The sequence below is a fragment of the Bacillus cereus group sp. N6 genome, from assembly GCF_016483705.1.
Lineage (GTDB): Bacteria > Bacillota > Bacilli > Bacillales > Bacillaceae_G > Bacillus_A > Bacillus_A wiedmannii.
Window position 1 is genome coordinate 1 of record NZ_JAEHBI010000047.1, and the last position, 42,395, is coordinate 42,395.

Here is a 42,395-nt window from a genome sequence, read left to right on the forward strand (position 1 = left end):
TTCGTAAATTTTGTCATACAAAAAACTGCACCTCCAATTGTTAGACTGTGTCTAACAATTGGGGTGCAGTTCAAATGTATGACTTTTAATCTATTAAACATAGCTTATCTTCTATTTACTAGTAGGAAACAATTCTGAAAGAGGAACTATCCGCCCCACCTCATCTTTAAACACAATATGCTCTCTCGTTAAATGACGCGGGCTCTTTACTCCCGCTGCGGCCGCAAGTGAGAACAAACTATATCTCATGCTAACAACATAATTCATTACTCGCCATTTCTTCTCATACGGATCTAGCGCTTTTTGATAGTGTGGATTCGTCGTGGCAACTCCAGATGGACATTGTCCGGAATTACATTGAAGTGCCATTATGCAGCCACTTGCCATCATAAATCCACGTGCTGAATTTACAGCATCTGCACCAATAGCTAAAGCAATTGCCACTTTATCTGGTGTAATTAATTTCCCCGAGGCAAACACTTTGAATTTGTCCCGAACATCATAATGATTCGCTGTATCAATACATGTCAGTAACGCTGGAATAAGCGGCATCCCCATACTATCTGCCATCGATTTATACGTTGCTCCTGATCCACCTTCTGAACCATCAATTGTAATGAAATCTGGATAGATGCTTAACTCTTTCATCCTTTTGAATAAATCTTCCAACGGCTCCTGCTGTCCAATTACAATCTTCATCCCAACTGGTTTACCACCGTTTTCTTGCAAACGTTGAATAAAATAAAGTGTATCTGCTGCATTCTTTAAAAATGGAAATCGATTCGGTGAATTAATCGTTTCTCCTTTTCGCACATTCCGAACAGAAGCAATTTTCTCATTTACTTTTTGTCCCTCTAGATGACCACCACGTATTTTCGCACCTTGCCCAAATTTCAATTCAAATGCTTTAATATTGCTTTCTTTTGCTTTCTCCATAAATTTCTCCATTGAAAAATTACCACCCTCATCACGGTACCCAAATAAACCCGGACCAATTTGCGCAACGATATTCGCACCTGTATGTAAATGTTCTGGAATAACGCCACCTTCGCCAGTATTAATCCACGATCCGCCAGCCATCTTCGCACCAAATCCGCTCGCTAAAATATAATTTTCGCCAATCGCACCGTAAGAAGTCGCAGATGCCCCAAACATGCCATGTAGTTTCCACGGATATTTGCGGTTTTCACCGACGATAATTGCATCGTCTTCTTCATATAACCAAAGATTCGTTGTATCCGCTGTCAATTTTTCTCTTCGTGAAAATAACCCTTCTTTATGAATCACATACTTTTTCCCTTCACGTTCTTGCGTTACATTCACACTTAATTCATCTGTTAATATCGGAAATAATGTATTAGCAATATAATATCCAGATGCATCAAAATCTCGTTTTGATCCAAAACCGAGTATTTCTGAACGGTATTTCGCTAGAAACATTACACTTTGAAAATCATAACGTGAAAAGGGCTTTCCATCCGTATCATGATCAAACCAATATTGCCTAAATTCCGGTCCTATCTTTTCAAGTAAATAACGCATCCTTCCTAAGTATGGATGCAGCTTTAATATAGAATGATGCGTCCGTTTTTTAATAAAAAATGTAATAATAAAAAAAATAATTAATAGTAACATCAATAAGAGCAATATACTAATAATAACGAGTAGCGTTTCACTCATCCCGCTTCCTCCTATGAAAATCCATAATAAAAGGAGAACACCTGATGTGTTCTCCTTTTATCTTTATTCAAATTAACGTAGCAAGATGCTCTTTCGCATCATATTCAACTAAACTTTCAGCATTTTTAATTCGATGAACAAAATCTGGATTAGCTATTAAAGGTCTTCCGAATGCCACTACATCAATTGTTCCTTCTTGCAACGCTTCTTCAGCCTCTTTCGGATTTAAATTCCCTACTCCTACAATCGTACCCTCCCAATATTTTCTTACTAATTGATGAAAATTCTTTCCGTCAGCAATAACTGCTGTATAATTCATCGTTGAAGGGTGGATCATCGTTAATCCAACTTCGTTGAACATATTTACAAACGTTTCAATTGCAAGCTCAGGGTTTTCCCACATATAAGTTGGATTATCACCTTTGAAAGCAGAGAAGCGAAGAAGTGTTTTATCAGCCCCAACAGCTTCTATTACAGCCTCTGTTACTTCTTTCATAAACGTTAGCCTTTGCTTTAAATCTCCGCCGTATTTATCAGTACGCTTATTTGCGAACTCATAAGTAAATTGATCGATTAAATATCCGTGTGCACCGTGTATTTCTACTCCATCAAATCCAGCTTCGATCGCGTTTTTCGCAGCTTGTGCGTATTGACCAATCACCTCTTGTATTTCTTCTAACGTCATTGCTTCTGGCGTGTCGAACGGTTTACGAAAACGCGGAACATTTCCCTCTGCAGCGATAGCAGACGGTGCTTGTGGCATTTGCCCACCAATTATCTCGTGATGACTCATACGGCCAACATGCCATATTTGAGCAATAATCGTTCCACCTTCTTTATGTACTGCCTCTGTAACAGGCTTCCACGAATCGATTTGCTCTTGTGTATAAATCCCTGGTACTCCTGGATTTCCTTTTGCTCTTGGGCTAATGACGATTCCCTCTGTAATAATTAAGCCAACTCCATCAGCTGCACGTTTTCTATAGTACTCGACTACATCAGTACCAACGATTCCTGTTTCATGATTCGCGAAACATCTCGTCATCGGTGCCATTGCTATGCGATTACGAAGAGACCAAGATCCAATTTGAATCGAGTCAAATAACTTCGTTTCTTCAATATTTTCAAAAGAACCCCAATCATTTATATTTGTTCCTTCATAAATACTTGCTGCTTTATTATTTGAACTTGGCATTTTTCTTCCCCCTAAAAAATTCTTACTATAATCGCATCATACTTACTTTTAGATAGTAACGTCAATTTATACGCTCTTATGTAGAAATATTCGCATAGTAAAACTAACTGTTTTTTAACTTTAAGGGTTCTGGTATTCAAGACTCTACTGTCTATTTTTATGTTCAGTAAGTGGATGAGCAAAATACTTGTTAAGTGGATGTTTTCTTTTCTTCTATTTTTATTACTATAGAATATATTGGTAATTGTTTTTCAAACTATTTACTAAAAAAACGATTTCCATTGTACTATATTCAAACTTACAGTAACGAGGCTTCAATCATTCATTTGTTTTTTATTATACAAACAAAATTTTAGGAACGAATAAAAGACTCCTACATAGTTGAACGTATTTTTTCTTATTTAACTTTTAGAAAGAAGGATAACAATGAAAACAAAAGCTATCGTTTCTAAACCCGAAAAAGATTTTAATATGCAAGAAGTATACTTAGACGAGATTAAAGACGATGAAGTATTAGTAAAAATTATCGCTTCTGGTATATGTCATACAGATGCAACAGTTTTAGACGGGACAATGCCCACACCAAAACCAGTTGTTTTAGGACATGAAGGTTCTGGTATCGTGGAAAAAGTGGGAAGTAATGTAACATCCGTTACACCTGGTGACCATGTAGTACTCGGATTCTCTTACTGTGGTCATTGTGAAAGTTGCTTAGATGGTAATGCTGCTGCTTGCGAAAATATGATTGAGTTAAACTTCTCTGGAAAAAACAAACGCCATGTAACACCTATACACGATCTTAGCAATAATGATATTTCTCAATTCTTCGGCCAATCTTCATTCGCATACCATGCCGTAGTTGATGAAAATAATGTTGTAAAAGTAACAAAAGATGTTGATATACGTTTGTTAGGTCCACTTGGTTGCGGAATTATGACTGGTAGCGGTACAATCTTACATTCACTACAAGCAAAACCAGGTAGTAGCCTAGTTGTATTTGGAACTGGCGCTGTTGGTCTTAGTGGCTTAATGGCAGCTAAAATTGCTGGATGTACTACAATCATTGCCGTTGATATTCATGATAGTCGTTTAGAATTAGCAAAAGAATTAGGGGCTACACACACGATTAATAGCTTAATCGAAGATCCAGTTGCCAAAATTAAAGAAATTACAAACGGTGGAGCTCATTACTCATTTGAAACAACTGGCGTAAATACTGTTACACTTCAATCCATTCAATGTTTACGAGTAAAAGGGACTATGGCAACTGTTGCTGTCGGTAAAAAAGATTTAACTATAAACGTAACAAATGAAATTGTCGTAAAAGCTATTACAATTAAAGGAGTAGTTGAAGGTGATGCAGTGCCACAACTATTCATTCCAAAATTAATTAATTTCTATCAAAAAGGATTATTCCCATTCGATACATTTGTACAATTCTATTCTTTTGAAGAAATCGCTCAAGCATTTGAAGATTCTAAAACAGGGAAAACGATTAAGCCGATTATCGTAATGGAGTAACATCTGTTTGCTTTCTCTTGATAACTAACATAAAAAAAGCCGTGCAAAAGCACGTTTTTTTCCCCATATACGTACATCAGCCTCGCCATTTATATTCTTTCGCGATTGATTTCTTAGTCCACATCGCCTAGTCTCCATCTCTGTCATTGCTCTAAAGAAGATAGGGAACAAATTCGTTTCCAACATGCAAACAACAAGCATTACGATAATAATTGCATATCTAACACATTGTTTTTTCTATTTATCCGTTCATCCCCATGAAAAAAGGAGCTGTCACATAGTCGAATTATCGACTATATGACACTCCTTTTTAGTTGACCGTATATGGCTAAAAATTCATTTATCTCTTTAATATAAAGAATATAAACAATTATTATCTCTTCACATATAAAAAATTCCTTAGCAGTAGAAGTGAGAATGGTTCAGTATTCTTCTAAAAATAATAACTTATAAACCTAAAACAATGAAAGCCCTACCTCTCTTTCATCCTTACGGCTCCTCGTCCGTGCCAGTGTGAATCAGGATTGCAAAAATCAAGTAACTATTCTATCGAAGTGTTTAATTAAACTTCGAATATTCGTAAAGAATTTAAAAAATAAAAATGGATTTGATTGTAGTAATAACAAAAGAGGTTAATGCTCTAAAAGTGGTTTGAAAGAATTGAATGTCTTTGAAATGATTAATTCTCTATAATTATGTTCCCAAAAAATTCAAAACCTTTTTTGGGATCTAATACATTATTTGTAATGAATCTTAACAAAAGCTTTTTATTTGACTTTCTGTGATACCTTCAATTAATCCCAGTTCACTAATCAAAAATTCGTGTGCGTTATCTAACATTTTCTTTTCGCTTGCATTAAGTGCTTTTTCTTTCTGCATACGTAATAAATCACGTACAACTTCAGCACCTTCTTGTATTTTACCCGTCTTTATTTTATCAGTGTTCAATTTATACCTTTGTTTCCACGTAAGTAATCTATCAGATTCTCCATGTTGAAAAATATCCAATATGTGTGCTATTGCCGTTATATCCGTGACTGGTCGTATATTTGAGCTCAATATTCTCCCTGCCGGAATCATTACTTCCATATTACTACCCGACATTTTTATAACATAATATTGTTGTTTTTCTCCTGTGATTTCCTTCTCTTCTATGGCTTTAATTATACCTGCTCCCTGCATTGGATAAACAATGTTATCGCCAATTTGAAACAAATAATCCACCTCCATATATGGTAACCTTCTCAATCTTAACACACAATCAATTTTTTAGCAAAATTTTTATTTTATCATAAAATTATTTTTAATGTCAATCCTTTCGAACTAAGAAAATAATTTCGTAAAATATCATTAAAAACCCGCAATCTTATTAACTTTTCCTCACATATATACATTCTAATTTTACCTTCTCTTTTTACATAAAAACACATTACTACATATAAATAGTAATGTGTTTTTTATACGGAATCGTTAAACATTCCCTATTAATTTCACGCCTATACACTTACCTGCTTACGTACTGTCTCTCTCGCTAAAAGAAAACTCATAATCACTTGTGCAGCTACTCGACTCGTCATATCTCTGAAATCAAGGGTTGGATCAATTTCTACTATATCCATCCCTTGAACGAGCGGTTCTTTACCAAGAAATTCAATCGCATCAAGTAAAGTCGTACTATCCATACCGCCAGGACCAATTGCTGGACAACCTGGTGCAAATGCTTGATCTAGTACATCCATATCAAGAGAAATGTAAATAGAAGTCACGCCTTGCTTTCTTAATACTTCAATACTTTCTGTGATAATATCTTTGATTTGTCGCTCTCGTACATCTTTCATTGTATACACTGTCACGCCATGTTCTTTTGCATATTCATGGTACGCTCGTGCATTTGAAAAATTACGAATTCCGATTTGAACGAGTTGTTTTCCTGTAATGACATCATTTTCTAGTAAACTACGGAACGGTGTCCCATTTGATGGGCCACCATCATCTAAATTACGTAAATCATGATGGGCATCAAATTGAATAACGCCGACCTTCCCTTTACTATTTGCAAACCCTGTTATACTCGGAAAACTAATCGAATGGTCACCACCAAGAACGATTGGTATCATGTTCGGATTTACTTTCGTTACATGACCAACTGTTTTCGCAATTCGCTTATGACTTTCTTTTATATCCGTCACATGCATCGTAATATCGCCGCAATCATATAAGACACTTTCTTTCATATCATGTTCTTCTGTAATCGCGTACGTGCTATATGCATCTAACATTGAACGAATTGTTTTTGGTGCAAAACTTGCTCCTGAATGACTAATAGATGGTTTAGAAAGGGGTGCTCCAATTAAGGCAGCACCGAATATTTCCAAGCCTTCCTCCCAATCTTTAATCATCTCACTCCATTTCGTCACTTCACGATCGATAAACTTTGCATTTTTCTTTAAATAGTGGCCGTGCTCCACGATTGTTCACCTCTTGTATATGCGATATTACCATTTTTCCATACTGTATTTACATGACTTACGCCGTAATGATACGGTACGTAAGCATAATTGTAAGCATCCCATAGAACTAAATCTGCCTTGCGACCAACTCTAATTTTCCCAGCTACATCGCCACGATTAATTGCGTAAGAAGAGTTAACTGTTACTGCATTCCAAACTTCTTCTGGTGTCATTTTCAGCTTGAGCATTGCAATGCTCATAATAAGCTGAATGTTCTCAGTTGGACAACTACCTGGGTTAAAGTCTGTAGCCAAAGCAACCGCAACACCTTCATCAATCATTTTACGTCCACGAGCAAAGCTTTCTTTATTTAAATAGAAAGTTGTTCCTGGTAATAAAGTCGCTACTGTATTAGAGTTTGCAAGCATTTCAATTCCTTTATCAGAAGCGCCAACTAAATGGTCCGCTGATGCTGCACCAATTTCAGCCGCTGCTTCCGCGCCACCAAGAGGGTCAATTTCATCTGCATGAATTTTCACATCAAACCCAAGCTCTTTCGCTTTTAATAAAAACTCTTTTGACTCTTCAACAGAGAACACACCTGTTTCACAGAAAATATCAACGAATTCAGCTAATTGCTTCTCTTTCATTTCTGGTAGTAGGTCTAACATCCATTGTAAAAATTCTTTTGATCTACCTTTATACTCTTTCGGAACTGCATGAGCACCTAAAAATGTGGAAACTAAATCAATCGAGTGCTCTTTTTGTAATTGTGCAGTTGCCTCTAATTGTTTCCATTCCGTCTCATCATCTAATCCGTAACCACTCTTCGCTTCTACAGTTGTAACTCCGAAAGATAACATACGGTCTAAATGGAATTTCGCTTTTTGAACAAGTTCTTCTCTCGACGCCTGTTTCGTTGCATTTACAGTTGAAAGAATACCTCCGCCTTGTTCTAAAATTTCTAAGTACGGAACTCCTTGTAATTTTAGTGCGATTTCATTTTCACGAGATCCACCAAATACAAGGTGAGTATGCGGATCAACAAGACCAGGAGAAACCATTTTCCCGCCGCAATCAATAACTTCTTTCGCTTGTAATCCTTTAGCTTCTTCCGCTGTTCCAACGAAAGTAATTACGCCATTTTCAATTCCAACCGCACCGTTTTCGATAACAGGAAGCGTGTTCATCGCTTCCCGTCTTAACAAGCCATCTTCTTGATCCATTGTTAGTAATTGACCGATATTTATTAGTAAAGTGTCCAGCATGTTTTCTCCTCCTTATTTCATCATTGGAATGTTAACGCCTTTTTCTTTCGCAGTTTCCACAGCTAAGTCATATCCTGCATCAACGTGACGAACAACACCCATACCAGGATCAGAAGTTAATACGCGCTCAATACGTTTTGCTGCCGCTTCTGTTCCATCTGCAACGATAACCATTCCAGCGTGAAGTGAATAACCCATACCAACGCCACCACCGTGGTGAACAGACACCCAGCTCGCACCGTTTACACTATTAATTAATGCATTTAAAATTGGCCAATCGGCTACTGCGTCACTACCGTCTTTCATCGCTTCTGTTTCACGGTTTGGAGATGCTACTGATCCGCAATCTAAATGGTCACGGCCGATAACGATCGGTGCTGATAATTCACCATTTGCCACCATTTCATTAATAATGCGACCAAATTTCGCGCGCTCACCGTAACCTAACCAACAAATACGAGATGGAAGACCTTGGAACTCAACTTGCTGACGAGCCATACGAATCCAGTTACATAAATGCTCATTATCCGCAAACTCACGTAATATTACTTCGTCTGTTTTATAAATATCTTCTGGATCACCAGAAAGTGCTACCCAGCGGAATGGTCCTTTTCCTTCGCAGAATAATGGACGGATAAATGCTGGAACGAATCCTGGGAAATCGAATGCATTTTTCAAACCTTCATCGAAAGCAACTTGGCGAATGTTATTTCCATAATCAAATGTAATTGCGCCTTTTTCTTGCATAGCAAGCATTGCTTCTACATGTTTTGTCATGCTTTCTTTTGATAATTGTACGTAACGTTCTGGATCTTCTTCACGAAGTTTCGCTGCTTCTTCTAATGTGAAACCTACTGGAATATAACCGTTTAATGGATCATGAGCAGATGTTTGATCCGTAACTAAATCTGGCGTAATATTGCGCTTCACTAGTTCTGGTAAAATCTCTGCCGCATTTCCTAATAAACCAATTGAAATTGGTTCTTTCTTCTCTTTATACTCGTTCGCAACCGTTAATGCTTCTTCTAATGATTCTGTATACATATCACAGTATCTCTTTTCAATACGACGATCGATGCTGCGCTTATCAACATCAATAGCAATGACAACACCGCCGTTCATCGTTACAGCAAGAGGTTGTGCACCACCCATACCACCTAAGCCGGCAGTAAGTGTTAATGTACCTTTTAATGAACCATCGAAATGTTGACGTGCCGCTTCGCCAAACGTTTCATATGTTCCTTGTAAAATACCTTGTGTTCCAATGTAAATCCAGCTACCTGCTGTCATTTGTCCGTACATCATAAGACCTTTCTTCTCTAGTTCACGGAAGTGATCCCAGTTCGCCCATTTTGGTACTAAGTTTGAATTCGCTAAAAGAACGCGAGGTGCATCTTCATGCGATTTAAAGATTGCAACTGGTTTTCCTGATTGAACAAGTAATGTTTCATCGCTTTCTAACGTTTTTAATGAATCTACAATCGCATGGTAGCTTTCCCAGTTACGAGCTGCACGGCCAATTCCGCCATATACAACTAATTCTTCTGGTTTTTCAGCAACTTCAGGATCTAAATTGTTCATTAACATACGAAGTGCAGCTTCTTGAACCCACCCTTTCGTTTGTAATTCAGTACCTCTTGGCGCGCGAATTGTTTGTTTAACTTTTTCCATTTCAATCTCTCCCTTTTCTCATTTTATAGTGCCGCGTTTACATCTAATCTTTCTTTTATCGAATAATTCGTTTTTAACCAGTGCGTAATATTTTCAATATCCGTTGAGAATATGCGATCATTTGTAATAGAAGGTACTTGTTGACGGCCTTGATGGTAGAAGCTCTTCGTCACTGTACTCATGTTTTCAATACCGCGATATTCCGCTGCTTGCATCGCACAAATCATCTCAATTGAAAGAACACGTCTTACATTTTGAATAATTTGATGTGCATGGCGTGAAGCGATTGTTCCCATACTTACGTGATCTTCTTGGTTAGCTGATGACGGGATTGAATCAACACTTGCTGGATGTGCTAACGTTTTATTTTCAGAAACAAGTGACGCTGCAGCGTATTGCATAATCATTGCACCAGACTGAAGTCCTGGTTCTGGACTTAAAAATGGAGGTAAATCATTTAATTGCGGATTTACTAAACGCTCAATACGACGCTCTGAAATATTTGCAAGTTCCGCCATTCCTACTTTTAAGAAGTCCATCGCAAACGCAATCGGTTGACCATGGAAATTCCCACCCGAAATTACTTTTTCTCCGCCATCAAAGATTAGCGGATTATCTGTTGCTGCATTCATTTCAATTTCTAATTTTTCTTTCACATAATTTAAAACTTGCCAAGAAGCACCGTGTACTTGCGGGATACAGCGAAGTGAATATGCATCCTGTACTCGTAGTTCTCCTTGTTTTGTTGTTAATTTACTATCATGAAGGATGTTACGAATTCTGCTCGCTACTTCCACTTGCTCTTTATAACCACGCGCTTTATGAACATTTTCATCAAATGCATCAATAATGCCTTGTAATCCTTCAATTGTCATCGAAGCAATGAATTCAGCTTGATACGCCATTGCTTCTGCTTCTATATAAGAAAGAACTCCTTGCGCTGTCATCGCCTGCGTACCATTAATTAATGCAAGCCCTTCTTTCGCTTCAAGTTCAATCGGTTCAAGACCTTCTTCTGTAAGAGCAACCATCGCATGAACGCGTTTCCCCTTATAGAACACTTCACCTTCGCCTAATAATACAAGCGCAAGATGAGATAAAGGTGCTAAATCGCCACTCGCACCAAGTGACCCTTGTTGCGGAACGACTGGGTGAATTTTACGATTTACAAACTCAAGAAGCATATTTACAACAAGTGGTCTAACACCAGATACTCCTTTTAGCATCGTGTTCGCTCGTAAAATTAACATACCGCGTGATACTTCTTCAGGGAATGGATCACCTATACCACATGCATGTGACTGAATTAAATTGTGTTGAAGTGCCTTTACATCATCTTTTTGAATAAGCACATCACTGAACTTTCCAAATCCAGTTGTAATACCGTAAACGACTTTTCCGTCCTCTACAATTTTCTCAACAACTTCGCGGCACTCCGCCACCTTTTGCATACTATTTGGACAAGCTGTTACACCTTCCCCTTCAAGTAACAACCTCTTCATTTCTTCAATTGTCAATGTGTGTCCTGTTAACGTAATCATTCTTTTTCCTCCTTAAAAAGGCAAAAGGGGACCTTATCTTTTTAAGACAGACTTCTGTCCTAAAAAAGTAAGGCCCCCTTCTAACTAATAGACTATGGGCAAATCATATGTGATTAATTCCTAAACCAATCGCCTCATGCTCAGATCCTTTTACAGGTGCACCAATCGTTCCATATAATGCAACAGCAACCCATTCGCCTTCTTTTTTTCCGTCGTATGGTCTACCGCGCACAATGGCAAAGCGAAGTCCTACTGTACGAAGAACGTCTGCTAACTGAATTTGACCTCTCGTCACTCCGTACAAAGCTTCCATAATTGCATGATAAAGTGCATGTGTTTCTCTGTAAACATCTGTTTCAATAACTTGGGTGCTCTTAGCCGCTGTTTCCATTGCTGCTACAACTTTTTGCGAATTCATCGAACCCACTTTCCCCGTACAATACTTCCAACCTTTTGGAATAGATAATACAGGGCTTTCATTCTCGTCCGCAAGTGCCAACAACATGGCCATACGACCAATTCGATGTGTTCCTTGAAGAAGCATGTGACTCTCTCATTTCTTTTAATTATTTGAATATTTCTTAATTTAAGAATATATGAAAACGGTTAAATCGTCAATAGTTTAAACTCACATTCGAACAATTTTTTCATCCCCTCCATTTGTGTACACAAATTATTTACACGAATTTTTCAGGCGTGCTATAGTCTCACTAACAGATGCAAAGGGGCGAGATTTCAATGAAGAAGCGAAAAGATATTCATTTTCGAATTGAAGAAAAATTACTTGAAAGGTTTGAAGCTGCACTCCATTACGAAGGTTTAAGGAAAACCGACGTATTAACACACGCGATTCAGCAATTTTGCACGAAGGTGGAATGTGAAAAAATGAATGATGTAAAACGCCAATATAACGTAAGCAACCATTTACAGACACGTATCGATACGCATAAACATTACGAAGAAAAACAAATGAATTTAGATGAACTCGTCATGGAACATTTACAACTTCAAGGAGAAGAAAAAATATTAGAGGTTGGGTGTGCTAATGGAAATTTTCTTTCCCTTTTACAAACTAACGGTCATAAAGGCCAACTAACCGGTTTTGATCAATCGAAAACGATGCTTTCTGAAGCTGCAATAAAGAATAGCATAATTGAATGGAGACTAGGTGATGCTGGTAAACTTCCTTTTGAAGCTAATTGCTATGACTGGGTCATCGCAAGACATATGTTATATCACATGAAAGATGTCGAAAAAACAGTTCAAGGATTCCATAAAGTAATTCGTCCCGGAGGCTCACTTTTAGCTACAACAAATTCTGACGTTACATTACCTCGTATAGTTGAAATGTGTAACCGCATGTTAGACGCATTTGATTTACCAAAAACAACATCATCAGTCACTCCATTTTGTTTAGAAAATGGTAAAGAGATATTACAGTCTGTTTTTCCAACTGTTGAAGAAACAGTTATTCATAATGCTCTCGTTTTTCATCATGCTACTCCGATTGTAAACTATATTTCTAGCATGTTTCCATCGCTAAATATACCTGATAATACATATCTTCACGCCGAAATGAAGGAATGGCTAAAAGAAGAAGTAGAAAATGAATTGTCACTTCATAACGGTATATGGCGCGACCCGAAAACGTTAGCCATTTATCGATGTAAAAAAGAAAAAAGCTAGCAAATGCTAGCTTTTATACATTCTCATGTAAAAGTTTCTCCAGCATCATATTGCCCTTACCACCGTAAAAATTTATATTATGTTCGTTCGCTACTCCAAAATAAGAAGCAACCGCTATTCCGAATGGTACAAATGCATGCCCCTGTGCTGTAATAATATTTGAGTGTCGCACAACTTCTTCATACACAAAATTTTCTACTGGAAAACAATCTAATTTTTTATAATCCATAGTCACTGTATACGAGATGTCTTTGAATAAGCCTGCTTTTGCTAGCGCATACGGTCCAGCACAAATCGCAGCTACTAATTTTACTTTTTCAGAAAATTGGCGAATGACTGAAAAGAGAATATCTGCGTCTTTCATATGTACTGCGTCTCCCCCTGGAATCATAATCCCCTCATATTCATCTACACGCACTTCACTTAATTCTATATGCGGTTGTACTTGCAATCCTGTTTCACTTATAATCAACTCTTTTGTTAAGCCCGCAGTAATGATTTCATATTTCTTTTTCAACAATGCTGTTGCTACTGTAATTTCAAACTCCGCAAATGTTGGGTATACGAATAATAATATTTTTTTCATAGTCCTTTCTCCTTTAACCAGCCCATAAAATATGCTTCTAACTCATCCACTGTTAATGTATTCGTGTCCACATAAGTTACAGGAAATTGTTTATACCATTCTTTTTCAGTTTCTACTAATTTAAATAGTTCTTCAAATGTACTGCGGTTTCTTGTCCTATCATTATTTTTTCTATCATATACATTCTTTTTCGTAACATCTAAATAAAAAATTGCATCCGAACAGCATTCTCTTAATTTATACAATTCATCTTTTAATTCTGTTTCTATATCCCACTCTTTCCCTATCATTTTCGGATAAAAGAGTGTATAAAATTCAATATCTTCTGGTCCGCGATCAAAAATCACGACTGAATCTTTCACATTTTGAAACTCCTTTATTTTTGCTTCCATGAACATTTTTTGATTTATAATAAACCCTTCTTTTGAATTCATATCCAAATTTAATTGTTTTCTCTTTTCTACAATTGGATATGGATTTTCATATATAATTGAAAATCCACATCGCTCTAACCTTATAGCCAATGTTGTTTTCCCACTTGCCATCGGTCCTTGGAGTGAAATTACATATGCCATTCCTCTCATTCCCTTGCACTTTAGTACACCTATAATATACAGAATTTTGAAAACTATAAACAGAATATATATCATCTTGTTTCTTAATCTTATCTAACTTATAATAAAAATAGAGATTATGACGGACGCATCAATAACGTAAGCTTGGAAATCCAAGCTTACATTATTTTTTGCTTTCCCTTTTCTAATAAAAAGAGTATACTAATTTAGAACGTATGTTCTTAATGATTACATACAGTAAGGAGATAGAACAATGGTATACGATACAAAAGCAATTTCTTGGAATGAGTCTTTAAAACAACTTCAACGCCGCTATACAAACAAACAAGTTGATCGAAAAGAATTTGAAGATATTGAACTGATGGAATTCTTCCGCGATAACGACTACATTTCTTTACCTACACATATAAGCGGCCTATCAACAGCACGTTTTACTTCTTACTCTATTTTCACAACTGAAGATAAAGATCGTAAAGTTGGCACATTAATCATTGAATATGTAGAAGATGATAATAATAATTTATGTGTTGAACAACTATACTTTGTTTAAATGATAACGCTTGGTCAAATTGACCAGGCGTTCTTGCTTTCTATGAATATCACTGTTTATAATATGAATAAAAGAAAACCGCAATCATTAAGGGGGGATAAGCTTGCTCGAAGGATGGTTCAGTTGGTTCATAGTGCTATGGACTGTTATTTTATTAGGACTTATGTCTATCGGTGGATACTTTATGTTCAGAAAATTCCTAAAACGATTACCTAAAGAAGATGGTATGTCCATTTTAGATTGGGAAGAGCACTATATTAATAAAACTAGACATTTATGGGATGAAGAACAAAAACAATTGTTAGAAGAGCTCGTAAGTCCTGTTCCAGAACTATTTCGCGATGTTGCTAAATCAAAAATTGCTGGCAAAATCGGAGAACTGGCATTACAAGAAAAAGCCTCTCAAATTACACAAGATTTAATTATTAAAGGATATATTATTGCTACACCGAAGCGTGATCATAAATTTTTAGTAAAAAAACTACAAGAAAAAGAGATTGATTATTCAAACTATAAGTCTTTACTCGCAAAATAACTTCACATTATTTTCAATAAAAAAGACAGCGCCTTTGACGCTGTCTTTTTATTTTATACATATACAGTTTTTAAGTTAATTTCATATCTTTTTCATTATAAAAACCATCTTCTTTTTCCATTTCCTTCTGTAATTTCGTAAAGGAACGGTACATAGCAATTCTCCATGACACAATCATCGCGAACGCCAGTAAGAAGAACATGCCACTAAGTTGTCCTAAATCAAGAGATTGACTTAAGTATGTTTTAAATACAATCCGCACGACAAGTAATCCAATTAATATAAAAACAAATGCTTTTGAACGCTTCAAATAAATCTCTTGTCCTCTAATTTCAAATTTAGATGTTTTAATAAGAAAAATAGAGAAAAACAAACCGACGCCAATTGCTTCTAACATTTCTGCTGGAGTTAATCGAAATTCAGGAAAAACAAACATCAACGCTCCCGTGCTCATAAAAAATGGTGGAAGTATAATTTTTTTCAATGTTGCCGGTTTCTTAGCTGCTTTTAAACGAATAAACATCGCACCAACAGCCATACAAACAGCAACGATACTGGATAAAACAACTATGTTCATATTTTCTCATCCTTTTTTGTGGCTATATGCAAAATATACTTTCATTATATGCTTTTCCGTTAGTATTTCCAACATTTTCACAGAATAATACTAAAAACCGGTAAAACCACCAAATAAACTTGAGAAATATACGATAATTTTCGTCATCCAGTTGAAATATAGGAAGATACCCATGACAATCATAACATATCCTCCAATCTTCATGAATTTCATACTATTTCTTTTAATCCAAGACATTTTCGTAATAAAGAATGATAGTACGAAAAATGGGATAGCAAACCCAAGTATGTATGCTATCATATAAATCATTGCTGATTCTGGATTTGTTGCAGCTAATCCAATTACAGACACTAAAATAGGTCCAGTACATGGTGTCCACCCTGCAGCAAATGCCAACCCAATTAGAACGGATCCCAAATAGCCACTCGGACGATTTTTAAACGTAAATTTACGGTCTTGCATTAAAAACTTTGGCTTAAACACACCGACAATAATAAGACCGAACACGATGATAAATATACCACCTAACTGTCTAATTAAATCTTTATAATTTGTAAAGATGCCTCCAATAAAACTTGTACCAAATCCAATTGCAATAAATATAATTGAAAATCCAAGTAAGAAAAACGCTGTATGTATCATACTTCTTTTGCGAAGCATTGCATTTTCTTCTTTCAACTCAGAAACCGACATACCTGTTATGTACGATAAAAATGCCGGATAAAGCGGTAAGCAACATGGGGAAATAAATGATAAAAATCCAGCGCCAAACGCTAAAAAAATACTAATATCTTGCATGATTCCACTCCTCTCCTTACATATTGTAGCAAAAACACATAAAAATACTATGAACAATTCGTGAACTCACTTTAACAACGTGATAATAAGAAAAACTACCCTTACAAACAGTTTCTAATAAAACGTTTTCATTTCCTTCTATTATATAGAACAATCTTAATTGGACTAAGAAACTTCTCTAATTGTTATTAACATAACAAAGGTAACATAGTTTCTCAAATGATTAGCACACTATAATGGACTACCCTTCTATATCCCTAAAAAATATTTTTTTCAAATGCTGTCTTTATACAATACGAAGCTGATTTTACAATACTTTTATTATTACTAATTTCAAGATTATGCATAAATATCATACTTTTATTATTATTCTATAAAATGTCACACTTTTCTTTTATTTGACCCTTTATTTTTAATTTTGTATACTTCCCTCTAGTTATATATGTCCGTTAGGAACAATTTCATATAGATGGGAGGAATTTTTCATGCTTCGTTATTCTCTTTTAGTTTTATTAGGAGCGTGTAGTTATGGGATTTTAGCTATTTTCGTTAAACTTGCCTATGCAGAAGGATTTTCACTTGGAGAGGTAATTGGCAGCCAATATTTGTTCGGTTGGATTATTTTGCTTGCTATTACTCTTCTATTTTCTAGACATCGTGTTCCATTAAAACAAGCGTTAATTTTATTCGTTGCAGGTACATCTGCAAGTTTTACTGGAATTTTTTATTATGCTTCATTAAAAACTGTACCAGCATCTATTGCAATTATACTTTTATTCCAATTCGTTTGGGTCGGAATTATTATTGAAGCAGTCGCAACAAAAACATTACCTTCAAGAGAAAAGGTTATTTCCGTTATTTTCTTACTTGCAGGTACATTTTTATCAAGTGGTTTACTAGAAAAATCAGCAGGTGATTTCGATATGACTGGAATCATACTAGGTTTATTATCTGCTGTTACATTCGCAACATACATTTTCGTGAGCGGAAAAGTTGCTGTTGAAGTACCTTCATTACCGCGCGGTGTTCTCTTAATGACTGGCGCTTTAACTTTAGTAATGATCGTATTCCCGCCAACATTTATTTTTAGCGGTGCAATTTCTGAAGGACTTTGGAAATACGGTTTAGGATTAGGAACATTTAGTATCGTCATTCCTTCTATCGCCTTTACAATCGGTATTCCAAAGATCGGTTCTGGCTTAGCGACTATTCTTGGTGCAGCAGAACTACCAGTTACAACAATTATGTCTGTATTCGTTTTAAAAGAAGCGGTGCTATCTTCACAATGGATCGGTGTATCACTTATTTTAATCGGTATTGCAATCCCGCAAATTGCCTATGCAATGCGTGGGCGTTATCATAAACATCATACACACAAAAAATTGGCAGCATAAAACGAGAGAGGATTTTCATTTGAGAATCCTCTCTTTTCTTATTGTATAATTAATGTAAATACATTAATTAAGAAAGAAGGCATTATACGTGGCAGCAAATCTAGAGCAATTAACTGAGATGCTAATTTCTATTCGTCGAAATTTACATGAGCATCCAGAATTATCATACGAAGAATTTGAAACGACGAAGACTATAAAAAATTGGTTAGAAGAGAAAAACATTACGATTATAAATTCTAGTTTAGAAACAGGCGTTATTGCTGAAATTTCAGGGAATAATAGCGGACCAATTATAGCAATCCGTGCTGATATTGATGCCCTTCCTATTCAAGAAGAAACACATTTACCGTACGCTTCAAAAATTCCCGGTAAAATGCATGCTTGTGGGCATGATTTTCATACAGCTGCTATTATAGGTGCCGCTTATTTATTAAAAGAAAAAGAATCTTCTCTTAGCGGAACTGTACGCTTTATATTCCAACCAGCTGAAGAAAGTAGCAATGGTGCTCGCAAAATAATTGAAGCCGGGCATTTACATGGCGTGCAAGCTATTTTCGGTATGCATAATAAACCTGATTTACCAGTAGGTACAATCGGTATTAAAGATGGTCCACTGATGGCCGGGGTCGATCGATTTGAAATTAAAATTCACGGAGTTGGTACACATGCAGCTGTACCTGATGCTGGGGTAGACCCTATTGTCGCGTCCTCTCAAATCGTGATGGCACTCCAAACAATTGTAAGCCGAAATATAAGCTCTTCACATAATGCCGTCGTCAGTGTCACAAACATCCATTCAGGAAATACGTGGAACGTAATTCCTGAAAAAGCAACGCTGGAAGGAACTGTACGTACATTCCAAACTGAAACACGTGAAAAGATTCCTGCACTAATGAAACGTATTATTCAAGGAGTTTCTGATGCATTAGGTGTAAAAACAGAATTTCGTTTTTATGCAGGTCCTCCTGCTGTTCATAACGATACATCTTTAACAAACTTATCCTCTCAAGTTGCTGAAAAAATGAATTTAAATATCATCTCTCCTACCCCGTCAATGGCCGGAGAAGATTTTTCTTTTTATCAACAAGAAATACCTGGTTCATTCGTTTTTATGGGAACGAGTGGTACACATGAATGGCATCATCCAGCTTTTACAGTAGATGAGCAAGCATTACCTATAAGTGCAGAATACTTCGCTTTGTTAGCTGAAAAAGCACTTAAACAATTTGCATAAAAAAGGAGCCGTTAAGAAATACTTAACGGCTCCTTTTTTAAGTTAAATCGCGTTTTAAAAATACTGTATAGGAAATGCTTAAAAATACAAATAAATATAGTAATAACATACATGAAGCAAACGGGAATGTTACTCCATCAATAAAACTTCCATTCTTTGAAATACTGTATAAATCTGTGTTTGCTGGCAATAAATATTTCGCCCAATCATATCTAGTCGCTGCTAATAATGCAATATTTCCTGATAAAGCAAGAAATAGTGAAATACCAATCGCGCCTCCACTAGATCTTGTTAATACAGAAATCATAAATGCAAACGCTGCGTACACAATCGTCGGCAACCACGATAAGATATAATACTTACTAGCTTCCACAAAAATATTTTGTTTTATAATATTTCCATCTTGGAAAATAAGCTCGCTCCATGCAGGCTGTTGGAATTTATAAATAACAAGTCCACATAAAGTGGAGAAAATCATATTAAATATAAACAATAACGCTGCAAATATCACAATTGCTAAAAATTTAGCTGTCAAAATTTTAAATCGACTCGCTGGTCGTATCGTTAAAAATTTATATGTTCCCCAGCTATATTCATTCGCAAAAATTGTACTTGCATACACGAGGATAAATGGGAGCAATATTGGAAATACGATAAAACCTGTATCTCTCATGAAAGAAAGCGGAGAACTGCTTGCCGGTGCTGTATCTGTATCTAAATGCTTCATCTTAAGCTGATATTCCTTTACAAGCTCGTCCCCAGATCGTTCTGCTAATATAGCTTCTTTTTTCATACCTAGCTTTTTCTCTATTTCTACAGTTCGTTCTGTATAATCGGCTTTCCATCCTTTTGTTTCCGGTTCTAAATACTTTACCGTAACCCACCCTAATCCAATTATTAATACTGCAATAACTGCAAAGGGAATAATCGTTCGCTTTCGCTTAAATATTTTATACAGTTCGTTATACACTAAATTAAACAATATCTTTTCCCCCTGTTAATTCTAAAAATTGCTCTTCTAACGTTTTTCTTTCTTCATATACACGATACACTTGAATATTTTTCTCAAGCAATATACGAATAACATTTGGGATTTCTTCATCTTTTACATGAATAAGTAGATCATTACCTTTTATTAAAACATCTTGGTCTAACATTTCTGCTGCTTTATTCGCATCATCTACACGTATACGGATTGTCTCCATCTCTTCTCTTTGATTATGCTGAATATTTTGCGTCGCCACATATTCTCCATGCTGAATAATGATAACTCTATCACACATTAATTCAACTTCTGAAAGTAAGTGACTAGATACAAGTACCGCTTTCCCTTGTTCATGTGCAATTTTCTTTATGTACATTCTCATTTCATGTATTCCACTAGGATCTAATCCATTCGTTGGTTCATCTAATATTAATACATCTGGATCGTGAATAAGCGCTTGAGCAATTCCTAAACGTTGTCTCATGCCGAGTGAATATGCTTTTACTTTTCGGTCAATTACTTGTCCCATCCCTAACAATTTCACTACTTCATCGATACGTTCTTCCGTCACGTTACCATTCATTCGTCCGAAATATGTTAAATTTTCATAGCCGCTCAAAAAAGGATAAAATTCCGGTGTCTCAATTACTGCTCCAATTTTCGCAGCAGTACTTTCAAATTGCTTTTTTACAGATTGACCGTCAATCCAAACTTCACCCTCTGTCATACGAATCATGCCGACCATCATTCTCATTAAAGTCGTTTTTCCAGCACCATTTGGTCCGAGCAAGCCAACTACTTCACCCTTTTTAACTTCGAAACTAATATTTTCTACAAGTGTCTTTGAACCGATTCGCTTCGTTAACCGCTCAACCTTTACAATTGATTGTTCATTTGTCATACTATACAACCTTTCCTTCCCATTCTTTGTCAGATCTTTACACTGTAACATGATTATTTTTATGTGTAAAATAAGAAAAGGCATGATTTCTCATGCCTTTTCCTTAAATTAAAACGAATTTTCATCTTGTAAACTTTGAACAAATCGAAAACATTGCATCATCGATAATAGGACGACCACAATCATAATTATACTAACAACTACTATTGCATATATTGTAATCGGTGCACTATTTATCCCTTGTATTCCTGCTATTTTCATAAAGATAATCGTAAATAATTTCAAAAATAACATCCCATTCACTAATCCAAAAACAAACGCTGCTCCATAAATAAATAATTGCTCCTGACATAATAAACATAGTACGTCATTTCTCTTCCTACTCTCTGCTACATAAGATTTAATTTCCTCTTTCCTCACTTGCAGAAGAGAAAACGTTATTTTATATGTAGTAAAAATACAAATAAAAATGAATACAATAAACAGCATGTAAAAGCTCATTTGAAATAAAAGTGTAGTCTCTAATTTCCCAATAGCTCCTTCATTAAATTGGAGCGATATCATAAAAAATAAAATCATAGTACTCATAGCAACCCACATGAATTGCTTCATCCTTTTGGCAGCAAATGTTCTTATATTTTTTCTCACTAACTGACATAAAGACATATGTTCTTCCCCTACCTTACTTCATACCATACTCATTCTATACTACTAGTGTATAAAAATATGACATTTTAAACATCCCACTACAATCTGAATTTTTTCTAAGTCTTTAGTCCTAGAAAATAAAATGGAAAATAAATCATATTCAGAATATAATTGTAAAAAGGAGGGGGTTGCATGCGCATAAAATTACTATCAATCTTATTTTTATTATTTCTCACAAGTTGTAGCTCACTTAAAAACAATGAGATCGCCATTGTTGAGCCATACAAATTAACAGAAGAGCAATCTTCTATTTTACAAATGACTCCTTTTCAAGAAGGAGACAGCATGTTTTATAACGTTACCCTAAAAAATGAAAAAGATGAAATACATGCTACAATTGATTATTATCAAAATGGTAAAAAAACAAACGTAATTGCGAATATAGCTACCTCCCATTTTCAAAAAAAGAAAGTAAAGCTTTCTTTTTTACCACCTCAATCCCAACTCGATAAAGATGTACAAGTGCAAAAACATTGGTATGTTAATATTGAAGGTAGTTCCATGCTCGCTCCTGAAGAAGCACCTCCAATCATAAATAGCTCTACCTCTACTACTCTTCAATCTGCTATAAACTTAACATACAATCAAAAGACGACTTTAGCGGCTATAATAAAAACGAATAAAGAAACCGTAAGAATTCCAATGCTTGAGGAAAAAACTGCTATTGACCAACTATTACAAGAAAACGAACATGTTTATCTCTTTAGTATAGAACTAAAAAAAGAACACTAAAGCGGAAATGCAATTATATTGCATTTCCGCTTTAGTGTTTAACGAGGTGTACTTTTTAACAAATTAATTAATCTCATCCTCAACTTCTATTCTTTTCTTCTCTCTTGCAATTTTCAAAAACTCTAAAAGTTCTGGATTAGTATTCATTTTTTTGTACGCTACTGACATTTCTGCAACAAAATTAGAATCACATAACTCTTTATATACGACTTCGGTTTTATACAATTTATTCGCCGATACAGGTATTACCGTAATTCCGATTCCTGCCGCTACAAGTCCCATAACTGTTTGATATTCCGTTGCTTCTTGTACAATGTGTGGACTAAATCCTACGTCGCGGCAAAGTGATAAAATTGTATCGTATAACGCTGGCCATACCGGTCTCGTAATAAATACGAACGGTTCGTCTCTTAAATCTTCAATATGTATTTCATCCTTTTCAGCAAGTGGATGTGCCTTCGGTAAACATAACGTACAAGAAAGCTTTTGAATTGGTTCTAACTCTAGTAATTGCGTTGGAATTGGCGGACGCAAAAAGCCAATATCAATACGGTTATCGTGAAGTGCATGCACCTGATCCGGTGTTGACAGTTCATGTAATGCAACAGACACTCTCGGAAATTTCTTTCTATACTCCCTTACGATAGATGGTAAAATATCATATATCGCCGCACCTACAAAACCAATTGAAAGTGATCCCACTTCTCCCCTTTGGGCACTTTGTGCAACTTCTACTGCTTTATCAATTTGTTCGAACGCTTTTTTTACTTCTTTTAAAAACATTTCTCCAGCTTCTGTTAATTCAACTTTTCTCTTCGTTCTTGAAAATAACATAACTCCCATTTCTTTTTCTAATTGCTGAATTTGTTGACTAAGCGGTGGTTGTGTCATTTGTAAACGAGCAGCTGCTCGTCCAAAGTGTAACTCCTCTGCCACTACAACAAAATATTGCAAATGCCGTAATTCCATTTTGGACACCCTTTTCACTTTCAATTAATACATCTAATATATTAATAACATATAATTTATATATTAGACAAATTTTTCGAATGAACGTATAGTAGAAATTGTTAATTCTTTTTTACAATTTTTATGTAAAAAAAGAAAGAGGTGGGTACTGTATGAAATGGTGGAAATTAAGCGGACAAATTTTATTATTATTTTGTTTCGCTTGGACAGGTGAATGGATTGCAAAACAGGCACACCTCCCAGTTCCAGGAAGTATACTCGGTATTTTTTTATTGTTAATTTCATTAAAATTTAACCTAGTGAAAAAAGAGTGGGTACAGGACGGAGCAAACTTTTTATTAAAAGAACTTATTTTATTTTTCATTCCTTCTGCAGTCGCTGTCATACGCTACAAAGATACACTATCACAATATGGAATCGATCTCATTTTAATTATTATGATTAGTACACTTTGTGTCACTCTCGCTACAGGACTCCTAACAGAATTGCTACTAAAGCGGAAAGGATCAACACAATGATCGGCTTTCTTTGTTTACTATTAACACTATTCACATATTGGATATCGAAGAAAATGTATCAACGCTGGAATTGGAGCTTACTTTCTCCTCTTCTCGTCTGCCCTATTATTTTAATTGCTTTATTACTCGGACTAGACACAACTTATGAAACATATGAAACAGGTGGTCAATGGTTAACAGAATTATTAAAGCCTGCAACAGTTGCTTTCGCATGGCCAATCTATAAATACTTTGATTTACTCAAGAAACATGGAATAGCTATTTTACTTAATGTCATTGTCGGCTCATTTTTATCAGTTATTACTTCAGCACTACTAGCTAATTATTTTCAAATTGATTCATCGTTAGAACATAGTTTAGCGCCTCATATTGTAACGACACCAATTGCAATGGCCATTTCAGAAATGATCGGTGGTATGTCACAATTAACAGCTGTATTTGTTGTTTTAACTGCGTTAACAGGAGCATTGCTCGGACCTGCTCTCATACGTATATGCCGTATTAAAACAGCGCTCGCAAAAGGCATTATGTTAGGCACTAGCGCAAATGGAACCGGTACATCAAAAGCATTCGAAATCGGCCCTGTAGAAGGAACCATTGCAAGTTTATCTATGCTTTTAACAGCAGGAGCTAGTTTAGTTATCGTTCCGCTTTTCTTGTCGTGGATACATTGAAAAAGCAAGTGTTTAAACACTCGCTTTTTTATTTATATATTTATTTAAAACCTCATAATCCTCCGGGAAAGATAGCGTTAATTCCTTCATTTCATCTATCCTCTTCCAAGCAATTTCATGTATTAACTCATCAGAATCTTGGATTTTCATACTACCGCCTATTTTTTTAACGACATAATAATGAATGTATACAGGAACCCCGTATGTAATACCTTCTTTTTCGTATATTTTCTTTACAACTTCCACATTGTAACCTGTTTCTTCCCAAACTTCTCGAATACAACATTCTTCTAGTGTCTCTCCCTTTTCAAGCCCTCCACTTGGAACAGACCACCTTTTTTCTTCACCCTTTTGCCCTTGCAACACCATTAAAACTTCATTTTTTTCATTTATACATACTGCTGCACAACCTATCCATCTTTCCATATACATCCCTCCCCTACAAAAATTCACCTTTTTTATCATTTTCTCCTTGAAAAAAGAGGAAAAAAGTAAACTAATGACGAAAAATCACATTAACTTCATAGACAATCCCTTCTTAGAAATTAAAAACGGAAGGATGAAAATATGATTTCTAAATATGTTGTGGAATGTGTCTTTTGTGAAGAAAATCGAAAACCACGCCAAGCTATCGTAACAGTTCCCGCCACTACTCAGCTACTAGCCATTGAAAAAGTGCGTGCGGAATGTAAACGTCGTTTCGGAAAAGCTTTATTATTGCAAACAGAAATTAAAGAAGAAATAACTTTTGAACAAAAAGAAAGCCGACCATAAATTGGTCAGCTTTCTTATCCGATCATATTTTCACATGAAGATTAGGGGCATCCTCTTTAAGGATCGGGATTTTCCCATTATGTACGTTCCATAATGGTCATCGAACAATATATTTCTATGCAATTAATTATTGAATAGAATAGGGCAAAACTTGTTCGCATTTTTAGAAAAGGGATAGGGATATAATTCAAGTAGTACTTCGAATACTCGAACTTTACACTCATTATATTAAAGTAAATCCTTTTATATGGGAAATATGAATTACTTACATAATTCATTCGTAAAACATATTAGTTTGCTATATTATTTTTATTCCATCAATAACATACATCCAGCTACAACTGGTGTCATAATCATTGAAAGCTTCAAAAGCATACGTGGTGCATAATTTGTAAACTTCGCCCCGATATACGCTCCTAACATCGTGCCCATTAATACTTGCAATAACAGTATATAATCTAGGTAGCCTTCTGAACTATATCCTAGCCCACCTCCAATCGCAATCGGCAATATGACAAGCATTGTTGTTCCTACAGATTGCTGGATTGTTAATCCTAATAGAACCATTAATCCAAGTTGAATAAATGGTGCAGAACCAATCCCAAATGAACCAGCCATCATTCCAGTGACTAATCCGAGACATATACATTTCATTATATTGTCTTTCGAAAAATCTTTAATTTCTGCTAAAAGTAGTTCTTCCCTATTTTGAAACTTAATTAATTTAACAAACATAAAAATTGCAGATAAAAATAACATCCCAGCTGTAAACCAATGAAGAAGATGCGGTGGTATAAGTGAACCAAGCTTTGCACCAATATAAGAACCAAGTGCTCCACATCCACCAACAATCCCTCCTATAGTAACTACAACATTTCCTTCACGATAATGACTTATAACCCCAGATAATGTCGTAAATGCCATTGCAGTTAAAGACGTTGCAAGCGCAACATGAATAGGAATGTGGAATACTAAAGTGAGTATTGCGATAATAAAACCAGCTCCCCCTGCTCCAACAAATCCTAATAAAACTCCCATTACTAACATCGTTATAATAATTGCCACAGACTTTCCCTCCAGTAAAGCAATTATCCATCATATTCTTCCTTGTATACAAATAAAAAGCATCCTAGATGGATGCTTTTTATTTCAATAATATGTACTTAATCTTGATTAATCAAAATAACTGCCGGACCAGCGACTACTACTCCAGCTACTTCTATCTTTTCAAATTCCTTTACTGTAATAGATATAACTCCTTCTCTTTCCATTAATTCTTTACTCAGGACATCAGTCGGGATTGCTTTCACCGTCTTACCCCCTTTTCATTTATACAATATGATAAAGTGAAACTTTGAAGTGGGAGTCTTATTGCCCGCAAATAGCGAGATAAAAACAACCCAATGCATCCATATATATGCATCACCTCCGCTTTCATTCCTTATTCCACTCAAAATCCTTCTCTCCCTTCCGTAACATATTGAAAAATAAAAAAGCACTCGCAAAAGCGAGTGCTTTTTCATTATTTACTTTCTATTACTTTTAACATTCTATTAATAAATGCTGCCGATTCTCCACGCGTTGCAGAACCTTTCGGCATAAATTCATTATTTTCATTTCCTTTTACAATACCTAATCCATAAACACGTTGTACAGCTTGTTTATCATATGCTAAATCTTGATCCGAGAATGGTAACGGAACTAAGTTACCTTTAATTTTTTTATATTGCAGTGCACGATCAATCATGATAACAGCTTCATCTCGTTTAATCGTATCATTTGGAGCAAACGTCCCATTTCCTCTACCACTTATTATCCCAGCAGTTGCTGCACGATTAATACCATCTATTAGCGATGGATGTGCTGTATTTAAATCATTAAAATTCGATGATCCTTCAGGTAACTGTAATGATCTTGAAATTAAATTCGCAAATTCGCCACGTGTGACAAGACGCTCTGGCCAATAAGAACCTTTCCCATCCCCAATCATAATGCCTCGTTTATCTAATTCACGAATGTCTGCTTCGTACCAACCACCTGTTATATCATCTTTATGGTTCGCATCATAATAAACCTTTGTTCCTTGTAAGAATGGTTCCCACGCATTATTTTTAATCATAATAGCCGGACAATTCTTTCCACTCCAGAATTGATGTTTCTTCACATTTTCTAAAGGAATATGTAATTCTCCCATTAAATAAGCTGTTAATTTACGAGCATTTTCAACAGCTTTATTATAATCACCATCTTCGTTTACAGCAATTTCAATCGCAATTGATTCTCGATTTCCAGTTCCTTCTGCTCCATCTCCTGCATGCCAAGCATTTTCGTTTAATGGAAGATGTTGATAAATCTCTTTATCGTCTACCGTAAAGTGCCATGACGCTGAACGATCTTCCGTTCCCGTTGCTTGGTTATATAAATATATTGCATGGTTTTTAGCATTTGCCCCAACACTGTAATTATCTGTCTCATGAATCGTAATATACTTCGGCTTCATCGCATAACCGGGACGGATATTTTCATTTCCTTTCGGTACAATCATTTCTTTTAAAGTTACACCATAAATATCCGTTGTTTTCTCTTCTATTGGTGCAGCATACATAACTGCTGCACGTTTTGTACGTGCTGGTGTTGCCTCTTGAATAATTGAAGCTTTTGTTCCTTCAAATTTTGCTGAAGGTGAATAAATCCATTTTATCTCATCATTTATTTTTACTTGGAACCATTCTCCGGCCTGTCCAATTGCTTGAATATTTTGTGGCTCCAATACATTTTCTTCTTTGTATGAAGTAAATGGTTCAGAGTAAATAGAGGTTACTTCATTAATAACCAACTTTTCACTTAATAAAGGGTGAAATTCTTTAACCTCTACATTCCCCTCACTATTTTCTATCCATCCAGTTCCAGATGAAGTCCGAACATAGTAAGCGTTTCCTTTTCTCTTCTCAGCTTTTACAACTTGATTCGAAATGTGAACCCCTGTCTCTTTTTGAAAATTACTAGAATCATATAAAGGTACTTCTTTCACTATTTGTACAAGAAATTCGCCTTGCACTTCATTTTTTACTCCTGTATCTTCTCCTCGACCATCTTCCTCTTTCATATGGTTTTCAATACTTTTTAAAGCTTGTTCATCAGGTGAAACCGCTACAGTTTTTTCCAACTCATTAGCATAGGAATAATTCGGAATCGTTACCACGCTAAATACAATCGATGCAGCTAAAACATTATAAAATCTTTTTTTCATCATAATACTTAACACGCCATAATTAAATTCGTGTTAATTTCCCCCTCCTCAACCAAAATATAGGACATCTAGTAAACTATTAAACTACATAACCATTTACAATATAACAGACTCATTCCGATTCGTATAGATAGGAATGACTACTATTTGCCTACATTTACTATATTGGAATATAAAAAGAAGCTATAATATATAGCTTCCCTCTACATTTCTTTAACCTCTATGCACCTTATATTCCATAACTCTACCATCTCTATCAAATTGTAAAACAAGCTGTTCACTATCTATTGAAATAAAGCCACGTTCATTTCCAAGATAGTACGAAGTGGTAATCCCTTCTTCTCCATTTCTCGTTTCAGTAGGCGTTCCTAATAATTTTGTGATTTCTTCATTTGACTTCCCTGTTAATTTATATTTTTGCATTAGATCATCTACCATATGTACCCGTTTCTCTTCAGCATGTAACCACCGATCTTGATTAAACTTAGAGGTGTATGTATTCATACTTAATTGCGCAGTGCACACTATCAATAGAATACAACCTACTATCATTACACCTAGCATTTGCTTTTTTTCTGTATTACGATTTACAGAAGTACGTAAGACGAACTTTTGAATTACGACTAATATAGCAAATGGCATGACTACTACAAACATACTTTTTACACTTACTGACATATGAACCACATCAATAACAAACATAAACGCAAGATACATTAGTATATACAAACAAACATAAACATACAAAATACCCCTTAATATAGCACTCAAAAAGCCCACCTCTTTTTAATTTATTTTATAATTCATCCGGCTAATGATTTCTCGAAGTTTTTCTAACTCTTGATCTGTATATATTACTTTCCCTGTTAAGATCTCATTTCTGAAGAACGTTACAATTTGCTCTCTATCTTTTAATCTCGGCGTTTTTTCTTCAGACAGATCTAGCACTTCTTTCCCACTCTCATTATAAAAATACACAATCGGTTTTACTTTTTCCTTTACAATATCAACTTGTATTTCTTTCAAACAATTGTATAGAATATGAGATAGTTTCTTCGCTCTATATACTGGATTCCCTTCATTTTTCACTTGTATCGTTAATGAATCTTCACCTGTAACGCATTCAAATGTCTCTTCTTTCTCTACTTCTTGTTGATACTTGCCAATTTCATCAATCATAAATGAATATATACTAGCATTTTCTTTCGTTAAGCCATGAATTAATTTCCCTGTCCATTCTTTCGTCTCAAGTAGATACATACCCGTTTTACTTAAGACAAGATGATGAATGCGACAATCATTTCCTCCATGCTGATTTCTAATAAAAACATTTGGCATAATATGAAATTCAGTGTCTAGTATTATGCCTTGCTCTACGAAGCCACGCTTCATATAATGTAATGTTTCGTGTGTATTCACTTCAGCTCCATTTTTCGTATACTCTCGCAAATTTGCAATTAACTTTTGAAACATATGAATTTCGTTACTATGTTTTTCTTGCATTTCACTGCGTTCTTTACTATGTTGCACAGCTAATTGATTTTTCATCATACGCATATTTTCAAGTTCTCTAGCTGCACTTATTTGTAAATCATTGTATTTCTTCTGTTCTATATTTTTCAATGTATTTTGTTGTTCTTTATGCTCTGTAACCGTAGCTGCAATTTCAGTTTCATACGTTTCAATTGCTTGTTTCTTTTCAAATTCTACTTGCTGACTCTCTGATTCTAGCTGTTTATTTTTATAGAACAGCACGAATACTACAGCTAATAATAATAAAACCACACCTATTAGCACATAATCCATATCTTTACTCCTTTATTCCATTTTCATTTATTTTTATAAACATCCATTATATTATACTATGTTTTCAATATACACTTTGTAAAAATCACATATTTTTAATGAAGCGAGACTTTAATAAGCGATTTTCCCCATTCCCCACTGATTGTTTCAGGCTGCCCGCAAATAGCAGAATAAAAGGCATCTCAGGCGAGATACCTTTTACGTGCATTTTATTGTACACCATACTGAATATAACTTGGATCATAGTATATCCAGCCATTTCCACCTAACCCAAGCCAGCCATCTTGCTTACACCATACTCTATAAGCCTCACCGTGATGTAACTGTCTTATAACATTTCCATTTAATGATGGAGCATCCCGCAGATTCACATTATCACCAGTAATAGTCGCCACATAATGTTTATACTGAATGTAACTTGGATCATAGTATATCCATTCGTTTCCACCTAAAGCAAGCCAACCATCTTGTTCATTCAAAACTTCATATGATTCTCCTCTATTTAGCTGGCGAATTACACTAGATTGTAAAGATGGTCCACTCCGTAAATTTACATTATCGCCTTTAATTACAGCAACGCCGTAGACTGCAGTAGCAGTACTAGGTGGAGAAACATTTCCACCACCATTTGTTCCATTTCCTTGCAAAGCTTCTAATGAAACCGCTGCTGATACGTCACAATTTCCTAATACACCTGAAATTTGACCAGAATCTGTGTATTGCCATGCTGTCCACTCTGTCCATCCACCAGCATCAGCAGGCGGCGTACTAGAGTATTTAGAAATCCAAAGTGGAATATCGCTTAATCCGTTAATTCCAAACTCATTAATATACCAAACTCCTGTATATAACATGACATCTTTTCCAGTAGCCTGTTTCACATAATTTATGAAACTTCTTGCCCAATTAGATATAGCAGTACCAGTTAAATTACTATTACTCGGATCTATCGGTGATTCTAAATCTAAAACTGGCATTAAGTCTGTCTGATTGCTTTGTAATATGTTCACAAAATGTTTCGCTTCTGAAATTGCATCATTTAGTTCTGGATGTGCAAAATGGTATGCACCGATTAATACATTCGCATTTCGTGCTGCTTGTACATTTTGAACCAAAGTAGGATCAAGATTATTCACACCTTCTGTCGCTTTTGCATACGCCGCTGAAATACCCGATCCCTTCACTGCATTCCAATCAATGTTCCCTTGCCAATGAGACACATCGATAAACGTAATATTTGAACTAGATCTATCTTGCATATAAAAGCTCCTATCAATTTTTTTCATTTCGTATACATACAATATGTACAACTTTAATAAAGGGTCACGACGTTTCTACTATAGACATTGAGAGCAAACATATTTTATAAACAAAGTAAAAAGGCCTTATAATTACAAGGCCTTTTGTAAAATCCCTTTATTTTGTAGTAAATACATATTATAATACAACCCTTGCTCACTCAGTAATTCTTGATGTGTTCCTCTTTCTACTATTTCTCCATCATGCATAACAAAAATTTGATCTGCATCTTGAATTGTAGATAATCTGTGTGCAATTGCTATAGTCGTTCTCCCTTTTCGCATTTGCTGTAATGCTGTTTGGATCGCATCTTCTGTTTCTGTATCAATATTAGCTGTTGCTTCATCTAATACTAATACTTTCGGATTCGTTGCTATCGTTCTAGCAAAAGCAATTAATTGGCGTTGACCACTAGAAAATGCAGCTCCTCTTTCTACTACTTCTGTTTCATACTGCTCTGGTAATTTTTCAATAAACGTATTCGCTTGCACAAATTGTGCCGCTTCTTTTACTTCTTCATCCGTAATTTCTTCATTGTACATACGAATATTTTGTTTTACATTTCCCGCAAATAAAAATGCATCTTGCAATACGAGTCCTATTTTCTTTCTAATTTCTCTTTCTTCAAATCTCTCTAAATCTACACCATCTATTACAATATTTCCGGACTTAATATTATAAAATCGCATTAACAAATTCATAATAGTACTTTTTCCGCTACCAGTGTGCCCAACGAAAGCAACTGTTTGCCCTTGTTTCACGTGAAAAGATACATTTTTTAAAACATCACGTTTTCCATCATACGAAAAAGTAACATTTTTAAATTCAATTTCTCCATTAACAACTTGAGGATTTCCATCCCCTTTTTGAACTGGAGCTAAATCTTTCTCATCCATTAAATGAAATACACGTGATGATGAAACAAGTGCCTGTTGGAAAAATGATAATTTCATCATCATCATCTCATTTACAGGCTGGAAGAAACGATGTATATAGTTAACAAACGCATATAAGACACCTACTTCAACAGGACTCTTCAAAGCATCAATTCCAAATAAACCAAGTACTAACGCAATAGCCACAATATGAACTAAATCAGTTGCTGGACGTAAAAGTAACGCGTCTAACTTTAACGTCCGTCGCCCTGCACTATAATGTTTATTATTCACTTCTTCAAACTCTTTTCTCATACGCTTTTCTTGCCTGAACACTTGAACAATATTCATTCCTTGAATGGACTCATTCAACTTTGCATTTAACACGCTTAATTGATTACGTACTTCTAAATAAAAGGCTGCACTCTTCCGGCGATATAGCACCATAATTGCAAACATTATCGGAATTAATACGAGAGAAAATAGAGCTAGTTTTACATTTAATAAAAACATTGCTACTAAAATACCTATTAAAAAGACTACATTTTTGACAAATGTGGATAATACACTGACATAAAAATCTTTAATTGCTTCCGTATCATTCGTTATGCGCGATACAAGCGTACCAATCGGCGTACGATCAAAGAAACTTAATGACAACTTTTGAACATGATTATATACTTCAACACGCATATCTTGAACAATTTTAAAAGCGATATTTTGAAAATACAATAAGTCTAAATAAGTAAATAATACTTTTAATAAGTGAGCAATAAGATACACTACAAATAGAGTAACAAGTGCTGATTGATCAAAGTTACGTGGTACTAAATGTTCATCAAGAAATTGTTTAATTAAAAAAGGACCCATCATTTCAGTTACAGTTGCACCAACTAAAAAGATAAATGCTAAAGATAGTAACCTTTTATATGGCTTCATATAAGAAAGTAATCTACTTAAATCACTCCGCTTCTTCCCGGTCATCATACGCCTCCTTTCTCGACTAATGCTTCTAACTGCTGGCTCTCGTACATTTCTTTATACCAACCGTTTTCTTTCATTAATTGTTCATGTGTACCTCGTTGCACAATTCTGCCTTCATCCACAACAAGTATAAGATTGGCATGTTGAATTGCACTTAAACGATGAGCAGTAATAATCGTTGTTTTTCCTGCTCTTTCCCTCTTTAATGCATTTAAAATCGTTTCTTCTGTTTTTGCATCTACCGCTGATAAACAATCATCTAAAATTAAAATTTCCGCATTCGTTAATAAAGCACGTGCAATAGAGATTCTCTGTTTTTGACCTCCAGATAACGAAACGCCTCTTTCTCCTACTACCGTTTCATACCCTTCTGAAAATTGGAGGATGTCATTATGAATACAAGCAATCTCTGCAGCGCGGGTTATTTCATTATATGTAGCATCCGCCTTTCCGAAGGCAATATTCTCCCCAATACTCGCTGAAAATAAAAAATGATCTTGCGGCACGTATGAAATGGCAGAACGGACACCGTAAAGTGTTACATCGCGAATATCCCGCTCCCCAACTTTTAATTCACCACTAAAATGATCATACTCACGGATTAAACATTTTAATAAAGTCGTTTTCCCTGCTCCTGTACGTCCGACAACTCCTAGTGTTTCACCCTTCTTCAAATCAAAGTGAACATCTATTAGCTGTAACAGTTCATTTTTCTTATATGAAAATGAATCGACCGCAAATGTAACATCACCGCTTGCTACTTTATGTACAGCATCTTCTCTATTTACTACATCTGATTTTTGCGAGAGAATTTTTTCTACACGGTCATACGAAGCACGCCCACGCTCCATAATATTAAACAACCATCCAAAGGCTAACATTGGCCAAACGAGGGTACCTAAATACGTTGTAAATGTAACGAGATCACCTACAGTTAATTCACCCCTCATAACTAATACTGACCCGTAACACACTGCAATTAAAAAAGAAAATCCAACGATAAGAGAGATTGTTGGATCAAACAACGAATCAATACGTGCGACTAACATATTTTTATGTACAACATCTTCTGATTTTTTTCGAAATGCTTGTAAATCTTCTTTCTCTTGTCCAAGTGATCGAATTACCTTCATCCCACTCATACTCTCTTGCACTTTATCATTGATTTCTGAAAACGATTGCTGCGCTTTATGAAACCTTTTATGTAATAACGTTCCATAATAATTTGTCGAAATCGCTACAATCGGCATTGGAATTAAGCTTAACAATGTTAACTTCCAACTAATTGTAAAACCCATCGCTACGAGTACACATCCCCCAACCGCTAATGAGTCAACAAGTGTTAAAACGCCCGATCCAGCAGTTTGTTGAATCGCCTGAATATCATTAGTCGCATGCGCCATCAAATCACCCGTACGACGTGATTGATAGAAAGATGGGCTCATCCTTGTAAAATGTTCATATAAATTCTTTCGTAATTGACGGGCTAGTTTTAACGAAGATCCAAAAATCATAATACGCCATAAATAACGTAATATGTACATAGTAATCCCTACAACTACTAACAGAATAACCCACTTCAACAATTTTTCAGATGTTAATGTTCCATTATTAATTTCATCTACTACAATACCTAGTACTTTCGGAGCTACAAGTTCAAGAAGCGCGACACCAAATAACATAATAATTCCGATTATGTACGCTCGTTTTTCTTGTTTAAAAAACCACGCTAAATTAATAAATACCTTCATTTTTATCCTCCTCCCTTAAAATGAGCGATGTTTTCAGTTTACCAAAAATACTGAATTTTTAAAAGTTTTAAACTACATAACTAACAAAAAGAAAAGACACTCTTAGCGAGTGTCTTTTAGCGCTTATTTCGTTTGTTGCTTATTCATCGCGCTCATCATTTGATTGATTTTCTTTTGGGAAGGTTTTTGTCCCATTTGCATCATCATCATTTTTAACATTTGTTCATTAATTGGTGGATTTTTTTCTAAGTAGTTCATCATGTATTTGCGGGCAATGAAAAATCCTAACGCCACGCCTGCTACTAGTGCTACTACGCCCACTAGAATACCTAACCAAATTGGCATATATTTTCCTCCTTCATGTTGTCTACCTTACAGTGTACTAAAACCTTTTCAATAAGACAAGATACAATTCGACATTTTTTACACATATGTTCGTACTTGTTTTAGAGGATTCAGCCATCCGTACTTTGTATTTTCATAATCCATAGCTAAAAATGTTAATTCACACTTTCTTAACACCTCAAAGAAAGTCGTTTCCATAGAAACGTTTCCAGAGGTATTCATGCGAATATAGTGCGGTTTCACCATTATTTCGCCGTATTCCGCTCCTGTATAAAGTGTATGTGTATGATGTGTTCGATCATATTTACCAAGAACGCGCAAAGCTTGTTCTAATTTATGGTGAATTTTCATTACTTGTAATGGCATCGTTATATACATCATTTGTTTATATAACACTTTTCTCTCCGAAAGGGACCCAGATTCTGAAAATCTAGCAAATAAATCAAAAAACAAATATTCACGACCAAAGTAAGCTTTCGCAATATCCCCTTGAATTAAATACAATTCATACGTTTTCATCTTTCGCCTCCCAATCTGGACAACCTTTTCCCTTCATTATATAGAAGAAATTTTGCAATGATTGTCTGACTGCGGAGAGATAAAAAACTTTTTCTGTCGAAAAAACTCATTTACATAGAAAAATCTCTCCATGCCGGAGAGATTTTTCTAAAATCATTAAAGCATTTCTTTTACTTTACGAACAACGTTCTCTACAGTAAATCCATACTCTTCCATAATCTTCTCACCAGGAGCAGAAGCACCGAATGTATCGATACCTAACACATCTCCGTCAAGACCTACGTAACGGTGCCATCCGAATGTAGCACCCATTTCGATTGCGAAACGTTTTGTTACGGCTTTCGGTAATACAGATTCTTTGTACTCAGCTGTTTGAGCTTCAAAGCGATCCATAGATGGCATGCTGACAACAGCTGCGTCAACGCCGTCTACTGCTAACGCTTTTTGCGCTTCAACAGCTAGACTTACTTCAGATCCAGATGCAAGTAAGATTACATCAGCTGTTTCTTTCTTGCTTGCAGAAACTACATATGCACCTTTTGCTACTTTTTCATACGTATCTTCTTTTGCACCTTCTAATGTTGGAAGGTCTTGACGAGTTAATACTAAAGCAGTTGGTTTGTTTGTAGATTCTAGAGCTAGTCTCCAAGCTGCAACAGATTCGTTACCATCAGCTGGACGAATAACAGATACATTTGGCATTGCACGTAGCGCTGCTAATTGCTCGATTGGTTCATGTGTTGGACCATCTTCACCAACAGCGATACTGTCGTGTGTGAATACATACGTTACTGGCAATTGCATTAATGCTGCAAGACGAATTGCTGGACGTAAGTAGTCAGAGAATACGAAGAACGTACCACCGTAAGTTTTTAAACCGCCATGTAGTGCAATACCGTTCATTGCTGCACCCATTGCGAACTCACGTACACCGTACCAAATGTTTTTTCCGCTGTAATCATCTCTTGTAAAGTCTTTTTCGTTATTCATGTATGTTTTGTTAGAACCAGCAAGGTCAGCAGATCCACCGAAGAATGATGGTACAGACTCTGCAATTGCATTAATTACAGCACCTGAAGAATTACGAGTTGCTGCTTTTGATCCTAATTCATAAGTTGGTAAGTTTTGCTCCCAACCTTCTGGAAGAAGACCATTCATTGCCGCTTGTAATTCGTTTGCTAATTCTGGGTATGCTTGTGCATATTCACCTAGCATAGTGTTCCACGCTGCTTGCGCAGTTTCACCAACATCTTGTACAGTTTTACGGAAGTTGTCATATACTTCTTCTGCTACATGGAAGTCTTGCTCAGCAGTCCAAGCATATGCTTCTTTCGTTAATTTTGTTTCGTCTACACCAAGTGGAGAACCATGTGAAGCTGATTTTCCTGATTTGTTTGGAGAACCGAAACCAATTGTCGTTCTTACTTCAATTAGCGTTGGGCGTTTTTCGTCAGCTTTCGCTTCTTCGATTGCTTTCGCGATAGCTTCAATATCGTTTCCATCCTCAACACGGATTACTTGCCATCCGTATGCTTTGTAACGATCTTCTACACTTTCAGAGAATGAACGATTTAAATCGCCATCTAATGAAATATCGTTTGAATCATAAAGCACAACAAGACGACCTAATTGTAAATGAGCAGCTAATGAAGATGCTTCAGCAGAAACGCCTTCCATTAAATCTCCATCACCACAAATAGCGTATGTATGATGATCTACTACATTATACGCATCACGGTTATATTTAGCCGCTAAATGTCTTTCAGCCATTGCCATACCTACAGCAGTTGCAATACCTTGTCCAAGTGGACCAGTAGTTGCGTCTACACCTGCTGTATGACCGTACTCAGGATGTCCTGGAGTTTTGCTTCCCCATTGACGGAAGTTCTTTAAGTCATCCATTGTTACATCATAACCAGATAGGTGAAGTAGGCTGTATAGTAACATTGAACCATGACCTGCAGATAATACGAAACGATCACGGTTAAACCACGTTGGGTTATTTGGATTGTGTTTCATAAATTGAGTCCATAATGTATAAGCCATTGGTGCTGCACCCATTGGCATTCCTGGGTGACCAGAGTTTGCTTTTTCAATCGCATCGATGGATAATGTGCGAATCGTGTTGATAGAAAGTTGTTCGATTGAATGTGACATGCTATTCTTCCCTTCGCTTATATTAGTAAACGTTTTATACATTTATATGATAGCTTCCCACGCAAGATTATACAACATGTATCGACAAATATGTTGATATTTTTTTGGCTTTTCATAAAAAAATCAATGATTTCGGGAATGTATGGGTATTCAATATGACATACTTTTTCATTATTTTTATTTTAAAAAGAAAGGGAATTATCTGTATATTTATTCATCATTTTCAAATTCCATAATGCAAAATATATCCTTCCCCATTTTTCACTCTGCAAAGCAAACGAATAAAAGAATTTAAATCTTGGCATAATTTATCTCGATCAAATACGTATCTTTCATATCCTCCATCAGTATTATTATCATTTTCCCATTGAAACTGCCCTGTCAGTTCGATTGTTTCTGGCGCTAGAGAAAACATGTTAACTAGCGAACAAAATAACTGTTCTGCTATCACTGCCCCTTGCTGTTCTATTTTCGTAATACCATAATAGTGAATTCCAAACCCTTCTGCTCTTTTCGCTGGATAATAGGTCGGAATCCAATGGGTAAAATCTAATAGATATACGATTAGCTCATCACTTAATACAACACACTCATCTATCGTTGCCTCTTCTTTATATAGAAAACAAAGTTCAATCCAATCTATACCTATAAAATCCAACCCTTTTTTTTCATTCGAAACAAATACAAACTCGTGCTGTAAAGCCAAATTATCCCCCCTATTGCTCACATTTATTATTCTTATTATATAAAAAAGCACCTTTTATAGGTGCTTAAAATAAATTATACAATTTTCTTCCGTATCGAACTTGAAATAAAATCAATGATAATTACCATTAAAATAATACCCAATAAAATAATACCCAATAAAATAATACCCACACGAGACCAATTGCGTGAACTCAGTGCAAAAATTAGAGGCGTACCAATCCCACCTGCTCCAATAACACCTAAAATGGCAGCGGATCGTACATTAATTTCGAACCTGTATAACGTATACGATAGAAAATCCGGTAATACTTGTGGCAATACTGCATACCAAAGTATTTGAAAGCGATTCGCACCTGTAGCTATTAACGCTTCCGTCGGTCCTTTATCTATATTTTCAATTCCTTCTGAATATAATTTCCCTAACATTCCGATAGAGTGTAATCCTAAAGCTAGAACTCCGGCAAAGGAGCCTGGTCCAACAGCTTTTATAAATAAAAGAGCCATAACTAATTCAGGAAATGTACGAACAAAACTAAGTACAAATTTCCCAGTTCCTGCCGTTAATTTTCCACTGCTCATATTCGTTGCCGCCCAAAAAGCGAATGGAACAGATAAAAAGGCAGAAATAAATGTACCTAATATCGCAATTGCCAACGTATCAATTAAGCCATGTAATAAATCTTCACCATCTGGCAAAGATACATACGACCAATCTGGATTCAATACACCTGTCATAATTGCTTTTGTAATTTCTCCTGCCGTATCCTTTATTCCCTCTAGCGGGACTCCTGAAAAAGCCCATACATAAACAAATGCAAGTGCTATAAAAATAAACCAGCGATACACACTCGGTTTCTTCGGTTTTGGTACAATTATCGTCGTTTTACTCATTATAATTTCTCCCGCAACAATGTACTTACATAATCAATTAACAATACAACAACAAGAGTATAAATAATAATAGATGCAGTTTGTTGATATTGTAAAAATCCAAGTGTACGGTCATAATACACCCCAATACCACCCGCTCCTACTAAACCTAAAACAGCTGCTGCACGTACATTCACCTCAAATGTATAAAGAACATAGGAGACAAAATGTGCTTTCACTTGCGGAATTACCCCATACACAATCCATTGCACTTTATTTGCTCCTACTGCTGTCATCGCCTCTAATGGACCTGGATCAATCGATTCCATTGACTCATACAACAATTTCGCCACGAGCCCAATTGAGAAAAAAGTAAGAGCTAAAATACCTGGAAGTGGTCCTATTCCAAAAATAGCTACGAAAATTGCTGCTAATAATAAATCTGGTATCGTTCGGATAAAATTTAAAACCAATCGAGCTGGACCGTACAAAAATGTACTAGTAAACACATTACTTGCCGCAAATAGTGCCAGTGGAATAGCTAAAATCGCTCCTAAAGTCGTCCCAATAATCGCCATACGTATTGTATCTAACATCGCTGTTGTAATAACTTGAAAATAACTCCAATCAGGCGGCACCATCTCTTTTAACAAATCAATCATATTGGGAAAACCAACTACTAGTTTTGAAAATGATGCGTCAACCTGTACACTACTTCCCCACAACAGTAAAATGACTAGAATAGCCGTTAACATATGTTTCAACTTACTCGGCGGCTTCGGTATCGATTTCGAATATATCGTCGCGTCATTCATTTAACTGCCACCTCTAATAATTCACTTTTCTGCGCTACGTCTCCATAAATTTCAGCAAATTTTTCATCCGTTGCCTCTTCTACTGAACCATCAAAAACAATTTCGCCTGCATGTAATCCAATAATGCGTGTCGCATATTGCCTAGCTAAATCAATAGAATGTAAGTTTACAATTGTTGTAATCCCAAAATCTTCATTAATTTTTTTCAAATCATCTAATACTTGCTTTGTTGTTAGCGGATCTAACGACGCAACAGGTTCATCTGCCAATATAATTTTTGCTTCTTGTGCCAACGCTCTAGCAATCGATACACGTTGCTGTTGTCCTCCTGATAATTCATCAGCTCGCGCATATGTTTTTTCTAAAATATTCACCCTTTTTAACGATTGAAAGGCAAGCTCCAAATCTTCTTTTGGAAATAGACCTAACGTTGTACGAAAAGTCGAATGGTATCCAACACGCCCAGCTAATACATTCTTCAAAACCGTTGATCGTTTTACAAGGTTAAAACTTTGAAAAATCATACCAATATCCCGGCGCATGCGTCGTAATTCTTTTCCTTTCGCAGCAGTAATAGACTCACCTTCAATCAAGATTTCTCCTTCTGTAATCTCATGAAGGCGATTTACCGATCTAAGAAGTGTAGACTTTCCAGCCCCCGACAGCCCTACCATTACAACAAACTCACCTTTTTGAATGTTCAAGTTTATATTATTCAATCCTTTTGTACCATTCGGATACATTTTGGAAACATTTCGAAATTCTATCACACATCTTACCTACCTTCTATGTATTCAAAATGGCAAACTAACTGGAAACATACACCTTCCAGTTAGCTGCCATTTCCATATGTATTATTGCGTTTTTACTTTCTTTCCATATTCACGAACGATATCAAATTTACTATCATCAGATTTAACATATCCTTCATGTGAATATACTTCTTTAATGATTTTGTGACCTTCCTCATTCTTTCCTATTTCAATGAAAGCGTCCTGTAATTTCTTACTCCACTCTGCATCTAAATCAGAACGTACCGAAATCGTATCGTTAGGAATTTTTTCCGTAAATTTCACTATTTTCGTTTGATCGAATATATTCGGATAATCTTTTTTCACAATATTACGAGCATCTTGGAATACAACAGATACATCTACATCACCATTTAAAAGAGCAATCAGCGACTGATCGTGACCTTTTAATGTAACAGGTTTCACATCCTTTAGCGGATCAATTCCCTCTTTTAACAATACAGCCGCAGGCCATACATACCCCGCTGATGACGTTACATCTTGATAACCAATTTTTTTACCTTTTAAATCTTTTACACTGTTAATATTTGAATCTTTCTTAACTACAAACTCAGATTTATAAAAGTCTACTAAATCCTTTGTAGGAGCTCCCGTTTCATCATCTATGATGTTAGACTAAAAAGTAGACACAGGTTACTATAATAAAAAATGAACCAAATGAGGTGTCTACATGGGGAAAGTA

The 42,395-nt window shown here is 35.7% G+C and carries 43 protein-coding genes and 1 pseudogene; 10 read left to right on the top strand and 34 right to left on the bottom strand.

What is annotated here, in order from left to right; all coding sequences use genetic code 11:
- Positions 1–111 precede the first annotated feature (111 nt).
- The gene (locus JDS99_RS24465) at positions 112–1,680 is read right to left on the bottom strand and encodes an FMN-binding glutamate synthase family protein (protein WP_098082512.1); all 1,569 of its coding nucleotides are present in this window, start codon (positions 1,678–1,680) and stop codon (positions 112–114) included.
- A gap of 67 nt (positions 1,681–1,747) precedes the next feature.
- A complete protein-coding gene (locus tag JDS99_RS24470; RefSeq protein WP_199695852.1) occupies positions 1,748–2,875 on the bottom strand; it encodes an alkene reductase in 1,128 nt (375 codons plus the stop codon).
- A 426-nt stretch (positions 2,876–3,301) separates the two neighbouring features.
- On the opposite strand from JDS99_RS24470, the gene JDS99_RS24475 reads away from it, so the two are divergent.
- Positions 3,302–4,396, top strand: a complete 1,095-nt coding sequence (locus JDS99_RS24475; protein WP_199695854.1) for an NAD(P)-dependent alcohol dehydrogenase — start codon at positions 3,302–3,304, stop codon at positions 4,394–4,396.
- Positions 4,397–5,149: 753 nt separating this feature from the next.
- Here the strand turns inward: JDS99_RS24475 and JDS99_RS24480 are convergent.
- The 6 genes from JDS99_RS24480 to hutP all read right to left on the bottom strand — a co-directional run bounded on the left by JDS99_RS24480 (position 5,150) and on the right by hutP (position 11,870).
- A complete protein-coding gene (locus JDS99_RS24480) occupies positions 5,150–5,611 on the bottom strand; it encodes a CarD family transcriptional regulator (protein WP_170771247.1) in 462 nt (153 codons plus the stop codon).
- 281 nt (positions 5,612–5,892) lie between these two features.
- Complete coding sequence (gene hutG / locus JDS99_RS24485) at positions 5,893–6,864, bottom strand: formimidoylglutamase (protein WP_097889928.1); 972 nt, start codon at positions 6,862–6,864, stop codon at positions 5,893–5,895.
- The gene (gene hutI / locus JDS99_RS24490) at positions 6,843–8,114 is read right to left on the bottom strand and encodes an imidazolonepropionase (RefSeq protein ID WP_097889929.1); all 1,272 of its coding nucleotides are present in this window, start codon (positions 8,112–8,114) and stop codon (positions 6,843–6,845) included. Before hutI ends, hutG begins: the two co-directional genes overlap by 22 nt.
- Positions 8,115–8,126: 12 nt before the next feature.
- The gene (hutU, locus tag JDS99_RS24495; protein WP_000416700.1) at positions 8,127–9,785 is read right to left on the bottom strand and encodes a urocanate hydratase; all 1,659 of its coding nucleotides are present in this window, start codon (positions 9,783–9,785) and stop codon (positions 8,127–8,129) included.
- 23 nt (positions 9,786–9,808) lie between these two features.
- Positions 9,809–11,326: a histidine ammonia-lyase gene (gene hutH, locus JDS99_RS24500; RefSeq protein WP_000631836.1), complete on the bottom strand. Its 1,518-nt coding sequence runs from the start codon at positions 11,324–11,326 to the stop codon at positions 9,809–9,811.
- A 103-nt stretch (positions 11,327–11,429) separates the two neighbouring features.
- Positions 11,430–11,870: a hut operon transcriptional regulator HutP gene (hutP, locus tag JDS99_RS24505; RefSeq protein WP_000926520.1), complete on the bottom strand. Its 441-nt coding sequence runs from the start codon at positions 11,868–11,870 to the stop codon at positions 11,430–11,432.
- A 194-nt stretch (positions 11,871–12,064) separates the two neighbouring features.
- On the opposite strand from hutP, the gene JDS99_RS24510 reads away from it, so the two are divergent.
- Entirely contained in the window at positions 12,065–13,012 is a 948-nt protein-coding gene (locus tag JDS99_RS24510) for a class I SAM-dependent methyltransferase (RefSeq protein WP_141542802.1), read from the top strand.
- A 13-nt stretch (positions 13,013–13,025) separates the two neighbouring features.
- On the opposite strand, the gene JDS99_RS24515 is transcribed toward JDS99_RS24510, so the two are convergent.
- Together JDS99_RS24515 and JDS99_RS24520 are read right to left on the bottom strand one after the other, a co-directional pair.
- Complete coding sequence (locus tag JDS99_RS24515) at positions 13,026–13,598, bottom strand: DJ-1/PfpI family protein (protein ID WP_199695856.1); 573 nt, start codon at positions 13,596–13,598, stop codon at positions 13,026–13,028.
- A complete protein-coding gene (locus JDS99_RS24520) occupies positions 13,595–14,173 on the bottom strand; it encodes an AAA family ATPase (protein ID WP_097889932.1) in 579 nt (192 codons plus the stop codon). Before JDS99_RS24520 ends, JDS99_RS24515 begins: the two co-directional genes overlap by 4 nt.
- A 253-nt stretch (positions 14,174–14,426) precedes the next feature.
- Here JDS99_RS24520 and JDS99_RS24525 point away from each other — a divergent pair, with 253 nt between their 5' ends.
- Positions 14,427–14,723 (top strand): hypothetical protein, encoded by a 297-nt coding sequence (locus JDS99_RS24525; protein WP_000262403.1) that lies wholly within the window; start codon positions 14,427–14,429, stop codon positions 14,721–14,723.
- 103 nt (positions 14,724–14,826) lie between these two features.
- Positions 14,827–15,258 (top strand): DUF2621 domain-containing protein, encoded by a 432-nt coding sequence (locus JDS99_RS24530; RefSeq protein ID WP_000889390.1) that lies wholly within the window; start codon positions 14,827–14,829, stop codon positions 15,256–15,258.
- A 70-nt stretch (positions 15,259–15,328) separates the two neighbouring features.
- Here the strand turns inward: JDS99_RS24530 and JDS99_RS24535 are convergent, their stop codons facing one another.
- The 3 genes from JDS99_RS24535 to JDS99_RS32605 form a co-directional block, all read right to left on the bottom strand.
- The gene (locus JDS99_RS24535; protein WP_001028637.1) at positions 15,329–15,835 is read right to left on the bottom strand and encodes a CcdC family protein; all 507 of its coding nucleotides are present in this window, start codon (positions 15,833–15,835) and stop codon (positions 15,329–15,331) included.
- A gap of 90 nt (positions 15,836–15,925) precedes the next feature.
- A complete protein-coding gene (gene ccdA, locus JDS99_RS24540; RefSeq protein ID WP_001152685.1) occupies positions 15,926–16,633 on the bottom strand; it encodes a cytochrome c-type biogenesis protein CcdA in 708 nt (235 codons plus the stop codon).
- 16 nt (positions 16,634–16,649) lie between these two features.
- Positions 16,650–16,787, bottom strand: a complete 138-nt coding sequence (locus JDS99_RS32605; protein WP_079999649.1) for a peptidase T — start codon at positions 16,785–16,787, stop codon at positions 16,650–16,652.
- A gap of 331 nt (positions 16,788–17,118) precedes the next feature.
- Between JDS99_RS32605 and JDS99_RS24545 the strand changes: the two genes are divergently transcribed.
- Positions 17,119–18,027, top strand: coding sequence for an EamA family transporter (locus JDS99_RS24545; protein WP_087982059.1), 909 nt, complete (start codon positions 17,119–17,121; stop codon positions 18,025–18,027).
- Positions 18,028–18,115: 88 nt separating this feature from the next.
- Positions 18,116–19,261 (top strand): M20 peptidase aminoacylase family protein, encoded by a 1,146-nt coding sequence (locus tag JDS99_RS24550; protein WP_097889933.1) that lies wholly within the window; start codon positions 18,116–18,118, stop codon positions 19,259–19,261.
- A 37-nt stretch (positions 19,262–19,298) separates the two neighbouring features.
- On the opposite strand, the gene JDS99_RS24555 is transcribed toward JDS99_RS24550, so the two are convergent.
- The 3 genes from JDS99_RS24555 to JDS99_RS24565 form a co-directional block, all read right to left on the bottom strand.
- Positions 19,299–20,243, bottom strand: a complete 945-nt coding sequence (locus tag JDS99_RS24555) for an ABC transporter permease (RefSeq protein WP_000482782.1) — start codon at positions 20,241–20,243, stop codon at positions 19,299–19,301.
- Complete coding sequence (locus tag JDS99_RS24560; RefSeq protein WP_142293479.1) at positions 20,236–21,147, bottom strand: ABC transporter ATP-binding protein; 912 nt, start codon at positions 21,145–21,147, stop codon at positions 20,236–20,238. Before JDS99_RS24560 ends, JDS99_RS24555 begins: the two co-directional genes overlap by 8 nt.
- A gap of 108 nt (positions 21,148–21,255) precedes the next feature.
- Complete coding sequence (locus tag JDS99_RS24565; protein WP_098078766.1) at positions 21,256–21,813, bottom strand: ABC transporter permease; 558 nt, start codon at positions 21,811–21,813, stop codon at positions 21,256–21,258.
- 174 nt (positions 21,814–21,987) lie between these two features.
- On the opposite strand from JDS99_RS24565, the gene JDS99_RS24570 reads away from it, so the two are divergent.
- Entirely contained in the window at positions 21,988–22,587 is a 600-nt protein-coding gene (locus JDS99_RS24570; protein ID WP_088064221.1) for a histidine kinase, read from the top strand.
- A gap of 63 nt (positions 22,588–22,650) precedes the next feature.
- On the opposite strand, the gene alsR is transcribed toward JDS99_RS24570, so the two are convergent.
- The gene (alsR, locus tag JDS99_RS24575; protein ID WP_000423221.1) at positions 22,651–23,556 is read right to left on the bottom strand and encodes an acetoin biosynthesis transcriptional regulator AlsR; all 906 of its coding nucleotides are present in this window, start codon (positions 23,554–23,556) and stop codon (positions 22,651–22,653) included.
- Between the two features lie 152 nt (positions 23,557–23,708).
- On the opposite strand from alsR, the gene JDS99_RS24580 reads away from it, so the two are divergent.
- A complete protein-coding gene (locus tag JDS99_RS24580) occupies positions 23,709–24,074 on the top strand; it encodes a CidA/LrgA family holin-like protein (RefSeq protein WP_199695858.1) in 366 nt (121 codons plus the stop codon).
- Positions 24,071–24,748, top strand: coding sequence for an LrgB family protein (locus JDS99_RS24585; RefSeq protein WP_088064223.1), 678 nt, complete (start codon positions 24,071–24,073; stop codon positions 24,746–24,748). The genes JDS99_RS24580 and JDS99_RS24585 overlap by 4 nt, the downstream gene beginning before the upstream one ends.
- A gap of 12 nt (positions 24,749–24,760) precedes the next feature.
- On the opposite strand, the gene JDS99_RS24590 is transcribed toward JDS99_RS24585, so the two are convergent.
- Positions 24,761–25,174, bottom strand: coding sequence for an NUDIX hydrolase (locus JDS99_RS24590; protein WP_199695860.1), 414 nt, complete (start codon positions 25,172–25,174; stop codon positions 24,761–24,763).
- A 141-nt stretch (positions 25,175–25,315) separates the two neighbouring features.
- Between JDS99_RS24590 and JDS99_RS24595 the strand changes: the two genes are divergently transcribed.
- Positions 25,316–25,522 carry a DUF3903 domain-containing protein gene (locus JDS99_RS24595; RefSeq protein WP_000624203.1) on the top strand — a complete coding sequence of 69 codons (207 nt, stop codon included), beginning with the start codon at positions 25,316–25,318 and terminating at the stop codon, positions 25,520–25,522.
- 309 nt (positions 25,523–25,831) lie between these two features.
- On the opposite strand, the gene JDS99_RS24600 is transcribed toward JDS99_RS24595, so the two are convergent.
- The 16 genes and pseudogenes from JDS99_RS24600 to JDS99_RS24675 all read right to left on the bottom strand — a co-directional run.
- Positions 25,832–26,587 (bottom strand): sulfite exporter TauE/SafE family protein, encoded by a 756-nt coding sequence (locus JDS99_RS24600; RefSeq protein WP_098115240.1) that lies wholly within the window; start codon positions 26,585–26,587, stop codon positions 25,832–25,834.
- Positions 26,588–26,685: 98 nt separating this feature from the next.
- Positions 26,686–26,832, bottom strand: coding sequence for a BC1881 family protein (locus tag JDS99_RS24605; RefSeq protein ID WP_000644411.1), 147 nt, complete (start codon positions 26,830–26,832; stop codon positions 26,686–26,688).
- Positions 26,833–27,044: 212 nt separating this feature from the next.
- The gene (locus JDS99_RS24610) at positions 27,045–28,772 is read right to left on the bottom strand and encodes an S-layer homology domain-containing protein (protein ID WP_199695866.1); all 1,728 of its coding nucleotides are present in this window, start codon (positions 28,770–28,772) and stop codon (positions 27,045–27,047) included.
- A 213-nt stretch (positions 28,773–28,985) separates the two neighbouring features.
- A complete protein-coding gene (locus JDS99_RS24615) occupies positions 28,986–29,552 on the bottom strand; it encodes a hypothetical protein (protein ID WP_087982038.1) in 567 nt (188 codons plus the stop codon).
- 6 nt (positions 29,553–29,558) lie between these two features.
- A complete protein-coding gene (locus JDS99_RS24620) occupies positions 29,559–30,578 on the bottom strand; it encodes a nuclease-related domain-containing protein (protein WP_147786356.1) in 1,020 nt (339 codons plus the stop codon).
- A gap of 209 nt (positions 30,579–30,787) precedes the next feature.
- On the bottom strand, positions 30,788–31,837 hold the full coding sequence (locus tag JDS99_RS24625) for a GH25 family lysozyme (RefSeq protein ID WP_137012028.1): 1,050 nt from the start codon (positions 31,835–31,837) through the stop codon (positions 30,788–30,790).
- A 132-nt stretch (positions 31,838–31,969) separates the two neighbouring features.
- Positions 31,970–33,736 (bottom strand): ABC transporter ATP-binding protein, encoded by a 1,767-nt coding sequence (locus JDS99_RS24630; protein WP_199695861.1) that lies wholly within the window; start codon positions 33,734–33,736, stop codon positions 31,970–31,972.
- On the bottom strand, positions 33,736–35,487 hold the full coding sequence (locus JDS99_RS24635) for an ABC transporter ATP-binding protein (RefSeq protein WP_199695862.1): 1,752 nt from the start codon (positions 35,485–35,487) through the stop codon (positions 33,736–33,738). The genes JDS99_RS24630 and JDS99_RS24635 overlap by 1 nt, the downstream gene beginning before the upstream one ends.
- Before the next feature lie 123 nt (positions 35,488–35,610).
- On the bottom strand, positions 35,611–35,832 hold the full coding sequence (locus JDS99_RS24640) for a YneF family protein (protein ID WP_001123315.1): 222 nt from the start codon (positions 35,830–35,832) through the stop codon (positions 35,611–35,613).
- A 78-nt stretch (positions 35,833–35,910) separates the two neighbouring features.
- The gene (sirA, locus tag JDS99_RS24645) at positions 35,911–36,351 is read right to left on the bottom strand and encodes a sporulation inhibitor of replication protein SirA (RefSeq protein ID WP_199695863.1); all 441 of its coding nucleotides are present in this window, start codon (positions 36,349–36,351) and stop codon (positions 35,911–35,913) included.
- Between the two features lie 156 nt (positions 36,352–36,507).
- Positions 36,508–38,508: a transketolase gene (gene tkt, locus JDS99_RS24650; protein ID WP_060487429.1), complete on the bottom strand. Its 2,001-nt coding sequence runs from the start codon at positions 38,506–38,508 to the stop codon at positions 36,508–36,510.
- Between the two features lie 223 nt (positions 38,509–38,731).
- Entirely contained in the window at positions 38,732–39,214 is a 483-nt protein-coding gene (locus JDS99_RS24655) for a coproporphyrinogen III oxidase (RefSeq protein WP_088608934.1), read from the bottom strand.
- Between the two features lie 74 nt (positions 39,215–39,288).
- Positions 39,289–40,107: a phosphonate ABC transporter, permease protein PhnE gene (phnE, locus tag JDS99_RS24660; RefSeq protein WP_199695864.1), complete on the bottom strand. Its 819-nt coding sequence runs from the start codon at positions 40,105–40,107 to the stop codon at positions 39,289–39,291.
- On the bottom strand, positions 40,107–40,901 hold the full coding sequence (gene phnE, locus JDS99_RS24665; RefSeq protein WP_199695865.1) for a phosphonate ABC transporter, permease protein PhnE: 795 nt from the start codon (positions 40,899–40,901) through the stop codon (positions 40,107–40,109). Before phnE (JDS99_RS24665) ends, phnE (JDS99_RS24660) begins: the two co-directional genes overlap by 1 nt.
- Complete coding sequence (gene phnC / locus JDS99_RS24670; protein WP_087982021.1) at positions 40,898–41,671, bottom strand: phosphonate ABC transporter ATP-binding protein; 774 nt, start codon at positions 41,669–41,671, stop codon at positions 40,898–40,900. Before phnC ends, phnE (JDS99_RS24665) begins: the two co-directional genes overlap by 4 nt.
- Before the next feature lie 84 nt (positions 41,672–41,755).
- Positions 41,756–42,319, bottom strand: a pseudogene (locus tag JDS99_RS24675) (phosphate/phosphite/phosphonate ABC transporter substrate-binding protein); the annotation flags it as partial.
- Positions 42,320–42,395: the final 76 nt, after the last annotated feature.

Excerpts from the sequence above, each read along its gene's own strand:
- JDS99_RS24465 (WP_098082512.1), bottom strand. The coding sequence starts at position 1,680 with ATGAGTGAAACGCTACTCGTTATTATTAGTATATTGCTCTTATTGATG.
- JDS99_RS24470 (WP_199695852.1), bottom strand. The coding sequence starts at position 2,875 with ATGCCAAGTTCAAATAATAAAGCAGCAAGTATTTATGAAGGAACAAAT.
- JDS99_RS24475 (WP_199695854.1), top strand. The coding sequence starts at position 3,302 with ATGAAAACAAAAGCTATCGTTTCTAAACCCGAAAAAGATTTTAATATG.
- hutI (WP_097889929.1), bottom strand. The coding sequence starts at position 8,114 with ATGCTGGACACTTTACTAATAAATATCGGTCAATTACTAACAATGGAT.
- hutU (WP_000416700.1), bottom strand. The coding sequence starts at position 9,785 with ATGGAAAAAGTTAAACAAACAATTCGCGCGCCAAGAGGTACTGAATTA.
- hutH (WP_000631836.1), bottom strand. The coding sequence starts at position 11,326 with ATGATTACGTTAACAGGACACACATTGACAATTGAAGAAATGAAGAGG.
- hutP (WP_000926520.1), bottom strand. The coding sequence starts at position 11,870 with ATGCTTCTTCAAGGAACACATCGAATTGGTCGTATGGCCATGTTGTTG.
- JDS99_RS24510 (WP_141542802.1), top strand. The coding sequence starts at position 12,065 with ATGAAGAAGCGAAAAGATATTCATTTTCGAATTGAAGAAAAATTACTT.
- JDS99_RS24515 (WP_199695856.1), bottom strand. The coding sequence starts at position 13,598 with ATGAAAAAAATATTATTATTCGTATACCCAACATTTGCGGAGTTTGAA.
- JDS99_RS24520 (WP_097889932.1), bottom strand. The coding sequence starts at position 14,173 with ATGGCATATGTAATTTCACTCCAAGGACCGATGGCAAGTGGGAAAACA.
- JDS99_RS24525 (WP_000262403.1), top strand. The coding sequence starts at position 14,427 with ATGGTATACGATACAAAAGCAATTTCTTGGAATGAGTCTTTAAAACAA.
- JDS99_RS24535 (WP_001028637.1), bottom strand. The coding sequence starts at position 15,835 with ATGAACATAGTTGTTTTATCCAGTATCGTTGCTGTTTGTATGGCTGTT.
- ccdA (WP_001152685.1), bottom strand. The coding sequence starts at position 16,633 with ATGCAAGATATTAGTATTTTTTTAGCGTTTGGCGCTGGATTTTTATCA.
- JDS99_RS24545 (WP_087982059.1), top strand. The coding sequence starts at position 17,119 with ATGCTTCGTTATTCTCTTTTAGTTTTATTAGGAGCGTGTAGTTATGGG.
- JDS99_RS24560 (WP_142293479.1), bottom strand. The coding sequence starts at position 21,147 with ATGACAAATGAACAATCAATTGTAAAGGTTGAGCGGTTAACGAAGCGA.
- JDS99_RS24565 (WP_098078766.1), bottom strand. The coding sequence starts at position 21,813 with ATGTCTTTATGTCAGTTAGTGAGAAAAAATATAAGAACATTTGCTGCC.
- JDS99_RS24570 (WP_088064221.1), top strand. The coding sequence starts at position 21,988 with ATGCGCATAAAATTACTATCAATCTTATTTTTATTATTTCTCACAAGT.
- alsR (WP_000423221.1), bottom strand. The coding sequence starts at position 23,556 with ATGGAATTACGGCATTTGCAATATTTTGTTGTAGTGGCAGAGGAGTTA.
- JDS99_RS24580 (WP_199695858.1), top strand. The coding sequence starts at position 23,709 with ATGAAATGGTGGAAATTAAGCGGACAAATTTTATTATTATTTTGTTTC.
- JDS99_RS24585 (WP_088064223.1), top strand. The coding sequence starts at position 24,071 with ATGATCGGCTTTCTTTGTTTACTATTAACACTATTCACATATTGGATA.
- JDS99_RS24590 (WP_199695860.1), bottom strand. The coding sequence starts at position 25,174 with ATGGAAAGATGGATAGGTTGTGCAGCAGTATGTATAAATGAAAAAAAT.
- JDS99_RS24595 (WP_000624203.1), top strand. The coding sequence starts at position 25,316 with ATGATTTCTAAATATGTTGTGGAATGTGTCTTTTGTGAAGAAAATCGA.
- JDS99_RS24610 (WP_199695866.1), bottom strand. The coding sequence starts at position 28,772 with ATGAAAAAAAGATTTTATAATGTTTTAGCTGCATCGATTGTATTTAGC.
- JDS99_RS24620 (WP_147786356.1), bottom strand. The coding sequence starts at position 30,578 with ATGGATTATGTGCTAATAGGTGTGGTTTTATTATTATTAGCTGTAGTA.
- JDS99_RS24625 (WP_137012028.1), bottom strand. The coding sequence starts at position 31,837 with ATGCAAGATAGATCTAGTTCAAATATTACGTTTATCGATGTGTCTCAT.
- JDS99_RS24630 (WP_199695861.1), bottom strand. The coding sequence starts at position 33,736 with ATGACCGGGAAGAAGCGGAGTGATTTAAGTAGATTACTTTCTTATATG.
- JDS99_RS24635 (WP_199695862.1), bottom strand. The coding sequence starts at position 35,487 with ATGAAGGTATTTATTAATTTAGCGTGGTTTTTTAAACAAGAAAAACGA.
- JDS99_RS24640 (WP_001123315.1), bottom strand. The coding sequence starts at position 35,832 with ATGCCAATTTGGTTAGGTATTCTAGTGGGCGTAGTAGCACTAGTAGCA.
- sirA (WP_199695863.1), bottom strand. The coding sequence starts at position 36,351 with ATGAAAACGTATGAATTGTATTTAATTCAAGGGGATATTGCGAAAGCT.
- tkt (WP_060487429.1), bottom strand. The coding sequence starts at position 38,508 with ATGTCACATTCAATCGAACAACTTTCTATCAACACGATTCGCACATTA.
- phnE (WP_199695864.1), bottom strand. The coding sequence starts at position 40,107 with ATGAGTAAAACGACGATAATTGTACCAAAACCGAAGAAACCGAGTGTG.
- phnE (WP_199695865.1), bottom strand. The coding sequence starts at position 40,901 with ATGAATGACGCGACGATATATTCGAAATCGATACCGAAGCCGCCGAGT.